At 59.9% G+C, this 57493-nt stretch carries 53 protein-coding genes and 1 tRNA gene (2 of these 54 cut by a window edge); 26 read left to right on the forward strand and 28 right to left on the reverse strand.

Annotation, left to right across the window (positions count from 1 at the left end):
* A protein-coding gene (suhB, locus tag BLS75_RS11470) for a type III secretion system regulator SuhB (protein ID WP_044464852.1) crosses the window boundary here: on the forward strand, window positions 1-788 show its 3' portion. The gene continues 28 nt to the left of window position 1, outside the view; only the last 788 of its 816 coding nucleotides appear in the window; the start codon falls outside the window, past its left edge; it ends in the stop codon at window positions 786-788.
* A 127-nt stretch (window positions 789-915) separates the two neighbouring features.
* Here the strand turns inward: suhB and BLS75_RS11475 are convergent, their stop codons facing one another.
* From BLS75_RS11475 to queA, 6 genes are all read right to left on the reverse strand, one after another.
* Entirely contained in the window at window positions 916-1470 is a 555-nt protein-coding gene (locus BLS75_RS11475; protein ID WP_011063221.1) for a glycine zipper 2TM domain-containing protein, read from the reverse strand.
* A gap of 122 nt (window positions 1471-1592) precedes the next feature.
* Window positions 1593-2507, reverse strand: a complete 915-nt coding sequence (gene secF / locus BLS75_RS11480; RefSeq protein WP_041119737.1) for a protein translocase subunit SecF — start codon at window positions 2505-2507, stop codon at window positions 1593-1595.
* Between the two features lie 9 nt (window positions 2508-2516).
* Window positions 2517-4385: a protein translocase subunit SecD gene (gene secD / locus BLS75_RS11485; RefSeq protein WP_011063223.1), complete on the reverse strand. Its 1869-nt coding sequence runs from the start codon at window positions 4383-4385 to the stop codon at window positions 2517-2519.
* Window positions 4386-4447: 62 nt separating this feature from the next.
* Window positions 4448-4786, reverse strand: a complete 339-nt coding sequence (yajC, locus tag BLS75_RS11490) for a preprotein translocase subunit YajC (RefSeq protein WP_011063224.1) — start codon at window positions 4784-4786, stop codon at window positions 4448-4450.
* A 47-nt stretch (window positions 4787-4833) separates the two neighbouring features.
* Window positions 4834-5949 (reverse strand): tRNA guanosine(34) transglycosylase Tgt, encoded by a 1116-nt coding sequence (gene tgt / locus BLS75_RS11495; protein ID WP_162470478.1) that lies wholly within the window; start codon window positions 5947-5949, stop codon window positions 4834-4836.
* Between the two features lie 14 nt (window positions 5950-5963).
* Complete coding sequence (queA, locus tag BLS75_RS11500; RefSeq protein WP_072450878.1) at window positions 5964-7028, reverse strand: tRNA preQ1(34) S-adenosylmethionine ribosyltransferase-isomerase QueA; 1065 nt, start codon at window positions 7026-7028, stop codon at window positions 5964-5966.
* 108 nt (window positions 7029-7136) lie between these two features.
* Between queA and BLS75_RS11505 the strand changes: the two genes are divergently transcribed.
* Window positions 7137-7221, forward strand: a tRNA-Leu gene (locus BLS75_RS11505).
* A 102-nt stretch (window positions 7222-7323) separates the two neighbouring features.
* Here the strand turns inward: BLS75_RS11505 and BLS75_RS11510 are convergent.
* Window positions 7324-7992, reverse strand: a complete 669-nt coding sequence (locus BLS75_RS11510) for a M35 family metalloendopeptidase (RefSeq protein ID WP_011063235.1) — start codon at window positions 7990-7992, stop codon at window positions 7324-7326.
* 426 nt (window positions 7993-8418) lie between these two features.
* On the opposite strand from BLS75_RS11510, the gene ppk2 reads away from it, so the two are divergent.
* Window positions 8419-9315, forward strand: coding sequence for a polyphosphate kinase 2 (ppk2, locus tag BLS75_RS11515; RefSeq protein WP_161466650.1), 897 nt, complete (start codon window positions 8419-8421; stop codon window positions 9313-9315).
* A 96-nt stretch (window positions 9316-9411) separates the two neighbouring features.
* On the opposite strand, the gene BLS75_RS11520 is transcribed toward ppk2, so the two are convergent.
* The 4 genes from BLS75_RS11520 to BLS75_RS11535 all read right to left on the reverse strand — a co-directional run bounded on the left by BLS75_RS11520 (window position 9412) and on the right by BLS75_RS11535 (window position 13789).
* Window positions 9412-10317: a DMT family transporter gene (locus BLS75_RS11520; RefSeq protein WP_011063237.1), complete on the reverse strand. Its 906-nt coding sequence runs from the start codon at window positions 10315-10317 to the stop codon at window positions 9412-9414.
* Entirely contained in the window at window positions 10307-11629 is a 1323-nt protein-coding gene (gene ectB / locus BLS75_RS11525) for a diaminobutyrate--2-oxoglutarate transaminase (protein ID WP_019094259.1), read from the reverse strand. Before ectB ends, BLS75_RS11520 begins: the two co-directional genes overlap by 11 nt.
* 65 nt (window positions 11630-11694) lie before the next feature.
* Entirely contained in the window at window positions 11695-13038 is a 1344-nt protein-coding gene (locus BLS75_RS11530) for a SidA/IucD/PvdA family monooxygenase (protein WP_019094258.1), read from the reverse strand.
* A 127-nt stretch (window positions 13039-13165) separates the two neighbouring features.
* Complete coding sequence (locus BLS75_RS11535; RefSeq protein ID WP_011063240.1) at window positions 13166-13789, reverse strand: glutathione S-transferase family protein; 624 nt, start codon at window positions 13787-13789, stop codon at window positions 13166-13168.
* An 84-nt stretch (window positions 13790-13873) separates the two neighbouring features.
* On the opposite strand from BLS75_RS11535, the gene BLS75_RS11540 reads away from it, so the two are divergent.
* Both BLS75_RS11540 and BLS75_RS11545 read left to right on the forward strand, forming a co-directional pair.
* Complete coding sequence (locus tag BLS75_RS11540) at window positions 13874-14719, forward strand: helix-turn-helix domain-containing protein (RefSeq protein WP_011063241.1); 846 nt, start codon at window positions 13874-13876, stop codon at window positions 14717-14719.
* Window positions 14720-14768: 49 nt separating this feature from the next.
* On the forward strand, window positions 14769-15506 hold the full coding sequence (locus BLS75_RS11545; RefSeq protein ID WP_072450879.1) for a hypothetical protein: 738 nt from the start codon (window positions 14769-14771) through the stop codon (window positions 15504-15506).
* A gap of 16 nt (window positions 15507-15522) precedes the next feature.
* On the opposite strand, the gene BLS75_RS11550 is transcribed toward BLS75_RS11545, so the two are convergent.
* The 4 genes from BLS75_RS11550 to BLS75_RS11565 form a co-directional block, all read right to left on the reverse strand.
* Complete coding sequence (locus tag BLS75_RS11550) at window positions 15523-16878, reverse strand: OprD family outer membrane porin (protein ID WP_072450880.1); 1356 nt, start codon at window positions 16876-16878, stop codon at window positions 15523-15525.
* Window positions 16879-16937: 59 nt separating this feature from the next.
* The gene (locus BLS75_RS11555; protein WP_072450881.1) at window positions 16938-17651 is read right to left on the reverse strand and encodes an acid phosphatase; all 714 of its coding nucleotides are present in this window, start codon (window positions 17649-17651) and stop codon (window positions 16938-16940) included.
* Window positions 17652-18106: 455 nt separating this feature from the next.
* Window positions 18107-19447 (reverse strand): ATP-binding protein, encoded by a 1341-nt coding sequence (locus BLS75_RS11560; protein ID WP_072450882.1) that lies wholly within the window; start codon window positions 19445-19447, stop codon window positions 18107-18109.
* Window positions 19444-20154, reverse strand: a complete 711-nt coding sequence (locus tag BLS75_RS11565; protein ID WP_011063247.1) for a response regulator — start codon at window positions 20152-20154, stop codon at window positions 19444-19446. Before BLS75_RS11565 ends, BLS75_RS11560 begins: the two co-directional genes overlap by 4 nt.
* Before the next feature lie 167 nt (window positions 20155-20321).
* On the opposite strand from BLS75_RS11565, the gene BLS75_RS11570 reads away from it, so the two are divergent.
* Complete coding sequence (locus BLS75_RS11570) at window positions 20322-20651, forward strand: hypothetical protein (RefSeq protein WP_015636890.1); 330 nt, start codon at window positions 20322-20324, stop codon at window positions 20649-20651.
* A gap of 98 nt (window positions 20652-20749) precedes the next feature.
* Here BLS75_RS11570 and BLS75_RS11575 read toward each other — a convergent pair whose 3' ends face one another.
* Window positions 20750-21910, reverse strand: a complete 1161-nt coding sequence (locus BLS75_RS11575; protein ID WP_072450883.1) for an MFS transporter — start codon at window positions 21908-21910, stop codon at window positions 20750-20752.
* 101 nt (window positions 21911-22011) lie between these two features.
* Here BLS75_RS11575 and gcvA point away from each other — a divergent pair, with 101 nt between their 5' ends.
* The 3 genes from gcvA (at window position 22012) to BLS75_RS11590 (ending at window position 25388) form a co-directional block, all read left to right on the forward strand.
* Window positions 22012-22947 carry a transcriptional regulator GcvA gene (gene gcvA / locus BLS75_RS11580; protein WP_072450884.1) on the forward strand — a complete coding sequence of 312 codons (936 nt, stop codon included), beginning with the start codon at window positions 22012-22014 and terminating at the stop codon, window positions 22945-22947.
* 106 nt (window positions 22948-23053) lie between these two features.
* Window positions 23054-24982: an alkaline phosphatase D family protein gene (locus BLS75_RS11585; protein ID WP_072450885.1), complete on the forward strand. Its 1929-nt coding sequence runs from the start codon at window positions 23054-23056 to the stop codon at window positions 24980-24982.
* A gap of 40 nt (window positions 24983-25022) precedes the next feature.
* Window positions 25023-25388 (forward strand): DUF7079 family protein, encoded by a 366-nt coding sequence (locus BLS75_RS11590; protein ID WP_239690659.1) that lies wholly within the window; start codon window positions 25023-25025, stop codon window positions 25386-25388.
* A 9-nt stretch (window positions 25389-25397) separates the two neighbouring features.
* Here the strand turns inward: BLS75_RS11590 and BLS75_RS11595 are convergent, their stop codons facing one another.
* The 3 genes from BLS75_RS11595 to BLS75_RS11605 all read right to left on the reverse strand — a co-directional run bounded on the left by BLS75_RS11595 (window position 25398) and on the right by BLS75_RS11605 (window position 29029).
* The gene (locus BLS75_RS11595; protein ID WP_011063253.1) at window positions 25398-25967 is read right to left on the reverse strand and encodes a hypothetical protein; all 570 of its coding nucleotides are present in this window, start codon (window positions 25965-25967) and stop codon (window positions 25398-25400) included.
* A 133-nt stretch (window positions 25968-26100) separates the two neighbouring features.
* Complete coding sequence (locus BLS75_RS11600; RefSeq protein ID WP_072450887.1) at window positions 26101-28149, reverse strand: c-type cytochrome; 2049 nt, start codon at window positions 28147-28149, stop codon at window positions 26101-26103.
* A gap of 214 nt (window positions 28150-28363) precedes the next feature.
* Entirely contained in the window at window positions 28364-29029 is a 666-nt protein-coding gene (locus tag BLS75_RS11605; RefSeq protein ID WP_015636898.1) for an ArsR/SmtB family transcription factor, read from the reverse strand.
* A 106-nt stretch (window positions 29030-29135) separates the two neighbouring features.
* On the opposite strand from BLS75_RS11605, the gene BLS75_RS11610 reads away from it, so the two are divergent.
* The 3 genes from BLS75_RS11610 (at window position 29136) to BLS75_RS11620 (ending at window position 31771) form a co-directional block, all read left to right on the forward strand.
* A complete protein-coding gene (locus BLS75_RS11610; RefSeq protein WP_072450888.1) occupies window positions 29136-29645 on the forward strand; it encodes a DUF2938 domain-containing protein in 510 nt (169 codons plus the stop codon).
* Window positions 29646-29821: 176 nt separating this feature from the next.
* Window positions 29822-30403 (forward strand): DedA family protein, encoded by a 582-nt coding sequence (locus BLS75_RS11615; protein WP_072450889.1) that lies wholly within the window; start codon window positions 29822-29824, stop codon window positions 30401-30403.
* A 120-nt stretch (window positions 30404-30523) separates the two neighbouring features.
* Entirely contained in the window at window positions 30524-31771 is a 1248-nt protein-coding gene (locus BLS75_RS11620) for a 2-aminoadipate transaminase (protein WP_072450890.1), read from the forward strand.
* A 23-nt stretch (window positions 31772-31794) separates the two neighbouring features.
* Here the strand turns inward: BLS75_RS11620 and BLS75_RS11625 are convergent, their stop codons facing one another.
* From BLS75_RS11625 to BLS75_RS11650, 6 genes are all read right to left on the reverse strand, one after another.
* Entirely contained in the window at window positions 31795-32382 is a 588-nt protein-coding gene (locus BLS75_RS11625; protein WP_011063260.1) for a hypothetical protein, read from the reverse strand.
* A gap of 4 nt (window positions 32383-32386) precedes the next feature.
* A complete protein-coding gene (locus tag BLS75_RS11630; RefSeq protein WP_041119764.1) occupies window positions 32387-32917 on the reverse strand; it encodes a DUF3592 domain-containing protein in 531 nt (176 codons plus the stop codon).
* Window positions 32918-33253: 336 nt separating this feature from the next.
* Window positions 33254-34381 carry a non-hydrolyzing UDP-N-acetylglucosamine 2-epimerase gene (gene wecB, locus BLS75_RS11635; RefSeq protein WP_072450891.1) on the reverse strand — a complete coding sequence of 376 codons (1128 nt, stop codon included), beginning with the start codon at window positions 34379-34381 and terminating at the stop codon, window positions 33254-33256.
* A complete protein-coding gene (locus tag BLS75_RS11640; RefSeq protein ID WP_072450892.1) occupies window positions 34374-35384 on the reverse strand; it encodes a polysaccharide biosynthesis protein in 1011 nt (336 codons plus the stop codon). Before BLS75_RS11640 ends, wecB begins: the two co-directional genes overlap by 8 nt.
* An 18-nt stretch (window positions 35385-35402) precedes the next feature.
* Window positions 35403-36260 carry a dTDP-4-dehydrorhamnose reductase family protein gene (locus BLS75_RS11645; protein ID WP_072450893.1) on the reverse strand — a complete coding sequence of 286 codons (858 nt, stop codon included), beginning with the start codon at window positions 36258-36260 and terminating at the stop codon, window positions 35403-35405.
* A 141-nt stretch (window positions 36261-36401) separates the two neighbouring features.
* Window positions 36402-37613 carry a glycosyltransferase family 4 protein gene (locus BLS75_RS11650; RefSeq protein ID WP_072450894.1) on the reverse strand — a complete coding sequence of 404 codons (1212 nt, stop codon included), beginning with the start codon at window positions 37611-37613 and terminating at the stop codon, window positions 36402-36404.
* 571 nt (window positions 37614-38184) lie between these two features.
* On the opposite strand from BLS75_RS11650, the gene wbpA reads away from it, so the two are divergent.
* The 14 genes from wbpA (at window position 38185) to BLS75_RS11720 (ending at window position 54688) form a co-directional block, all read left to right on the forward strand.
* Window positions 38185-39498: a UDP-N-acetyl-D-glucosamine 6-dehydrogenase gene (wbpA, locus tag BLS75_RS11655; protein WP_072450895.1), complete on the forward strand. Its 1314-nt coding sequence runs from the start codon at window positions 38185-38187 to the stop codon at window positions 39496-39498.
* Between the two features lie 111 nt (window positions 39499-39609).
* Window positions 39610-40557, forward strand: a complete 948-nt coding sequence (locus tag BLS75_RS11660; RefSeq protein WP_072450896.1) for a Gfo/Idh/MocA family protein — start codon at window positions 39610-39612, stop codon at window positions 40555-40557.
* A 5-nt stretch (window positions 40558-40562) separates the two neighbouring features.
* A complete protein-coding gene (wbpD, locus tag BLS75_RS11665; RefSeq protein ID WP_072450897.1) occupies window positions 40563-41147 on the forward strand; it encodes a UDP-2-acetamido-3-amino-2,3-dideoxy-D-glucuronate N-acetyltransferase in 585 nt (194 codons plus the stop codon).
* Window positions 41148-42239 (forward strand): DegT/DnrJ/EryC1/StrS family aminotransferase, encoded by a 1092-nt coding sequence (locus BLS75_RS11670; RefSeq protein WP_072450898.1) that lies wholly within the window; start codon window positions 41148-41150, stop codon window positions 42237-42239.
* A gap of 13 nt (window positions 42240-42252) precedes the next feature.
* On the forward strand, window positions 42253-43227 hold the full coding sequence (locus BLS75_RS11675; protein WP_072450899.1) for an NAD-dependent epimerase/dehydratase family protein: 975 nt from the start codon (window positions 42253-42255) through the stop codon (window positions 43225-43227).
* Window positions 43228-43232: 5 nt separating this feature from the next.
* The gene (locus tag BLS75_RS11680) at window positions 43233-44378 is read left to right on the forward strand and encodes a DegT/DnrJ/EryC1/StrS family aminotransferase (protein ID WP_072450900.1); all 1146 of its coding nucleotides are present in this window, start codon (window positions 43233-43235) and stop codon (window positions 44376-44378) included.
* Between the two features lie 116 nt (window positions 44379-44494).
* Entirely contained in the window at window positions 44495-46375 is a 1881-nt protein-coding gene (gene asnB / locus BLS75_RS11685; protein WP_072450901.1) for an asparagine synthase (glutamine-hydrolyzing), read from the forward strand.
* Window positions 46376-46515: 140 nt separating this feature from the next.
* Entirely contained in the window at window positions 46516-47784 is a 1269-nt protein-coding gene (locus BLS75_RS11690; RefSeq protein ID WP_072450902.1) for a glycosyltransferase family protein, read from the forward strand.
* Window positions 47785-47798: 14 nt separating this feature from the next.
* Window positions 47799-49262, forward strand: a complete 1464-nt coding sequence (locus tag BLS75_RS11695; RefSeq protein ID WP_072450903.1) for an oligosaccharide flippase family protein — start codon at window positions 47799-47801, stop codon at window positions 49260-49262.
* Window positions 49263-49265: 3 nt separating this feature from the next.
* Window positions 49266-51158 carry an asparagine synthase (glutamine-hydrolyzing) gene (asnB, locus tag BLS75_RS11700; RefSeq protein WP_072450904.1) on the forward strand — a complete coding sequence of 631 codons (1893 nt, stop codon included), beginning with the start codon at window positions 49266-49268 and terminating at the stop codon, window positions 51156-51158.
* 79 nt (window positions 51159-51237) lie between these two features.
* Entirely contained in the window at window positions 51238-51792 is a 555-nt protein-coding gene (locus tag BLS75_RS32735; RefSeq protein ID WP_072450905.1) for an acyltransferase, read from the forward strand.
* 227 nt (window positions 51793-52019) lie between these two features.
* Complete coding sequence (locus BLS75_RS11710; protein WP_072450906.1) at window positions 52020-52889, forward strand: glycosyltransferase family 2 protein; 870 nt, start codon at window positions 52020-52022, stop codon at window positions 52887-52889.
* A 242-nt stretch (window positions 52890-53131) separates the two neighbouring features.
* Window positions 53132-53761, forward strand: a complete 630-nt coding sequence (locus BLS75_RS11715; protein WP_072450907.1) for an SMI1/KNR4 family protein — start codon at window positions 53132-53134, stop codon at window positions 53759-53761.
* 78 nt (window positions 53762-53839) lie between these two features.
* Window positions 53840-54688, forward strand: coding sequence for a DUF4087 domain-containing protein (locus BLS75_RS11720; RefSeq protein ID WP_072450908.1), 849 nt, complete (start codon window positions 53840-53842; stop codon window positions 54686-54688).
* Between the two features lie 8 nt (window positions 54689-54696).
* Here BLS75_RS11720 and BLS75_RS11725 read toward each other — a convergent pair whose 3' ends face one another.
* The 3 genes from BLS75_RS11725 to BLS75_RS11735 form a co-directional block, all read right to left on the reverse strand.
* Window positions 54697-55494: a GNAT family N-acetyltransferase gene (locus tag BLS75_RS11725; protein ID WP_072450909.1), complete on the reverse strand. Its 798-nt coding sequence runs from the start codon at window positions 55492-55494 to the stop codon at window positions 54697-54699.
* Window position 55495: 1 nt separating this feature from the next.
* Window positions 55496-55972, reverse strand: a complete 477-nt coding sequence (locus BLS75_RS11730) for an HIT family protein (protein ID WP_011063267.1) — start codon at window positions 55970-55972, stop codon at window positions 55496-55498.
* A 96-nt stretch (window positions 55973-56068) separates the two neighbouring features.
* Window positions 56069-57493, reverse strand: the 3' portion of a protein-coding gene (locus tag BLS75_RS11735) for a 5-guanidino-2-oxopentanoate decarboxylase (RefSeq protein ID WP_072450910.1). The gene runs 183 nt beyond the window's last position; only the last 1425 of its 1608 coding nucleotides appear in the window; its start codon lies off the right edge, out of view; the stop codon is at window positions 56069-56071.

Below are 57493 nucleotides of genomic sequence, written 5' to 3' on the forward strand. Positions count from 1 at the left end.
GCGCCGCCCGCAGCGCCAGTGAATTGATTTTCCGCTCCATCGAGCGCCTGGATACCATCAAGGTCGACGAAAAAGACGCCAAAGACTACGTATCCGAAGTTGATCGCGCTGCCGAGCAGAAGATCATCGACGCGCTGCGCAAAGCCTACCCGACCCACGCCATCCTCGGCGAAGAAACCGGCCTGCACGCCGGCAGCGGCGAAGGCGAAGACTACCTGTGGATCATCGACCCACTGGACGGCACCACCAACTTCCTGCGCGGCATCCCGCACTTTGCCGTGAGCATCGCCTGCAAATACCGTGGCCGCCTGGAACACGCCGTGGTTCTGGACCCGGTTCGCCAGGAAGAATTCACCGCCAGCCGTGGCCGCGGAGCCCAGCTGAACGGTCGTCGCCTGCGGGTCAGCGGCCGCACCAGCCTCGACGGCGCCCTGCTGGGCACCGGCTTCCCCTTCCGTGACGACCAGATGGACAACCTGGACAACTACCTGGGCATGTTCCGCGCCCTGATTGGCCAGACTGCCGGCATCCGTCGCGCTGGCGCAGCAAGCCTGGACCTGGCCTACGTCGCCGCCGGTCGCTTTGACGCCTTCTGGGAATCGGGCCTGTCCGAATGGGACATGGCAGCAGGCGCCCTGCTGATCCAGGAAGCCGGCGGCCTGGTGAGCGACTTCACCGGCGGTCACGACTTCCTGGAAAAAGGCCACGTCGTGGCCGGCAACACCAAATGCTTCAAGGCAGTCCTGACCGCCATCCAGCCGCACCTGCCGGCTTCGCTGAAGCGCTAAGCACCAGCGACAAAAAAGCACCCCGAGGGGTGCTTTTTTTATGCCCGCAATTGCCGTAGAAGCCTGTTTGCCGGCGAATGGGACCTTGAGATCGCCTTCGCCGGCAAACAGCCCCTGCAGTTGAGGGTTACTGGCCGGGCTGATTCTGGTTCTGACCGAGAATCAGGCGCCCTTCTTTATCCACCGGAATCTGGTTGCCCGGATCCCGATCCATACGCACCTGGCCCTGCTTGCCACCCAGGTCGTACTTCACGTCATAACCAACGATCTTGTCACTGATGTCATTGACCGTGTTACAGCGAGTCTGGGTGGTGGTGTAGGTATCACGCTCCTGCATGCCTTCCTGCACCTTGTTCCCCGCATAGCCCCCACCAACAGCACCGGCAACCGTGGCGAGTTTCTTGCCATTGCCATTACCGATCATGCTGCCCAACAGGCCACCGCCCACTGCGCCAGCCACGGTGCCCAGGATCTGATGCTCATCCTTGACCGGGCGCTGCCGGGTCACGGCGACGTCCTTGCAGACTTCCCGCGGGGTCTTGATCTGTTGCTTGACCGGCTGAACGGCCAGCACTTGCGCATACTCAGGGCCGCTTTTAACCAGGCTGTAGGTGGCAACAGCACCCCCGGCGGTGACACCGACAGCACCCAATACCGCACCAACCAGCAACGACTTGTTCACGTGAACCTCCTGACCATACATGCGGGTCAAAAGCCCGCGCTTCTCCCAGCCTTGGAGCAAAAAAAAAGACGCGAGTTCAACACTCGCGCCTTTTTAACTGACAGCCGGAACAGGTCAGGCCATCAAGGACGGTCGTCCACTTCCTTCTCGGTATTGGCCGGAGGAATCAGGTCTTCACTGTTCAGGTTCAGCCAGATCAGCACCACGTTGGCGATGTAGATCGACGAGTAGGTACCCGCCAATACACCGACGAACAGGGCGATGGAGAAGCCCCACAGGTTGTCGCCACCGAAGAACAGCAGGGCCACGATCGCCAGCAGGGTGGAGATCGAAGTAGCCATGGTGCGCAGCAGGGTCTGGGTGGTCGAGATGTTGATGTTCTCGATCAGGCTGGCCTTGCGCAGCACACGGAAGTTCTCACGCACCCGGTCGAACACCACGATGGTGTCGTTAAGCGAGTAACCGATGATCGCCAGCACCGCCGCCAGCACCGTCAGGTCGAAGGTGATCTGGAAAAACGAGAGGATACCCACGGTCACGATCACGTCGTGGATCAGCGAGACGATGGCACCGACCGCGAACTTCCACTGGAAGCGGAACGCCAGGTAGATGAGGATGCCGCCCAGCGCCATGAGCATGCCGAGGCCACCCTGGTCGCGCAGCTCTTCACCCACCTGCGGGCCGACGAACTCGACGCGCTTGACCTGCGCCGGGTTGTCACCGCCAACCTTCTGCAGCGCTTCAGCCACCTGGTGACCTAGTTGCGGGTCCTCACCCGGCATCCGCACCAGCAGGTCGGTGGTCGCACCGAAACTCTGCACAATGGCTTCGTGATAACCGGCGTCGTTCAGTTGCGAACGCACCTTCATCACATCCGCCGGACGTTCGTAGGTCAGCTCGATGAGCGTACCGCCGGTGAAGTCCAGACCGTAGTTCAAGCCCTTATGGAACCAGCTGAACAACGCCAGGACGGTAAGGAGCACAGTGACGCCGAACGCAACGTTGCGCACGCCCATGAAGTTAATAGTACGTAACATGGCAGCCCCTTAAATCCACAACTTCTTGAAGTCACGACCGCCGAAGATCAGGTTGACCATCGCGCGGGTCAGCCAGATGGCCGTGAACATCGAGGTAAAGATCCCGAGGGACATGGTCACCGCAAAGCCCTTGACCGGGCCGGTGCCCATGGCAAAGAGGATGCCACCCACCAGCAATGTGGTCAGGTTGGAGTCCAGAATCGCGGTGAATGCCCGGCCGAAGCCTTCGTTGATTGCTCGCTGCACGGTCATGCCGGCGGCGATCTCTTCACGTATCCGCGAGAAGATCAGCACGTTGGCGTCCACCGCCATGCCCATGGTCAGCACGATACCGGCGATACCCGGCAGGGTCAGCGTAGCCCCCAGCAGGGACATCAGGGCCAGCAGCAACACCATGTTCAAGGCCAGCGCCACAGTGGCGATCACCCCGAAGAAGCGGTAGATGGCGATGATGAACAGCGACACGAACAGCATGCCCCACAGCGACGCATCGATACCCTTGGTGATGTTGTCAGCACCCAGGCTCGGACCGATTGTGCGCTCTTCAGCGAAGTACATCGGCGCCGCCAGACCACCGGCACGCAACAGCAGCGCCAGTTCGGAGGATTCGCCCTGGCCATTGAGGCCAGTGATACGGAATTGACTGCCCAGCGGCGACTGGATGGTCGCCAGGCTGATGATCTTCTTCTCTTCCTTGAACGCCTGGACCGGCACGTCCTTCTCGACGCCGTCGACCACCTGCTTGGTATAGGTGGTGATCGGCTTCTGCTCGATGAAGATCACCGCCATGCTGCGACCGACGTTGCTGCGGGTCGAACGGTTCATCAGCTCGCCACCGTGGCCATCAAGCTTGATGTTCACCTGCGGGCGGCCATGCTCGTCGTAACCGGCCTGGGCATCGGTCACCTGGTCACCGGTGATGATCAGGCCACGCTCGATCTGCGCTGGAGGACGATTGCCCTCACGGAATTCGAAGGACTCGGAAGTCGCCTTGGAAGCACCCGGCTCGGCGGCCAGACGGAACTCCAGGTTGGCGGTCTTGCCCAGGATCCGCTTGGCTTCAGCGGTGTCCTGCACGCCCGGCAGCTCAACCACGATACGGTTGGCACCCTGGCGCTGAACCAGAGGCTCGGCCACACCCAGCTCATTGACCCGGTTACGCACGGTGGTCAAGTTCTGCTTGATGGAGTATTCGCGGATTTCCGCCAGCTTGGCTGGGGTCATCGCCAGACGCAGCACCGGTTGGCCATTGAGGTCGGCCGGTACGATATCGAAATCATTGAAGTTCTTGCGGATCAGCGAACGGGCCTGCTCACGGCTGTCTTCATCGCTGAAGCCCAGCTGGATGGCGCCATTGAGCTGCGGCAGGCTGCGATAGCGCAGGCGCTCTTTGCGCAGCAGGCTCTTGACGTCGCCTTCATAGACTTTCAGGCGGGCGTCGAGGGCTTTGTCCATGTCCACTTCCAGCAGGAAGTGCACACCACCGGACAAGTCCAGACCCAGTTTCATCGGGTGCGCACCGAGGTTGCGCAGCCATTGCGGAGTGGTTTGCGCCAGGTTCAACGCCACCACATAGTCATCGCCCAGCGCCTTGCGCACTACATCCTTGGCCGGAAGCTGGTCTTCCTTGTTGGTCAAGCGCAGCAGGCCACCCTTGCCGTTGGCGGCAATGGAAGAAGCCTTGACGTTGATGCCGGCGTCGGTGAGCGCTTTGCTCGCACGATCCAGATCCGCCTGAGTGACCTGCAACGCGGTACTCGCGCCACTGACCTGAATGGCCGGATCATCAGGGTATAGATTGGGAGCGGAATAAATAAAACCGATCGCCAGCACCGCCAGGATCAGTAGGTACTTCCACAGAGGATATTTGTTCAGCATCACGCCGCCCGTTTATGACGCGGGGCGCCTTGCGCGCCCCGTCGATTGGTAAAAGATGAAACTTAGATCGCTTTCAGCGTGCCTTTTGGCAGCGTGGCAGCGATCGCGCCCTTCTGGAACTTCAGTTCAACGGAGTCCGACACTTCCAGAACCACGAAGTCGTCGGTCACTTTGTTGATCTTGCCGGCAATACCGCCGGTGGTCACAACTTCGTCGCCTTTCTGCAGGCTACCCAGCAGGTTCTTCTGCTCTTTGGCGCGCTTGGCCTGTGGGCGCCAGATCATCAGATAGAAGATGACCAGGAAGCCGACCAGGAAAATCCACTCGAAACCAGTGCCGGCAGGACCGGCAGCGGCAGGTGCAGCGGCGTCCGCATACGCGGCAGGGATCAAAAAGCTCATTTAACACTCCGATAATTTCAGAATTAGTGTCTTAACGTCTTTAGAACTTATTCTAAAGGCGGCACGGGTAACCCGCGTTTGGCATAGAAGGAATCGACAAAGGCGGCCAATGTACCTTGTTGAATAGCCTCGCGCAAACCAGCCATAAGACGCTGGTAATGGCGCAAATTATGGATGGTATTGAGCATACTCCCGAGCATTTCCCCACACTTGTCCAAGTGGTGCAGATAAGCACGGGAGAAGTTCTGGCAGGTGTAGCAATCACAAGTTGGGTCCAGCGGCGAATCATCATGGCGATGGAACGCGTTACGGATCTTCAGCACGCCTGTATCGATGAACAGATGCCCATTGCGGGCATTGCGGGTTGGCATCACGCAATCGAACATGTCCACACCGCGGCGCACACCCTCAACCAGATCTTCCGGCTTGCCAACTCCCATAAGGTAACGAGGTTTGTCGGCTGGCATCTGGCCTGGCAGGTAGTCCAGGACCTTGATCATTTCATGCTTGGGCTCGCCCACCGACAGGCCGCCAATGGCCAGGCCGTCGAAGCCGATCTTGTCCAGGCCTTCCAGGGAGCGCATGCGCAGGTCCTGGTGCATGCCGCCCTGGACGATACCGAACAGCGCCGCGGTGTTGTCGCCGTGGGCATTCTTCGAGCGCTGGGCCCAGCGCAGGGACAGCTCCATGGAGATTCGCGCCACGTCTTCATCAGCCGGGTACGGCGTGCATTCATCGAAGATCATCACGATGTCCGAACCCAGGTCGCGCTGCACTTGCATCGACTCTTCCGGGCCCATGAACACCTTGGCGCCGTCCACCGGCGAGGCGAAGGTCACGCCCTCTTCCTTGATCTTGCGCATGGCACCCAGGCTGAACACCTGGAAGCCGCCGGAGTCGGTCAGAATCGGGCCTTTCCACTGCATGAAATCATGCAGGTCACCGTGGGCCTTGATCACTTCCGTACCCGGGCGCAGCCACAGGTGGAAGGTGTTGCCGAGGATGATTTCGGCGCCGGTAGCGACGATATCCCGCGGCAGCATGCCCTTGACCGTGCCATAGGTGCCCACCGGCATGAAGGCCGGGGTTTCCACCGTGCCGCGGGGGAAGGTCAGGCGACCGCGACGAGCCTTGCCATCAGTGGCCAGGAGCTCGAAGGACATACGACAAGTGCGACTCATACAGTTTCCTCGGGGGCCAGATCCTTGGGAGCGGTCGGCGCGGGATTACGGGTGATGAACATCGCATCACCGTAGCTGAAAAAGCGGTATCCATTTTCCACCGCGGCGCGATAGGCGGCCATGGTTTCGGGATAGCCGGCGAACGCCGAAACCAGCATCAACAGCGTGGATTCCGGCAGATGGAAGTTGGTCACCAGGGCATCGACCACATGGAACGGCCGGCCCGGGTAGATAAAGATGTCGGTGTCGCCACTGAACGGCTTGAGCACGCCATCACGCGCGGCGCTTTCCAGGGAGCGCACGCTGGTGGTGCCCACTGCCACCACCCGGCCACCGCGAGCCCGGCACGCAGCGACTGCATCCACCACGTCCTGGCCGACTTCCAGCCACTCGTGGTGCATATGGTGATCTTCGATGCGCTCGACCCGCACCGGCTGGAAGGTGCCAGCCCCCACGTGCAGGGTGACGAATGCGGTCTCCACGCCCTTGGCGGCAATGGCCTCCAGCAGCGGCTGGTCGAAATGCAGCCCGGCGGTCGGTGCCGCCACCGCGCCCAGGCGCTGGGCGTACACGGTCTGGTAACGCTCGCGATCGGCGCCTTCATCCGGACGGTCTATATAAGGAGGCAACGGCATGTGCCCGACCCGGTCCAGCAGCGGCAGCACTTCTTCGGCAAAGCCCAGCTCGAAGAGCGTGTCATGGCGCGCCAGCATCTCGGCTTCGCCACCGCCGTCGATGAGGATCTTCGACCCAGGCTTGGGCGACTTGCTGGAGCGCACATGGGCCAGCACACGGTGGCTGTCCAGCACCCGCTCGACGAGGATTTCCAGCTTGCCGCCGGAAGCCTTCTGACCGAACAGACGGGCCGGAATCACCCGGGTATTGTTGAACACCATCAGATCGCCCGGGCGCAAATGCTCAAGCAAATCAGTGAATTGACGGTGGACCAAGGCGCCGGTTGGCCCATCCAGGGTCAACAGACGGCTGCCGCGACGCTCGGCCAGTGGATGGCGGGCGATCAGCGAATCAGGAAGCTCGAAGGTAAAGTCAGCAACGCGCATGATGGGGTTCGTCTAGCAGGGCCGGAAAGTTTAGCGGATTAAGCAAAAATTGACCATGAAAGCCGATTGACCAACGGTAAGCGCCTCTCTATACTTCGCCGCCATTGAGCCCTGATGGCGGAATTGGTAGACGCGGCGGATTCAAAATCCGTTTTCGCAAGAAGTGGGAGTTCGAGTCTCCCTCGGGGCACCAAACATGAAAAAAGACCTTGAAATCCAAGGTCTTTTTTTTCGCCTGCAGAAAAGTGCCAGCACGGCGCACACCTCCCGTTGCGGGCCTCTTTCCCCGCCCTGCTCAGTCGTACAAGTCCTCCACGTAGTACTCGTAGTTGTCGGCATTCTCCACCGCGTCGCTCGGGCGGTTGGCTCCCAGGTTCTGCGATCCCGCCACGCCGTAGGCGCCGGGGATATCGGTGGTGTGGCCAATGGAATGGGTCAGTTCATGCACCACGGTACCGGCCTGGGTATCGAAACCCACGCGCGGCGGCAGGGCAAAGAATGCCGTGCAGAACCAGGCCTGCACGTCCCCGCGGGCGTTGACGTAGGTGGCGGCGATATCCCCGGGCGCGTCGCAGGGGTCATTCGGGTTGACCCGGCAATAGGCCGTCAGGGTGTTGCCACTGTTGAGCTTGAAACGCACCCCGTCGAGCACTGCACGCACCCGCTGGTAGCGATCCTGGCTGAAGGTACCGAACCAGGTCCGGTAGGCCAGGTCCTGATTGCGGCGAAAGGTCGCTTCATTGTTGTTGACCTGGTTGTAGGCATTGGTCGACCAGGTAGTAGCGACAGCCACGGCATTACTCACCGCGGTACGGTCAGCCTGGGTGGCACAGGAACCGTCAAACGCCACGTTGATGGCGAGCGCCGATTGCGCCAGCGCACCCAGGCCCAGTAGCAGCAACAGACTTTGCCAGCGACGCGCCAGACGACGGCGGCTTGAATGAACAACGGTATCAGTATCCATATTCAGCATCCTTCCATGCAGGTTCCGAGGAATGTCGCTCCCCCTGCCAGGGGCGACACTCGCATTGGATTCCCGAGGCTCGCGGTGCATCAGCAGGAATTGCTTCCGTAGCCGGCGCCAGGGCCCCGCGCGCCTGATACAAGCATCTCTCGGGCACATCCTTGATGGAGGTCAAAGAGCCGACGTTTGAGGGCCATACACTTGTAAGTGAACATTTGAACGAGACGCACAGGCCCTCCTTATATGAGTGAAGAATCCACCCTCCGCACCCAACCCAAAGCCTTGCCGGAAGCCAGCTCCGCCAGCCCTGCCAAGAGCACCCCGCGCAAACCCGCAACGCCGCGCCCGCGTCGCCCACGCACAGCGAGCAAGGCTGCACCGGTGAAAGCCGCCGAGGCCGAGATCAGCGCCATCAGCCAGAAGCCCATGGCCCTGCAGGTGGCCAGCGCGCCGCGCGGCTCCAACGAAGACAGCGTCTCCGCTGCGCTGCCGGGCAATTATCCGTACCGCAACCGCATGCGCCGCGCCGAGTACGAAAAGGCCAAGAACGAACTGCAGATCGAACTGCTCAAGGTGCAAAGCTGGGTCAAGGAAACCGGGCAGCGCATCGTGGTGCTGTTCGAAGGCCGTGACGCTGCTGGCAAGGGCGGCACCATCAAGCGCTTCATGGAACACCTCAACCCCCGCGGCGCGCGGATCGTGGCCCTGGAAAAGCCCTCGGAACAGGAAAAGGGCCAGTGGTACTTCCAGCGCTATATCCAGCACCTGCCCACCGCCGGGGAAATGGTCTTCTTCGACCGCTCCTGGTACAACCGCGCCGGGGTGGAACGGGTGATGGAGTTCTGCTCGCCCCTGCAATACCTGGAGTTCATGCGCCAGACCCCGGAGCTGGAGCGCATGCTGTGCAACAGCGGCATCCTGATGTTCAAGTTCTGGTTCTCGGTGAACCGCGAAGAACAGCTGCGCCGCTTCATCTCCCGTCGGGACGACCCGCTCAAGCACTGGAAGCTCTCGCCCATCGACATCAAGTCCCTGGACAAGTGGGACGAGTACACCGCCGCCAAACAGGCGATGTTCTTCCACACCGACACCGCCGATGCCCCTTGGACGGTGATCAAGTCCGATGACAAGAAGCGCGCGCGAATCAACTGTATCCGCCACTTCCTGCACGAGCTGGACTACCCGGGCAAGGACCTGAAAGTCGCCCACGCCCCGGACCCATTGCTGGTGGGCCGCGCCTCGCGGGTACTGGAAGAGGATGAAGGCACCCAGGCCCAGGCTGCGACAGATCCGCGAGCCACGCGCCTGGCCTTGTCGGCCTGAATCCCGGGCAAAAAAAACTGCGCGCAGACAGGCGGGTCTGTGCGCAGCAAAAGTCGAGCGGATCTATGAATCAGAGCACTGGATCAGCTCGAGGCCTCAGGCAGCCTCGGTCACCGGCGTCACCTTCTCCGGTGGTTTGATAGAGCCGATGTACACCGCAAAGATGGTCAGCAGCGCACCCGCGATCTGCAGCGCCGAGCTGGCCTTGCCGAGAAACGCCACATCGACGAAGTAGGTGATCACCGGCTCCAGCAGCAGGATCAGCCCCGCCAGGCCCAGGCTGATGGCACCGATGGAGCGGTTGACCAGCAACCAGCCCACGAATTGCACCATCACCCCGTAGATGATCAGCATCACCAGGGTCTGCCCATCGACGATGGCCAGGCTTTCCCCCATGGCCAGGGCATACACCAGCAGCACCAGCGCGGCCCACAGGCTCAGGTTGAGCATCTGTGCGATCTTGTCGCCCCCACCGTCAGGCAACTGCGTGTTGACCTTGAGGAAATACACGCAAATGGCGTAGGCCAGGCCCGAGAGCACGCCATAGACCACACCCTTGATGCCCACTGCACTGGTCATTTCCGGCAGCAGCAACAGGTACAGGCCGATAAACGCCAGGGTGATGGAGATCAGGAAGTAGATCGACGGCTTCTCCTTGAGCAGGTACAGCCCCAGCAGGGTCATGAAGAACACCTGGCAGTTGGTCAGGATCGAGCCGATGCCGGGGCCGACGATGTAGATGCTCTGGTGCCAGAGCACCAGGTCGATGGCCAGGAACACCCCGGCCAGGGCCGTGTACAGCTGCGCCTTGGCGCTCTTGAGCAGCACCGGGATGCGCCGCACCTTGAGCAGCAGGAAGAACAGGATCGAGGCGAACAGCATGCGGTAGAACCCGGCCCCACCGGCGCCGATGTGGGCAAAGGCCACGGCCAGCGCCGACAGGCTGAGCATCAAGCCACCAATGGTCAGCTCGATGATGGCGCGGTTGGTATTAGTCGACATGCGCGACTCCATTAATGAAGACCAGAGGATCGACGTCCTGGTCCGGGTCACTTAACTTGCCCTGCTCCAGCACCTGTTGCATGGCGTCGAAAATGCTCGCCAGGCCGGCCTGCAGCGTTTCGCTGCTGATGGTCAGCGCCGGCATCAGCTTGAGTACCTGGTCCACCGGACCGCAGCGCTCGATGATCAGGCGGCGGGCGAAGCAGGCACGCATCACCGCGGCGGCCAGGGCCGGGTCGTGGAACTCGATGCCGTAGAACAGCCCGCGTCCGCGCACATCCTTGATATGCCCGGCGAAGCGTTCGGTCACCTCAGCCAGCCACTCCTTGAGCTGTGCTTCGTTGGCCTGGATGTGCTTGACCAGGCGGTCATCGCTCCAGAACTCCTGCACGGTCTTGGTGGCGGCGACAAAGGCCAGGGTGTTGCCGCGGAAAGTGCCGTTGTCCTCGCCAGGGGACCATTGGTCCAGTTCCGGGCGATGCAGCAACAGGGCGAAAGGCAAGCCGTAGCCGCTGAGGGACTTGGACAGGCAGACCATGTCCGGGGTGATGCCCGAGGGCTCGAAGCTGAAGAAGGTCCCGGTGCGGCCGCAGCCGGCCTGGATGTCGTCGACGATCAGCAGGATGCCGTGCTCGGCGGTCAGTTGGCGCAGGCGCTGGAGAAACTCTGCCGAAGCCACGTTGATCCCGCCTTCGCCCTGGATGGTTTCCAGGATCACCGCTGCCGGCAGGTCCATGCCGGAACTGTTGTCCTTGACCAGGCGCTCGAAGTAGGCGATGGAATCCAGGCCTTCCAGGTAACCGTCGAACGGCATGCGGAACACATAGGGATCGACCCCTGGCTGGCGGTTGTCACGGTTGCCGGTCAGCCCCAGGGAGGTGTTGGACATGCCGTGGAAGCCGTTGGTGAAGGCCACGATGTGCCGGCGCCCGGTGACCTTGCGCGCCAGTTTGACCGCCGACTCCACCACGCTGGTGCCGGTGGGCGAGGTGAACTGCATTTTGTAGGGCAGGGCCCGGGGCGCCAGGATGATCTTGCGGAAGTTGTAGATGAACTCCTGCTTGGCCCGGCTGTGCATGTCCAGGGCAGCCTGGATGCCGTCCCGTTGCAGGTAGTCGATCACCGCGGCCTTCACCGCCTTGGGGTTGTGGCCATAGTTCACGGATCCGGCGCAGCTCAGGAAATCGATATAGGCCTGGCCTTTCAGGTCATACAGATGACTGCCCTGGGCCTGGTCGAAGACCACCGGAAAGCTGCGGCAGTAACTGCGCGCCGAAGACTCCACATCCGCAAATACGCCCAACTCATCCATTTCTGAAATATCCATTGCTGCCTGCTCACATAAAGGGGTCGAGGTTCAGGATTCGATGCAGCGGCTCAAGCGATCTTTTCTGCAGCCTGGGCCAGGCCCAGTTGCTGGTTCAGCGAGTTGAAAATGTCCCGCGAGCGCAGCGACAGCAGGCTGAAGGAGCCGGCATCGCCATAGCCGTGGGAGGATTCGCACAGACCATTGAGGTACAACGCGGGCAGATGGCTGCCCTTGGCTGCGGCCAGGCTGTAGTCGCGCCCGATGCGGATCACGCCCTGAGCGTCGCTCTCCAGGTGTTCGGCCAGGTCCTTGAGGATCGCCGGGTAGCGTTCTTCCTGGGGGCCGGTGCCGAGGTTGCGAAAACCCGTGGCCAGGACGATCGCGTCCAGCCCGCCCAGCTCCTCGGTGGCGTGGGTGCTGCTGTTGCGCAGCGACAGGCTGTAGCCCTCGCCGTCCGGCGTGCAGCCCTGGATCTCGCTGAGCCCCTTGATGATCACGCGCTCGCGGCCCTGCAGCTTGTCCTCATACATGCCCACGTAGAGTTCCTTGATTACGTCGGCATCGGCAGCGGAATAGTTGGTGTAGTGCAGGTGGCGGTTGATGTTCTTCTTCGCCTCGGCGGAGCTGTTGTAGTACTGGTCGACGAAGGACGGGAAGTACACGTGCTCGCTGAACTGGCTGGTGTCCTTGAGGCGGAAGCCGTAGCCGCGCTGCACGCTGACGATTTCCAGGTTCGGGTAGGTGTGGCGCAGGTGCAGGATGATTTCGATGGCGCTCTGGCTGCCGCCGACCACCGCCACGCGCTTGAGCTCACCCTTCTGCGCCAGGCTGGCCAGGCGCCCCAGGTACTGGGTCAGGTGGAACACCCGGTCCGCCGCGGCGTTGGCGAACACCTGCGGAATCACCGGGGTGCGGCCCGGGGCCAGGACCACGGAGCGCGCCTGGTACTGCACGCCGGCCTGGGTGGTGATGGTGTAGAGGTTGCTGGCCGGGTCGACCTGGATCTGGCTCACGCTCTGGTTGTAGGCCACGTCCCGGGCGAAAAAGCCGGCAACCCAGCGTACGTACTCGGCGAACTCGCTGCGCAGAGGGAACTCCAGGCCCAGGTTCAGGTGTTCGAACAGGCGGTCGTTCTCGAACAGGAAGTTGGTGAAGGTATAGCGGCTGCGCGGGTTGCGCGGCGTTACCAGGTCACGGCTCGGGTGGTTCTGGATATCGCTGCCGGAGAGCATCATCTCCGGCTGCCATTGAGTGCTCGCGTGACGCTCGAGAAACAGCCGGGTGCCGGCAAATTCCATCTCTTCCATGGCGATGGCCAGGGCGATGTTCGCCGGGCCAAAACCGATGCCGATCACGTCGTAAACTTGCCCTTCACGGCCAACATCCTTGGCAGTCACTTTATGAACACTCATAAATTCCCCTTCCTGCAACAAAAGTCAGACTCGAAAAAGCAGAAAAAACACCAGGGTCTTTTCTGCCTTCCGTCAAATAGCCATTAATTTTTAGTTAGCGTTATTCGTTATAAATAGTTCGGCTTTTTCAAACTTCTTCCGCAGCCAACTTCAGCCACTTTTGTACTGGCGGGTAGGCCAGAACTTGTTCGACATAAGCCTGAAGTTGTGCCGGCACCGCCACGCCATAACGACGGAAGCGGAACACCACCGGTACGAACATGGCATCGACGATGCCGAAGTCGCCGCACAGGAACTGCTTGGAGCCGCTGGCGTGGCGCAGGTTGGTCCAGATGTCGAAGATCCGCTGGATCTCTTCCTGGGTGTCGGCGGTCAGCGGCTCGGGGGTATCGCCGGTGTTCAGGCCGAAGGACATCTGGGTACGCAGGTTGACGAACCCGGAGTGCATTTCCGCCGCGGCAGCGCGGGCCTGGGCCTTGACCAGCGGGTCCTGGGGCCACAGATTGGCCGCCGGATAGGCACCGGCAACGTACTCGCAGATGGCCAGGCTGTCGTTGATCACCACCTTGTCCAGCAGCAGTGCCGGCACCTTGCCCGAGGGCGAATAGCGCAGGATCTGCTGGCGGGTGTCATCCTGTTCCAGCTTGACCTGAAGGGTCTCGAAGGAGACGTCTGCCGTTACAAGAACCAGCCATGCACGAAATGACCATGAAGACTTTTTGTAATCCCCAATAACTAGTTTTGTAGGCATCACTTCCCCTAGCTCGCATTGTGAAATGGGTGCTAAATTTAGCGGCCCTCTTTTCCAACGTATTGCACAAAACTGGACAAACTCATGGATGAGCACCAACCCGGCAAAGTCTTTAGGCCAGACAAGGATTTCGTGCAGTTTTGGCGAATACCAGAAGGCGACTGTGAGTTGTTATCGGCGCGTTACAGCACTCAGTCTTTTGGCAGGCATTCACATGATCGGTATGCAGTAGGCGTTATAAGCAGCGGGGTGGAAAAACTCTTCTATAGAGGCAGCTACTACTTGGGCAGCGCCGGCAGCGTGGTCACCATCACCCCGGGGGAAATTCATGACGGCCTCCCCGGGCATGACCAGGGCTGGATGTACCGCATGCTTTACCTCGACCCGGGCTGGGTCAACCGGGTGATTTTCCAGGGCCGCTTCGGCGCCGAGCACATCCATCTGTTCCAGAATGCCCTGAACCTGGACCCCAGCTTTGCCCTGACCTTCCTCCAGCAACACCAGATCATCGAAAATTCCCCACCCAGCCTGGAGCGCGAATCCATCCTCCTGGACCTGGTGACCCAACTCTTCGAACGCAGCGGCGCCCCCATTGCCGCCATCGCCAGCGCCGAGCGCAGCGCCGTCAAGTTCATCAAGAAGAAGCTCGAAGACGAATACGCCCGGCACATTCCCCTGGAAGAACTGGCGCAACTGGTGGACATGGACCCGCTGTACCTGATCCGCGTGTTCAAGAAGACCGTCGGCGTCTCGCCCCACAGCTACCAGATCCAGAAGCGCGTGGCCCAGGTGCAGAACCTGCTGCGCACCGGCGCCAGCCTGGCGGAAGCCTCGTTCAGCTGCGGCTTCTTCGATCAGAGCCACATGACCCGCGCCTTCAAGAAGGTGGTGGGCATTACCCCCGGCAGTTTCCGTAACAGCCGCGCCTGAGGCGCGGCCTTCTTTCCCTGTTGTTCCCGTTTGAGCAAGGACCCGCTGTATGCCCACGATCCAGACCCCGGAATGCACACAACTGCCGGCCGGCGCCGTCGCCTACCCCGATGCCCAGGAGGTGTTCGTCGCCGACCAGCAGGAACTGGCCGAGCACCTGCTGCCGCTGCTGTCCATCGACGCCAACCTGATCAACCCCGGCTGGTCCGGGCGCCTGCACCTGCTGAGCCCCATCGAACCCGATGAGGGGCTGGTAGGCGAATTGACGGCAGACTGCGGCTTTGGCAGCGAACTGCTGAAGACCAACTGGATCGGCTTCAAGATCGAGAACGGCCGCTACCGCCTGTGCGGCGACCCGCGCTACTTCTTCCTGCACCCGGGCAATGCCGATCTGCCCGAGCCCCGGCGCAACGTGCGGGCCAGCCTGCAACGCCATTACGCCCAAGAGCACGCCACCTACCAAGCCTCGCGCCAGCGCTACCAGGAACTCGGCCGCCTGACCTGGCCGGAGGACAGCGACTACCACATGACCTTCATCGACCAGATGGCCGGCATCGCCGAGGGCTATGGCAACTGGGTGGAAACCGTGGAATTTCCCATGGACATCATCGAAGCCAAGGATGACAGCGGCGACATCGACGTCTGGCCCTTGAGCCCCGCTGGCCGGCGCTTCGAGCACGCGCTCAGCGTACCGGCCAGCCACTACGGAATCAGCGGCGCCGACCTGATCGTGATGTTCTACGAACCGGTGGAAGGGCTGGTGCTGTTCTGCTTCGACTGGTCCTGAGTCCCACCCCGCCCCTTCAGAACAGCGCCAGCGGATACTGCACGCGAATCCGCAACTGGTCGATGGAACCATCGGCCTGGGCGCTGTTGCCTCGGTGCCAGATCTGCGTGGCCCGCAGGTGCAGGCCCTTCAGCGAACCGCTGCTGAAGGTGTAGCTCAAATCCAGGTCGGTTTCGTGATGACGGCCATCTTCGCCATACAGGCCACGGTAGATGCTGTTGGCCGGGGCATGACTGCCATCCACTCCCCAGCCCCGCTGATAACGCAGCCCCAGGTTCAAGTCCGGCAGCCCAAGCCAGGCCAGGCGCTGGTCGTAACGCAATTGCCAGGAGCGTTCCCGTGGCCCGTTGAAATCCGAGTAGGACGCGGAGTTGGCCAGGACGATGGATTGCCCGGTCTGGCCGTCTCCGAAACCTATGTAGTCGAACGGGGTATCCGAAAACGAGCGCTGGTAGGCCAGGGTCAAGCGATGGGCATCGAAACGGTACGCCAGGGCGTGGGAGGCGATCAGGTTGTCGATGGGGCCAAACAACGAGGCGCCGCTATCCCGGGTGCGATACAGGTTGAAGGTGTTGCTCAGGCTGCGCTCGCCAGCCAGTTCCAGGGTGTGGTCCAGGTTGAGGTAATGCTGGGTCCAGACGTCCTCCAGTTGCCCCAGGTAATAAGCCCCGCGCCACTGCTCGCCCTTGTAGTTCAGCCCCAGGTACTGGGCGCTGTCGATATTGATCCGCGCCCCGGACAAACGTCCGTATACCGTGGAAATCCCGCCTCTGGCCCTGCTTTCGGTGGGGCCGGACAAGGCACTCAGCCGCGCCGCTTCCAGGCTCAGCCCGTCCCAGTCGCGCTGCAACTGCCAGCCGTAGGCCATCCCGGGAATGATCCGGCTGTTGTTGGCCGCCAGTACCGGCGCCTGGGTGGTGAAATTGCCATAACGCAGCTGTGCCTCGGCCACCTTGAGCTTGAGGGCACCGCCAACCTTGCCATGGCTGTCCCGCGGATGCCCCTTGCCGTCCAACGCCAGGGTGCCGGTGCCGGTGCGCCCACCGCCACTGTCGAGCTTGAAGGCCTGCATGGCAAAGGCATCGAACCCCAGGCCCAGAAGCCCGGGGGTAAAACCGGAACGGTAATACAGCTGCACCGACTGGCCCCACTCCTGGCGATAACCATTGCGCTCACTACGCGGTTTGTAGCGGTTACGGCCACTGTTGTTGGGCCCGTTGCGGTAATCCCGGGCGAAGTACTGGTTATCGAAAAAAATCCGGGCCTCGCCCTCGGTGAACAGCTCCTCCCAGTCCTCATCTCCAGCCTGGCTGATACCGCCCGGGCCCAGCCACAACCCCAGCAGCACAATGCTTGTGCGATACACGAACATGGCACTGTTCCTTGTCAGTGAAGGAGCGCCGCCCGTAGCCGGCGCTAAGGGATAGGAGGTCAATCCAGGGCCAGGGTGGCGCGCAGTTCGCGCCGGGCCCGGTTGAAGTCGTCAAGGGCCTCAGGGTTGTGCAGCAGCTCGACGGCCAGGGCCACCGCCGAGATCCGCCCCCCCTCAAGGTCCGTGGGGTAATGCACCCCGGCCACCACTCGGCTTTGCCCCGCGGCAGCGGCCCGTGCAAACAGCTCGTCACGCTTTTCCGGGACCATCCGCGCCAGGAGAATGGCGCTCAGGTAGGCATCCATGGTGTGCCCGCTGGGGTAGGACTCGCCCATCGGCGGCGCCAGCACCGGCTTTACCTCGGCGCTCAGCTCATAAGGCCGGGGGCGGGCGAAATGGGCCTTGGCAGGCATCAGGGTCTGCACCAGGTCCTTGAGGGTGCGGCGGAAGAACTGCGCAGTCAGCGGGTGCCGGTCGAGAGTGAACTGCGGCCCGAAAATCTCCCCGGCAAAGGGAAATACCGCGTCGCTCAGATGATCGTCGCGTTTGGCCTGCGCCACCTGCTGCGGCGTGCGTTGGCCCTGGACCAGCAGTACGGCCTCCAGGTCCTGGCGGTCCTCGGAGCTGCCGGCAAGTGGTGGTGGAGGCAGGAAGGCCGCCAGATCCAGCGCCTGAGGCGCCAGGTAGGGCTGCACCGGCGGCTGCGCCGCATGAGTGCCAAGACTGACGATCAGCAAAATAGCGCCCAGCATGGCTAAAGGTTTACCAGTCATGAAGCAGATCCTTTCTTTGGGACGAGCAATAGCGGCCCGCGACAGAGGCCACAGACAGAGAAGTGCGATTGCAGGAAGGACAAACTCAGGGCGGCGCTTGAGGCCGTGATGTCTGGCACATGCCAGTGGACGAACAGCGGAAGACGTGATGTTCAGAACCTTGGCCCGGGGCCAGGTACTGCACAGGCGGATCGATCAATGTCCAGGCGGCAGGCGCGTTCCGGACGACCAGGGTTGCGTTCATGGTGCCCACCGTTCTTGTTGTTATCGGTTTCGGCGAGGGTGCGCCCAGGGGCGCGGTAGTGCCTGATCGAGTATCCCGGCGCACCAGGGCAGAAACCATCCTGCAAATGCAGGATGGCGCAAGTCACGCTACGGGCAGCTTGAAAAAAAGCCTAGCGGGCCAGGGCAGGAGGCAATGGAGCTCTGACGCAAACCCTCAACTGCGGCAGCGGCTACAGCGGCAACTCCACCCGCGCCTCCAGCCCACCGCCCTCACGATTGAACAGCCGCAACTCGCCGCCGTGTTCGCGGACAATGGCCCGTGCTGCCGACAGCCCCAGGCCCACGCCGCCGGTGCTCTTGTTGCGCGAGATCTCCAGCCGGAAGAATGGTGCAAACACCTGTTCCAGAGCCTCGGGTGGAATCCCCGGGCCACGATCGAGCACGCGTACCCGCACCTGATCCGCCCCCTGTTCCAGCACGATGGCTGGCTGCGCACCGTACTTGAGCGCGTTGTCCAGCAGGTTGGTCATCACCCGCTTGAGCCCCAGGGGCCGGCCGCAATACACCAGACGCGGCGGCCCGGTGAAGAGGATTTCCATGGACTGGTCGCGGTAGTCGTCCACCAGGGTCTGCAACAGTTCGGCCAGGTCGAAATGGGTGGCCTGCTCCAGCCGCGCATCGTCGCGGAAGAACTCCAGGGCCGAATTGATCATCGCCTGCATCTCGTCCACATCGCGGAACAGGCGCTGCTGCTGGTCGGCATCCTCGATGAACTCACCGCGCAGGCGCATGCGGGTCAGCGGTGTGCGCAGGTCATGGGAGATGGCCGCGAGCATCTGGGTGCGGTCCTTGATGAAGTGCTGCAACTGCGCCTGCATGGCGTTGAAGGCAAGAATCGCCTGACGGATCTCGTGGGGCCCCACCGGATCGATGGGCGGCGCGCGAAAGTCCACGGCAAAGCGCCGGGCGCCCTGGGCGAACTGCTGCAGCGGCTTGGCCAGCCGGCGAGTGGCAATCAAGGCCACCAGGCCGGTGGAAATCAGCACCAGGGCAATTACGATCAGGTTGCGCGTGCCCTCCTCCAGCCCCCAACTGCGTGACGCCGAAGAAAACATCAGCCAGCTTTGGTCGCTCAACTGCACCAGCAGCGCGTAGCGACCTTGGTCGCTTCGCCAGTCGCTGGGCTGATAGGCCTCGATATGCCGCTGCGGTGGGCCGAGCAAGGCGCGAAACGCCTCGGAGCCGTCGCGGTATTCGGAGTCTTCCAGCAGCGGCAGATCCAGGCCCTGCCGTGTCGCCTGCCAGACAATGCTCAGGTGATCGGTACTGACCGAAGCCGCCAACCGCGAGCGCTGGCCCGGCTCCGAGGCCTCGACCATGCGCACGATGGCCGCGGACTTCTCCAGCAACCCGGTTTCCGCCAGTGGCGGATAAGCCCAGACCCCGGCCAACTGCACGAACAGCGCATTGAACGCCAGGGCCGTGAGCATGGCCATGATGATGGTCAGGGCGATCCAGCGCGCCACGGTGTCGCGCAGGCGATAACGCCACAAGGGCTTGATCAGCTTCACTGACGGGTCACGCTGGGGGTGAACAGATAGCCGCCGTTGCGTACCGTGCGAATCATCGCCGGGCGCTTGGTGTCGAACTCCAGCTTGCGCCGCAGGCGGCTGACCTGGACATCGATGCTGCGATCGAAGGCGTCATGGGCCTGGCCCCGGGCCAGGTCCAGCAGCTGCTCGCGGGTGAGGATGCGCTGCGGGTGCTCGACAAACACCAGCAGCAGGTCGAACTCCCCCGCCGACAGCGGAATCATCACCTGGTCCGGCGAGCGCAGTTCGCGGCGAGTCAGGTCCAGCTGCCAGTCGGCGAACTTGATCAGCGGCCGCGGCACGTCCGCGCTCACCGGCCGGTTCTCCCCGGCCCGGCGCAGCACCGCCCGTACCCGGGCCAGCAGTTCGCGGGCATCGAAGGGCTTGCTCAGGTAATCGTCGGCGCCCATCTCCAGGCCCACCACCCGGTCGCTCAACTCGCCCATGGCGGTGAGCATGATCACCGGCGTGGCGTGCTGCTGGCGCAAGCGCTGGCACAGGGTCAGGCCGTTGTCGCCGGGGAGCATCAGGTCGAGGATGATCAGGTCCGGAACCTCCCGCTCCAGAGCCGCCCACAGCGACGCACCATCGGTGGCCACCACCACCTGGTAGCCCTGTTGGACAAAAAATTTCTTCAGCAGAGCGAGGACTTCAATGTCGTCGTCCACGATCAAAAGACGGCTCACCAGCAGGCATCACTCAAGGTCGGAAAGAGCCGTTATCTAAAACCATTCGGCGCGGCCCGTCATATATTTCAACGTGGTAACAAACCTTCAGCCACGCAATAAAGCAGACATCTTTGCGCAAGGTTCACCTGCCAGCATCGGCTTCCCCTTGCTGGAGAACCCTGACCATGCGCCTGCTCAAACCCGCCTCGGCCCCAGCCCCTCTTGCCGCAAAGGAGCTGCCCGTGCCCACCTGCGAACAACACGCCCTGATGCTGCTGCAACGCGTGACCAAGCTCGACAACGCCAGCCTGCATTGCCGCGAAGTCAGCCTGCGTATGTCTGAAGACCAGAATCACCTGGTGCTGACCCGCTACAGCGAGCACTACAGCCCCGAGGGCATGGAGTGGGTGGAGCGCAAGCATCGGGTGTCGGTGACCGACCTGCTGCGCTGGGTGATCGAGCAGGGCCAGCCGCAGAGCATTGAACGCGGAGAAGAACACAAGGCCTCGGCCTGAGGCCTGTAGGGGCGAGCTTGCTCGTGACGATCGCGCGCAAGCTCGCCCCTACAGAACTCCGCTAACTGATCTGACTGGCCGTGGCCACAGAGGCGCCCCTAAGTCTCTTCGGCAGACGCCTGTCTGCCCGCCTCCCCACGAACACCAACCTCTCGACACGCCAACGCACTCACCGCCAGACACCCCGCCGCCAGCGAATACACCCACACCGTGGACGCCACCGGCAGCAGCAAGCCGGCGATCAAGGGCCCGACCCCGGCGCCGATATCCCGCCACACCGCATTGGCCGCCAGGGCCCGCACCCTGCCCGTCCCCGGATGCCGCTGTGCAACCACCGTGACCACCAGCGGCAATTGCAGGGCCCGCAACACCAGCACCAGGGCGCCGCCGACAATCAGCCAATGGCAACCAAAGCCCACCAGGGCCACAGAGGTCAGCAGGGAGAAGACGATCAACATCCGCGTCGCGCCCCAGCGTTGTGCAGCGAGGCCGCCCAGGGGGCTCAGGAGCATTTCCGAAACGTAGCGCAGGGCCAGAAGCCCGCCCGCCACCAGCACCGCATTGCCCGCCATCAGCTGCTCGGCCTGCAGCGACAGGCCAATGATGAACAGACCATCCAGCACCAGCCCTTCGATAAAGGACCACAACGCCACGCTGTCGGGGCGCTGAAAACGGCGGCTGGAACTGGCCAGTGGATGGGGCTTGCTCGGCAGGCCGAAGGCCAGGAGCAGAGCGACCAGCGACGTCAGGGCCATAAGAAGGAAGATCACTCGCGGGCCATATTCGACGCTGACCAGCGCGCCCAGGGGCAAGGCCAGCATCGGCCCGGTGGCGATCAGCGCCCGGGAGCGGCCGGTGCGGCGGGCGGCGCCCGTGGGCTCGGCGGTGGCCATGACCTGGGTTGAAAGGTTGAGGGCCGCGTAGGTCAGGCCCCAGCCCAGGCGCAACAGCAGCAGCCACCAGAAGCCGGACAAGGTGGCGTAGCCCAGGGCACAGAGTGCGGCGGTGGCGGCGGCCAATACGCAAACCGGGCGATCACCGCGCCGGGCGTAGAAGCGCATCACATGGCTGTAGCCGAAGATCCGCACCAGGCGGTTGGCTGCCAGCAACAGGCCGGCTTCGGCCAGGGTCACGCCGAAGGCCTCGTGCTGCATGGGCAGCAACAGGTAGAGCAAGGTGTCGCCGGGCAGGCACAGGCCGAGGATCGAGGCGGCGCGGGCGGAAGCCTTATCGGTGGTGCGGACGTGGGTATCGGGCATGGCAGGCAAACCGGCAGGTCATGAACGGCGTTCAGCGTGACCTTCTGTTGCGACACTGACAAACGCTTTAATTGCGCCATACATGTGACTAAATTAGACACATGATCACTGACCTGCCGCCCCTGAACGCCGTCCGCGCCTTTGCCGCCGCTGCTCGCCACGAGAGTTTCAGCCGCGCCGCAGAAGAACTGCATGTGAGCCACAGCGCGGTGAGCCGCCATATCAAGTTGCTGGAAGAGCACCTGGGGGTGCTGCTGTTCGAGCGGCGCATCCGCCAGTCGGTGCTCACCCCTGCCGGGCAAGCCTTCCATGAGCAGGTCAGCGTGGCCCTGGCCCAGATCGCCAATGCCGCCGCCTCCCTGCGCTGCGGCGCGGCCCTGCGCAAGGTCACCGTCAATGTGCGACCGTCCTTCGCGGTGCGCTGGCTGATTCCCCGCTTGCCGCAGTTCATGGCGCTGTACCCGCAGATCCAGCCGGAGGTGGTGACCAGCACCCTGCTCCCCGATCCCGCCAAGGAAACCTTCGACCTGGTGATTCGCCGTGGCCGCTCCGGCTGGGCAACCACGCTGCAACCCCAACGCCTGCTGGAAGACGAAATCCTGGTGGTGGCAGCGCCGTCGCTGTTGCACAGCACAGCACTGAACAGCCCCGATGATCTGTCGCGACATACCTTGCTGGTCAGCCGCACCCGCGCCAGCGACTGGCAGAAGTGGCTGGAACACTGCGGCCTGAAACCGCTGCGCACCTCGCCGACCTTGCATTTCGACCATATGCACTTCGTGCTCCAGGCCTGCGTCGACGGGCTGGGCCTGGCGCTGTGCCCGGCCTCGTTGCTGGCCAAGGACCTGGCCAGCGGCCGCCTGATCTGCCCCTTGCCGGACCTGCGCCAGCCCCTGACCCGCTATTACTACGCGCTGGACAGTGATGCGGCCCCCGAAGCCCAGGTGTTTATCGATTGGATGCTGGCGCAGATTCGCCAGGACGCCTTGGATAATCAGGTACATCAGCTTGCGGGCAATGCGGGCCAACGCCCATAAATAATCGGATACAAAAGCCTTGCTCCAGCCCGCGCAACCGACGTTTCTTCGACATCGGCTGCGCTACCATTTGCCCCCTTTGCAACCGCTAGAGATCCCGCAGCAGATGCTCCCGACCACGCTACCCACTGCCCTGCCTCCTGTTCTCGCCGGCCCGTTGCTGCGCCGCCTGGAGCCGACGCGGCTGGTGCTGTGGCTGGTGAGTTCCAGGGCGTTGGCGCTGACCCTGCGCCTGCAGCCCGCTGGCAGCACGACCCTGGATCTGGCCCTCGACCCGCAGCAATGCCAGGTCATTCCCGTCGGTCGCCATGCCTTTATCCATCTGATCGATGTGGCACTGGACGATGCCCTGCCCCTGGACGTGACGATCGCCTATGACCTGCTGATCAACGATGCCGAGGACAGCGCCCGGGCTATTGCCGATTGGGCGCCGCACCTGCTGTATGGCGATGCCGGGACCCCGGAGTTCGTGCTCCACAGCCGCATCGACAACCTGCTCCACGGCTCCTGCCGCAAGCCCCATCACCCGTCCGCTGACGGCTTGCTCTGCGTCGACCGCCTGCTGGCGCAACAACCCGAGCCTGCACAACGCCCGGCCTTGTTGATGATGAGCGGCGACCAGGTGTACGCCGACGATGTGGCCGGGCCCATGCTGCGGGCCGTCCACGCCCTGATCGAGCGCCTCGAGCTGTTCGATGAAGAGTTGGACGGTGCCGTAGTGGCCGACAGTCAGGCGCTGTACCGCCATGGCGCCAGCTACTACCAGCGGGCCGAATTGCTCCCGGCGCTGAAGAGCAATGAAACCCTGCGCGAGCGGTTTTTCGGCGGGGTGAAAAAGCCGATCTTCACCAGCAGCAACGCTGACAACCACCTGGTGACTTTCGCCGAGGTGCTGGCCATGTATCTGCTGGTCTGGTCGCCGCTGCCCTGGACCCTGATCACGCCACAGCCGCCACGACTGACACCGGAACAACAGACGCGCTACACCCGGGAACAGCAGCGCATCGACGAGTTTGTCCAGGGCCTGAAGGGTGCCGCGCGGGTCTTTGCCCACCTGTCGTGCCTGATGATCTTCGACGACCACGACATCACCGACGACTGGAACCTCAGCGCCCAATGGGAAGAAACCGCCTACGGCCATCCCTTCTCCAAGCGCATCATCGGCAACGCGCTGCTGGCTTACATGCTGTGCCAGGGCTGGGGCAACAACCCGGATGCCTTCGCCCAACTGCTGGAACACACCCGGGCCTTGAGCGCCACGGCACAAACTCCGGAACGCATGCTGGAATGTCAGGCCCAAAACGACCTGATCGACCAGTTGCTGGGTTTCCAGCAGTGGCAATACGTATTGCCCAGCACCCCGGCCCTGGTGGTGCTGGACACCCGCACCCGGCGCTGGCGCAGCGAGTCCAACCTGGGCCAGCCTTCCGGCCTGCTGGACTGGGAAGCCCTGAGCGAACTGCAACATGAACTGCTGGATCACCCCTCGGCGATCATCGTTTCACCGGCGCCGATCTTCGGCGTCAAGCTGATCGAAACGGTGCAGAAGGTCTTCAGTTGGTGCGGCTACCCGCTGCTGGTGGACGCGGAGAACTGGATGGCCCATCGCGGTTCCGCCCAGGTGATCCTGAACATCTTCCGCCACTCGCGAACCCCGGGCAGCTACGTGATTCTCTCGGGGGATGTGCATTACTCCTTCGTCTACGAAGTGCTGATTCGCCACCGCCAGGGCGGCCCGCGGATCTGGCAGATCACCAGCAGCGGCATCAAGAACGAATTCCCCGCCGCCCTGCTGGAATGGTTCGACCGCCTCAACCGTTGGCTCTACTCGCCGCGCTCGCCGTTGAACTGGTTCACCAAGCGCCGGCGGATGAAGGTGATGCCCCATGTGCCCGAGCATGCCGAGGCCGGGGAGCGGCTGTGGAACTCGTCGGGGATCGGCCAGGTGTTTTTCAATGAGCAGGGGCAGCCCGTGGCGATCTATCAACACAATGCCAATGGCACGGCGCCGACACGGATGATTGCGCCGAGATAGAATCCGCTGTCGCCGGCCACCAGGAAGGACCCTCCCCAACATGCCTTCAAGCCCGATCACCCCGGTACAGCGAGATACCATCCGCTACCTGCTCTCGGACGCCTTTGTCGACAACGAGGTGGACTACGCCTACATCGCCCGGGAAACCCAGGCCTACGACCGTGCCGAGGTGGAGCGCATTCTCTACGAAGAGGTGGCGCCGGTGTGCTACATCAACCTGATGTCGGTGATCCCGGAGATCTGGATCGGCTTCGAGCGGGAGTCCTTGCTGGAGGAAATCGAGGATAGCCTGGCACTGCGGCGCAGCAGCCGCTGGCAGGCCTTTCGCGATCGCTTGTTCATCCGCTGGATCCGCTTTCGCGGCGCCTATATCTGGGAGGAAATCTGCAAGCACTATGGCCCCTAGGTTCTTGCCCTAGCGCGCATCGGCGCTGCAGTAATCGGTAGGCCGCAGCGCCACCCGCTCCGGCAGCATCTCGCCCTTGTCGTCGATCTTGCGCAGCATGGCGGTGCACATCTGATCCTGGAGAAACACCATCTGATAGGTGGCGCCGGCCTCGGGCACGAAGGTCACGCTTTGCTCGCAAACGGCGCGGTAGTCCTTATCCATCCCCGGTTCAGTGTTGTAGAACATGAAGGCGAACGGGCGATTGGCCGGGATCTTCAGTTCGTTGGCACCAAAGCCCTCCTGGCGGCGCATGCGGTCGGTAGCGGCCGTCATGGGAATGCCCAGGTTGCGGAAATTGGGATTGGCAATGCCGCGATGGGGGCGAACCATCAGCCCGGAGCTCGGTTTGCGCCAGTCGATGCAATCGCTGTAGGGCACACCCCGCACCAGCCCCTGGGCGACGATGCGGATCAGTGCGGTGTCACCGGCATCGGCCGGCACCCGGTAGCTGACGGTGGTCGCTTTGAGCGCGGAAACAAAGGCACAACCGCTGAGCCCCAGGGACAGGCTCAGCAACAGGATCGAGCGAAACCGCATGATTCATCCTTGAAGGACCGACAGCGAAGGCTGACGCAAAGGATGGCAATCCTACCTCGGCGCCAGGGCGCGCCGGCAGATTTTTCTGCGGGGGCCTGTAGCCGCAGCTCAAGGCGACTACAGGGTCAAGCCCTCAGTAACGGGCGTCCGCCGGGCGGCCGCCGTTGGGCCAGTCCTTGACCTTGTCCGGGAAGTCCGGGCGCGGCTGGTGGGAGAAGTATTCGGCCACGTCCAGGGCTTCCTGGTCCGAGAGGCCGCCCTGGCCCAGGGGGAACTTCTCGTGGAAGCCAATCGGCATGTTGCGTTTGACGAAGGCCGCCGCGGTGTAGGTGCGGGCCATGCCGGCACCGATGTTGAAGGATTGATCGCCCCACAGCGGCGGGAAGATCAGGCTGCCGTCGGCGCGTTTCAGGCCTTCGCCATCCGCGCCGTGGCACACCGCGCATTGCTTGGCGTACACCTGCTTGCCATTGTCAGCATTGGGCTTGAGGGCCGGGTCGATCTTGCCCACACCGCGCCCGGCCACCTTGTCTTCTGGGCGGGTGTTCATTTTCATCCACTCGAAGTAGGCCACCATGGCTTGCATGTCGGCGCCGTTCACCGGCAGCGGCTTGCCGTGCATGGAGCGGCGGAAGCAGCCGTTGATGCGCTCTTCCAGGGTGATGGTCTTGCCCGCCCGCGGCGCGTAGCCGGGGAAGAACGCCGAGACGCCGACAAAGGGTGAACCGTCGGCCACGGTGCCGGCGTTGAGGTGGCAACTGGTGCAGTTCAGCGAGTTGCCGACGTTGTCCGGCAGCAGGGCCTTGGTTTCCAGGTGCAGGCGCATGCCGCGCACCACTTGTTCGGCATTCGGCGCCGCCAGCAGGTTGGCCAGGCGCGGGGTTTCGAACAGAGTGCTTTCCACTTGCGGGCTCAGTTGCGCCCGCATCTTCTTCACTTGCTCGGCGCTGATGGCGGAGCCGTTGTTGCCCCAACTGCTGCGGACAAAACTGAGGATCTCGGCGATCTCGCCATCGGCCAGCTGGGCAAAGCCGGGCATGGTGTAAACCCGTGGATGGGCGGCGGTCTGGGCGGTCTTCCAGCCGGTCAGGGTGATGTGCAGCAAGGAAGTCGGGTTGGCCGAGGCGACGCTGGGGTTGCCGGCCAGGGACGGGAACATCTGCGGCACGCCGGCGCCATCCTGGCGGTGGCAGTCGGAACAAAACTGCGCGTAGCCCAGGCCGCCACGGGAGGTGAACAGGTTGTTTGGCGGGGCCGCCGGGGTCAGTGCCACCGAAGGCATGGGCAGGTCATCTTTGCCGGCCGGCAGGGACTTGAGGTACGCGGCGATGGCCGTCAGGTCGGCGTCGGTGAAATGCTGGGTGCTGTGGTGGATCACGTCGGCCATGTTGCCGGACACAGTGGCAAAGCGGTTCTGCCCGGTCTTGAGCAACTGCACCGTGTCCTCCACGGTCCACAGGTTGCGCAGGCTCAGGGCTCGCCACTCTTCCACCGTCTCGCCGGCCAGGTAGTGCTGGCCGCCGGATTCGCTGTCGCTCATGGCCTTCTCCTGGAAGGCGATGCCCCGCGGGGTATGGCAGGAACCGCAGTGGCCCAGGCCCTGGACCAGGTAGGCGCCGCGATTGAGCTGTTCGTCCTTGGCCGGGTCAGGCTTGAAGGGCTGCTTGTCGACGAACACCAGGTTCCAGAACCACAGGCCCCAGCGCTGGTTGAAGGGGAACCCCATGTCGGCTTCCAGGTTGCCCTGGGCTACGGGTTCCACCCCGTGCATCAGGTAGGCGTAGAGGGCGCGCATGTCCTCTTCGGTCATCTTGGCGTAGGACGGATAGGGCATGGCCGGGTACAAATGACTGCCGTCAGGGGTTACGCCTTCGCGCATGGCGCGGTCGAATGCCTCGAAGCTGTAGCTGCCGATACCGGTGTCTTTATCCGGGGTGATGTTGCTGGAGTAGATGGTGCCCATGGGCGTCTTCAGCTCCAGGCCACCGGCCATGGTGGCCCCGCCCTTGGCGGTGTGGCAGGCAATGCAGTCGCCGAGCTGGGCCACGTACTGGCCACGCTGGATCAACTCGGAATCTGGGGTGGAGGCCGCCGCTGCCGGGGTCGGCTCGCTGGCATGCAGTAGGGGTACGCAGAGCAACGCAGCGCCCAGAAGGCACAGGCGTGACAGAGAAAAAGCCATCAGGTTATTCCTTTAAAATCCGCCTGGGGTGGTCCCCTCGGCCGATATCCACAAAGGTTTTTATTGGTTGTCCCGGCCTTCACGGTACAGGCCCGGGGCTCGATACCTTGTGGGTCCGAGCCTGATGCCCTTGTAGCGGATTTTTCTGAAAACCCTGTTGATATGGATCATGGCCCTATAGGCAATGTCCTGTATGGCCGACTCTGCGACACTTTTACCGGGTGGTTTCCACCCCTAGGCCGGCGGCCTGCCAATCGACGAAACCGTCGTCCAGGCGCCGCACCCTGAAACCCTTGGCGCGAAGCAAGGCCGCGGCATTGTGTGACAGCACGCAGTAGGGCCCGCGGCAGTAAGCCACCAACTCCTGGCCCGCGGGCAACTCGGCCAGACGCTGCTCCAACTCTTCCACCGGGATATTGATTGCCCCCGGCAAATGCCCAAGGGCGAACTCCTGCGGCGAGCGCACGTCCAGCAGGGTCATGCCGCCCTCCTGCAGGCGTTGGCGCAGCTCTTCCCGGGAGATGCCCTCCAGGCGCCCCGGCTGCTGCTCGCTGTCGGCCAGCAGCTCACGGATCTGCCCGTGGTTGTAATCGACGTATTGGCGCAAGCCCCCCAGAAGTGCGGCCAACGGCCCCTGGCTGAGGCTGTAGAGCACTCGCTTGCCGTCGCGCCGGGTCTGCACGAAACCGCCCCGGCGCAGCTGTTGCAAATGTTGCGAGGTGTTGGCTACCGAGAGTCCCGAGGCTTCCACCAGGCGCTCCACCGGCTGCTCGCCACGAGCAATGTGCTCCAGCAGGATCAGGCGGTGGTGGTGGCCGAGAATACGTGCCAGCTCGGCCATGTCCGCCAGAGGCTGTTGAGGGGAAATCGAATCGGTCATTGACAGCTCCTGCTGCTTTATTGATCATTCAATCACTTTATTGAATGAAACATTATCACACCCATAGCCGAGGCTGAAGTGCAGCCATCCATACCCAGGAGTCTTTATGCATGAGTTCATGGCGTTGATTTTACCGGCACTGCTGATCGGTGTCGGCGCTACCTTGGTCCTTGATTTGTGGACGCTGTTTCTGGCGCGAGTGTTGAACATTCCTGGCCCCAACTGGGCCATGGTCGGACGCTGGATCGGGCATTTTCCTCGGGGCCAGTTCCTGCACCAGAGCATTGCCCAAGCCGGCCCGGTTCCGGGGGAACGGGCCCTGGGCTGGCTGGCCCACTATCTGATCGGCGTCCTGTTTGCCGCCCTGTTGCTGCTGGCCTGCGGCCTGCAATGGGCACAACAGCCAACCCTGGCACCGGCCTTGCTCATTGGCGTGCTGACGGTGGCTGCACCGTTCTTGCTGATGCAACCGGGCATGGGCGCGGGAGTGGCGGCGAGCAAGATGCCCAAACCGAATGTGGCCCGGCTGCGCAGCCTGATCGCGCATTCGGTGTTCGGGCTGGGGTTGTATGGCGCGGGGATGTTCTGGGCATGGCTGTTGGGGCAGACGGCGTGATCGGCGCCTCAAGCAGTGCCCACTAGACCCGATTCTCGACTCGCAAGCCGGGAACCCGTTCAAACTCCCGCAGATGCGCAGCCTGGACGTTACACCGCGGCGCAAGAAAAAAGGCACTCAAAGCCAGGATGACGACTCGAAGTCATGGCGGACTTCAAATACGGAACTGGATAACCATGCTCGAACACCTCGACCTTAACTCGCTGATCGCCGCCTACGGCTATTGGGTGATTTTCATCGGTTGCCTGCTGGAAGGTGAAACCGTACTGATCCTCGGCGGCATGGCCGCGCACCAGGGCACCTTGCAATGGTTGCAGGTGATCGGCTGGGCCACCCTGGGAGGCATCCTCGGCGATCAATTGCTGTTCTGGACCGGGCGCTATGGCGGGGCGCGCCTGCTGCCCAAGCTCAAGCGTCACCAGGCGGCCATCGAACGGGTCCAGGGCCTGATCCGGCGTTACCCCTCGACTTCGGTGTTCGCCGTGCGCTTTCTCTACGGCATGCGCCTGGTGGGCCCGATGGTGATCGGCGCCAGTGGCCTGGCACCCTGGCGTTTCGCCCTGCTCAATGTGCTGGGGGCTGCGGTATGGGCCATCTTGTTCGTCAGCGCCGGTTACTGGGCCGGCGAAGCCTTGCAGCATTTTCTTGGCGACCTGAAACCCTATCGCCTGCCGATCTTCCTCGGGGTGATAGCGCTGGTGGTTCTTGCGGCACTGGTGCGGCATTTGCGTAATGGGCACAAGGCCCAGCAGCACTGAGACAACCGCTTCGGCACATCGGGAATTTTCATACTGACCCGGCGACTTTATTTCGTTTGTCCAGGGCCCCCGGCCCCGGCTTAGATAACGGCTTGTTTCCGGCACCCAGAGCCCGCATCCATGAGCCACGAGAACATCAGCCGTTCGATCTCCACCGTCCACCCGATCCGCCTCAGCCACGGACGCAACGCCGAGGTCTGGGACATCGATGGCAAGCGCTACATCGACTTTGTCGGCGGTATCGGCGTGCTCAACCTCGGGCACTGCCACCCACGCATAGTCTCAGCCATCCAGCAGCAGGCCACCCGGCTCACCCACTACGCCTTCAATGCTGCGCCTCACGGGCCCTACATCGAGTTCATGCAGCGCCTGGCGAACTTCATCCCGGTGAGTTACCCGGTCAGCGGCATGCTCACCAACAGCGGCGCCGAGGCCGCGGAAAACGCCCTGAAGATCGTGCGGGGAGCTACCGGGCGCAGCGCGGTGATCGCCTTTGACGGAGGCTTCCATGGGCGCACTCTGGCCACCCTCAACCTCAACGGCAAGGTGGCGCCCTACAAGCAGAAGGTCGGTGTACTACCCGGGCCTGTGTACCACCTGCCCTACCCCAGCGCCGACAACGACGTCAGTTGCGAAGAAGCGCTGAAAGCATTGCGTCGGCTGTTCAGCGTGGAGATCGATGTACAGGAAGTGGCCTGCTTCATCCTTGAGCCGGTGCAAGGCGAAGGCGGCTTCCTGGCCCTGGACGCCACGTTCGCCCGAGCCTTGCGCAGCTTCTGCGATGAACATGGCATTTTGCTGATCGCCGACGAGATCCAGTCCGGCTTCGGCCGCACCGGGCAGCGTTTTGCCTTCTCCCGCCTGGGCATCGAGCCGGACCTGATCCTGCTGGGCAAGAGCATTGGCGGCGGGGTTCCACTGGGCGCCGTGGTGGGTCGCAAGGCATTGCTGGACGTGCTGCCCAAGGGCGGCCTGGGGGGCACATACTCGGGCAACCCGATCGCCTGCGCGGCGGCGCTCGCGACCCTGGATGAAATGACCGACGAGCACCTGCAAGCCTGGGGCGAGCGCCAGGAGCGGGCGATCGTGCAACGCTATGAGCATTGGAAAAGCAGTGGGCTCTGCCCCTTCCTGGGCCGCCTGACGGGGGTGGGAGCCATGCGCGGCATCGAGTTGGTCAATGCCCAGGGCGAACCGGCGCCAGAGCAACTGAGCACGCTGCTAGGCAGCGCCCGGAATGCAGGTCTGCTGCTGATGCCCAGCGGCAAGTCGCGGCACATCATTCGCCTGCTGGCGCCCTTGACCACCGAGCCTGAAATCTTCGAGGAGGGCCTGGATATTCTCCAGGAATGCCTGGCGCGCCTGTGATTCCCGGCGCGCCGGCTCCGTGGCTAGAACAGATAGCCCATGTAGATCGCCGCGCCACCACCTGCCTGTACGCCGGCGTTCATCCCCGCCATCACCAACGCGCCCTTGGCCGAGCGCATCAACTGTTCGTTGACCCGGGACGAAGCGATGATCGAGGTCACCGGGCTGGAGTTGAGGGCCACCGCCATAGCAAGCAGCTTGGGGTCCAAGCCGAACAGCAAGGCCGTGGCCGAACCACCCACCACCAGCCCTGCACCCACTTCGGTGTACATGCAAGGGCCGGTGATGTCGTCCTCCGTCAGGTCGCTGCTGCGCAGAGCATCGCTAACAAACACCTTACCGGTGCTGGGAAAAGCCTCCGCCGCGCCTGCGCCTCCAACGCTCTTGCCCTTGACCTGGATATTGACCTTGCCGAAACGCGGCAGGCGCGCACCAAAACCGGCGCCCACCCCCAGGCCGCCGTAGCGATAGCTGACATCCTTGCCCTGGGGTGAACGCAGGATGATCGAGCCGCCGCTACCCGCCACTAGGGCTACGGTCAGGCCGCCGCCGCTGGCGGTCTGGTACAGCCATTTACTTTCGTTGACCGGAATCGGAATGCTGAGGTTCATGGGGTCAAAGTCCTTTTGCTCGTTGGGTGGCTCGTCCGCGCTGGCTGATGACACCCACCAGGCCGGCCAGGGTAAATACCAGACCGATCAGGCCGAGCACACCCGGGGTGGCCCAGAGTGCTGCCGGGTCGTCGATGATTGCGCTGTTGGCCGGCCGCTCGGGCTGGTAATACACCCGCACCGGCTGGTCCTTCTGGTAGCCGAAGATAAAGCCACCCTGGGGGTAGGAAATCTTCTCACCAGTACTGCTGGTGAAGGCGATCTCGGGGTGCGACCCCCCGGCATTCAAATCGCTGACGATACCGTCGGCGGTCTGGGCACTGGCGAGGAACTCGCGGCGATCAAGAGTGAGATTGACGGCGATGACCAACAGGCCGATGCCGATCAGGGCGAACAGCAGACCCTGGAGGATCTTGCCGAAGCGTGACGGGGTGGAGTTAGCCATGGGCTGTCTCGATATTCGTCCGTGAAAGAGGGAGGCCACGATAACAAGAAACCTGCCTCCAGAAAAACCACTGCCGCGGCGCAAGCGCATTCCGGCAACGGCGTTCAGGCACCCCGGAAAGCGGCCTGAACGCCTATCACCAGCGCTTGCAAACCGAATTTCCGACGGGCATTGCCCTGGAGGAATTTGTCCGCAAATACCGGCGGAAGTTCCAGGCCCCGGACCTGCTCCCGGCGTTTTTTTTTCAACACAACAGGGGAAATTGCTGGCGAGCTGCGCCTTGTCCCGACATGAAGATTTGCGCGAAAAACAGGCGCTGAAAGACGTCATATCGGACTGTCCAACACCAGGAACAAGAAAAACCTTGTTCCCACCAACAGTGTCTTAGCCGCAGCCCACCTCAGGCTCCGGCTAAACCTGTTGAACTCAGTCTTTACGCCATACGGTACGGTTGATGTAGTCGGTGTAGCTCAGAACCACACGGACCACCTGCAGAGAAACAGGACCACCTTGATAGTCCTGTACCAGAGGAACGTTGCGCTGGTCACGAGAGTGCTGGCTGGTTACAACGCGTACAGCATCCATGACCGACTCTCGCTTGAGGCCGCTCATGACCAGTGTTCCTTCATCCATTCCTTCGGGACGCTCGTGAGCATTACGCAAGGTCACCGCCGGCAGATTCAGTAGCGACGCCTCTTCGGTAATGGTGCCGCTATCGGAAAGCACACAGAACGCCGACATCTGCAACTTGATGTAATCCAGCAGGCCGAAAGGCTTGACGAAGCGAATCAAAGGATGTTCAAGGCTCTCCCCCAACGCTTCAAGGCGCTTGCGGGTGCGCGGGTGAGTCGAAACGATCAGTGGGAACCCATAGTGATTGGCCAGAGCCCGCAAGGTATCCAGCAAGTCCCGAAGGTTGTCAGCGGTATCGACGTTCTCCTCACGATGCGCACTGACGACAAAGAACTTGTCCTGCTCCAGACCACTTCGGGCAAGCACCTGCGAGCTTTCAATCCCCGGCATGTAATAGTCGAGGACTTCTTGCATGTGCGAACCAGTCTTGATGATGGTTTCCGGACGAATCCCCTCAGCGATGAGGTACCGACGGGCATGTTCAGTCAATACCATGTTGATATCGCTGAGATGGTCTAGCACCTTGCGATTGAGCTCTTCTGGAACTCGTTGATCGAAGCAGCGGTTGCCTGCCTCCATATGGAACACTGGAATTTTGCGGCGCTTTGCAGCGATGACTGCCAGGCAGGTATTGGTATCGCCATAAAGGAGTAGCGCATCGGGCTTTTCCAACTCAAAGATCGCGTCAGATTTGGCGATGACTTCAGCGATAGTCTGAGCAGCGGTCTCCCCTGCTGCACCGAGAAAGTGATCCGGCTTGCGAATCTGCAGGTCATCGAAGAAAACCTGATTGAGCTCGTAATCGTAGTTCTGCCCCGAATGCACCAATATGTGGTTGACTTGGCGGTCCAACTCGGCGATCACCCGGCTCATCTTGATCAGTTCGGGGCGGGTACCGACCAGTGTCATGACCTTAAGCATCGAGTTGCTCCTTGATGTAGTCGAGCTTGAGCAGCAACTCCTTGATGCCTGGTACGTCGAGGCGCGAGGTATTGTGCGAGGTGTAGTCGTCGAGCTCGGAGATACGTTGCTCGCCTTCAACAAAATACTTCTTGTAGTTCAAGTCGCGGTTATCCGCAGGTATCCGGTAATAACGCCCCATGTCCTCGGCTTTAGCCATCTCTTCACGGGAGACTAGAGACTCATACAGTTTCTCACCGTGACGGGTACCAATAACCCTGACCTCATTGCTCTTGCCGAATAGCTGCTTGAGCGCCTCAGCCAGATCCCCCACGGTGGATGCCGGTGCCTTCTGGATAAACAGATCGCCCTGTTGTGCATGCTCGAAAGCATGCAAAACCAAATCGACCGAATCTTCCAAGGACATCAGAAAACGAGTCATTTCCGGATCGGTCACGGTCAAAGCTTCATCCGAACGCAACTGATCGACAAAAAGCGGAATCACCGAACCACGAGAGGCCATGACGTTACCGTAGCGGGTCGCACAGATGATAGGCCCCTTGGCCGGTATCATCCGCGACTTGGCAACCATCAGCTTCTCGGCCATCGCCTTGGAAATACCCATGGCATTGATCGGATAGACGGCTTTATCGGTACTTAGCACGACAACCCGCTGGACACCGGTAGCTATGGCGGCATTGAGGACATTCTCGGTCCCCAGTACGTTGGTACGTACAGCCTCCATCGGATAGAACTCACAGGACGGTACTTGCTTCAATGCCGCGGCATGAAAGATATAGTCGACGCCGACCATGGCCTGGGCCAGGCTGTCGTAGTTGCGAACATCACCTATATAGAATTTGACCTTGTCATTGGCCAGGGCAATTCGCATGTCTTCTTGCTTCTTCTCATCGCGACTGAAGATGCGAATTTCACGCACGGCGGTATTGAGAAAACGCTTGAGGACCGTATGACCGAAAGAACCGGTTCCACCGGTGATCATCAATACCTTGTCGTCGAACATGTACACCTTCCAATTTTTTTAGCGATTGGCATGCATCAGCTCAATGAGCTGAGGCCAGGATGGAGCCTTGTATCCAGTAGCATGAGTAAATCGCTCGCTATTGAGTGAACGATCGATCACTAGTTTGGCATCTGGATGTATATCAATTGTCTTCTCATATTGCCGGGCAATCAGCGCCAACAGATCGGACTTGGCAATGGGCTCTGCAGCAACATGATACAGCCCATTAAGTTGCGGATGCGGCAAGACGTAGTCTTTCATCACCCGGGCAAGCTCTACTGTAGGCAACCCGGAAAAAATGGCACGACTAAACCCTCGCACACTGCCTTGCTGACTCAGAAACCAATCCACAAGAGAATGATCGGAGCTCAATTCATGACCAATGATTGACGTTCTCAAGGTGATCGCATGGGGCTCTTCATGCAGTTCACCTATGTACTTGGACTTCCCGTACAGATCCTCAGCGTCGGAAACATCCGTTTCCAGATAGCCCCCCTTACGACCGGAGAACACGCAGTCGGTACTGACATGCAGCAGGCGTGCGCCACTTAGAGCACAAAGCTTCGCCAACCTGTGGGGCAGCATGGCATTGATTGGGAGCGCAGTTAGCGGATCCTTGGCATCGGCAAGTTGCTTGATCAGCCCTACACAGTTGATCACTACATCCGGGCGGACCCGAAGCATTGCAGCTGTCAATGCATCCTGATCCAGCACATCGACACCAGACAGGACGCGGGAAAGGTCGGCTACAGAAGAATGTCGCAGGGCGGACAGGCTGCGCACCGTGCCCCAGACTTCATGCTGTGGATCCTGACTGAACACCTTAAAGACAGTACTACCCAACATACCGGTAATACCTAACACCAATACCTTCATAAATATGACTCAGACCTTGAGTTTATCCCGACCGCACCAACAAGGGACCGAAAGGCCATCAGCCTCTCAAAATCGGCACATTGTCCAGCAACGGACAAAAAATAGCACTGCCTGGAAAAGCACAATGCCAGCCAGTGCCTATCAAGCCCCCAGCAGCTCGACCAGATACCGAACTTGCTGGCCCATTTCAAAATGGGCGGCAAAGTAGTCCCGTCCGCAACGCCCCATTTCCTCACGTTGAGCATCGCTCAAGCCATACATCTCACGTATGTTGGCGACCAGTGGAGCCACTTGCTCCGCTGGGCTGGTCAGCCCGGCCCGCGCCTCCTGGATTACCCGAGCACCTTCACCATCTAGACTGGCAATGATTGGTTTACCAGCCGCCAAATAGGATTGGACCTTGCTGGGGATAGTCTGGGCAAAAATGCTTTCATCGTTGAGTGACACCAGCAACGCGCCAGCCTGTGCAAAGACAGCCGGCATTGCCAAGGCAGGGAAACGTCCGGGAAGAATCAGATTGTCCATCACATGAAGCTGCTTCTGCTCCTTTAGCCATTCCAACCGACTGCCACTGCCTATCAACACCAGCCGAATGCCTGGCTCATCACGCAATTGCTTTGCTGCCTCCAGTAATGTCTCCAAGGCCTGAGCTGTTCCGAGATTACCAGCGAACACCACGCAAAAGTGGTCGTTAAGGACCCGCGTTAAAGACTCGTCAATTGCGACTTCCGCATTGAAGGCCTGGGCATCCACTGAGTTCGGGTAATAGGTAATCTTATTCCTGGGCGCATAGCTGGCAACCGAGTCGACAAAGGCATTGGATTGAACCAACAGTCGATCACAACCTGCATATATTCCGCGCACCATCCAGCCAACCATCTTCAACAGATAGGGGTTTTTCACAAATCCAGTGGCCGCAAGACTTTCTGGCCACAGATCCTGAATCCACAGGGCCAGCCGCGCGCCCTTCAACCACTTGATAGGAATCGCTGGAATCGCCTGGGTGATGGGGGAAGGAGCGAACACCAGAATCGCATCGAACTCACGCTTGCGTAACATCCATGGAAAAAATATCAAACCTGCAAATACGAACGACAGGTAGTTAAGTACCATGTTTTTCGCGCCCCCCTCTCCGCGGGGCCAAAGGGGAACGCGTAGCACATCAACAGATTCGAGATAACTTTCGCGCTGACAACCCCACGCACGATATCCGGTAAATATTCGACCATCTGGATAATTAGGCTTCCCGGTAGCAACTACTACCTCGTGCCCCTGAGCAACTAGCGTCCGAACTATATCGTTGATGATGAAGTTCTCAGGACTAAAGTATTGAGAAAAAATTAATAACTTCAAAGAGTTCACTTTCTAATCTGTGAAAATAAATACCTTCCAACACGGCATGCCCGGCTACGTCCAAGGAAAGCATCGGGACGATGATTCAATTAGCCTATCGCCACTCATCGGAAGCTGCACTCATGAACGAGCCCAAAGGAAGAAGCATCAGTAACCTGTCGGCAACATGAACCCTTGCTGATTGCCCGCGATGGGACCACAGGCGCTTCCACAGCAGCAAGGAGATTTTACTTTCCTCGATTGACAGGAGCTAGCCAGCGGCACGGAGACTGGGAATGGAGTAAATGCTTACAACCTGTCGCTCGAGACGCCTTGCCAGTGTAGAATCGCGCCCAATTTAGCTGCATACACCACGAGCGACACCTCCGATTGCTTGGCTGTCGGACGATGGAGCATTCTGTTTCTTGCCAGCTTAAGCGCGGGTTAAATGAGTTGATCGCCTGTTCATCGCACGCTTTACAGGCCTGATGTCCATGAGTGTAAGGGAAAGAACTATTTAGCCCGCTTCCAGCAAAAAAAGTAACGGAACAGCTGCTGCATGCATCAACCCTGGTATTACATCGGAGCCCAAATGCCTGACCAAAAACAAACCAGCATCGCCAAGTTCAAGAACAAGGAAGCCTTGATTGGCATCGTAGGCCTAGGCTATGTAGGCTTGCCGCTGATGTTGCGTTACAACGCTATCGGCTTCCGGGTGCTGGGTATCGACATCGATGACTCCAAGGTAGCCAAGCTCAACGCTGGCAGTAGCTATATAGAACACATTGCCAGCGAACACATCAGCCACGCCAGAAGCTCAGGGTTTGAAGCGACTACCGACTTTCAGCGTGCCAGTGAGTGTGATGCTCTGATCCTTTGCGTGCCGACACCGCTGAACAAATATCGCGAGCCGGACATGAGCTTCGTGATCAACACAACCAATGCCCTCAAGCCATATCTGCGTGCAGGTCAAGTGGTCTCCTTGGAAAGCACTACCTATCCGGGAACCACGGAAGAGGAGTTACTGCCTCGCGTGCAAGAGAATGGTCTAGTCGTGGGTGAGAACATTTTCCTGGTGTATTCGCCTGAACGGGAAGATCCGGGCAACGCCAACTTTGAAACCCGTACTATTCCAAAGGTCATAGGCGGTCATACGCCTGGTTGCCTTGAAGTAGGCATAGCGCTGTATGAACAGGCAATCGACCAGGTCGTGCCTGTAAGCTCCACCAAAGCTGCGGAAATGACCAAGCTGCTTGAGAACATTCACCGCGCAGTCAATATCGGCCTGGTCAATGAAATGAAAGTCGTGGCCGATCGCATGGGCATCGACATCTTTGAAGTCGTCGATGCTGCAGCCACCAAACCCTTCGGTTTCACCGCCTATTACCCTGGCCCCGGCCTGGGCGGCCACTGCATTCCCATCGACCCCTTCTACCTGACCTGGAAGGCTCGCGAATATGGTCTGCATACGCGCTTTATCGAATTGTCCGGTGAAGTCAACAAGGCAATGCCCGAGTACGTTCTGAGCAAGCTGATGGACGGCCTGAACAACAGCGGCAAGGCACTCAAAGGTTGCAAGGTCCTGGTTCTGGGCATCGCCTACAAGAAGAACGTGGATGACATGCGTGAATCTCCATCCGTAGAGATCATGGAGCTGATCGAGGCCAAGGGCGGTATCGTGGCCTACAGCGACCCACATGTTCCGGTGTTCCCAAAAATGCGCGAACACCATTTTGAACTGAGCAGCGAACCGTTGACTGCTCAGAACCTGGCTGCATTCGACGCAGTGGTACTGGCGACAGATCATGACAAATTCGATTACGAATTGATCAAGGCTCATGCGCAATTGATCATCGATAGTCGCGGCAAATACCGTACCGCTGCGAGCAACGTCATCAAGGCTTGACCGAGTCACGACCCATTGCAGGGAAATGCGCGTAATAGGGGGGCAATGCCCGAGAAGCCCTGTTTCGCGCGTCCTGCCAAAGGTAGCTGAAACTCTTTTCCGAGGAACTCCATGAAACGCTTTGCCCTGATCGGCGCCGCCGGCTACATCGCCCCGCGCCATATGCGTGCCATCAAGGACACCGGCAATGAGCTGGTTTGTGCCTACGACATCAACGACTCCGTCGGCATCATCGATAGCCTTTCGCCTCAAAGCGAATTCTTCACTGAGTTCGAGCGTTTCTACGACCACGCCTGGCGTCTTAAACGAGATCCGGCAACCACCCTGGATATCGTTTCGATCTGCTCGCCCAACTACCTTCATCACTCCCATATCACCGCGGGCCTGCGCCTTGGATGCGACGTGATCTGCGAGAAGCCACTGGTACCCAGCGCAGCGCTGCTGGAAGACCTGAGCCTGACCGAGCGCGAAACCGGCAAGCGCCTTTGGAACATCCTGCAACTGCGTCACCATCAGGCGATCATCGACCTGAAGAACCGCGTGCAGTCGCAACCTAGTGCCCCTAAGCACGAAGTGGAACTGACCTACATCACCAGCCGCGGCCGCTGGTACATGGAAAGTTGGAAAGGCGACCCTCGAAAATCCTTTGGTGTCGCAACCAATATCGGCGTGCATTTCTATGACATGCTGCACTTCATCTTCGGCAAGCTGCAGCGCAACGTTGTGCATTTCAGCAATGCCGACAAGGCCTGCGGCTACCTGGAGTATGAGAACGCCCGGGTACGCTGGTTCCTTTCCATCGATGCCAACGACCTGCCTGAGTCGGTCAAGGGCAAGAAACCTACCTACCGTTCGATCACCGTCGACGGCGCGGAAATCGAGTTTTCCGAAGGCTTTACCGATCTCCATACCGTCAGCTACCAAGCCGTACTCGACGGCAAGGGCTACGGTATCGAAGATACCCGGCACTGCGTGGAAACCGTCGAGACTATTCGCACCATGAGCCCTGTCAGAGCTCAGGACAACGAAGGGCACCCCTTCCTGTCCCGCCTGGTCTGACCGTCATGAGCCATTACCAGCACCCAAGCGCTATCGTCGATGATGGCGCCCAGATCGGCGAAGGCTCACGAGTCTGGCATTTCGTGCATGTATGCCCAGGCGCCCAGATCGGCAAAGGGGTTTCCCTTGGCCAGAACGTCTTCGTCGGCAACAAAGTGCTCATCGGTGATCATTGCAAGATCCAGAACAATGTCTCGGTATATGACAACGTCACCCTGGAAGAGGGCGTGTTTTGTGGTCCAAGCATGGTGTTCACCAATGTCTACAACCCACGCTCATTAATCGAGCGCAAGGATCAATACCTCGACACCCTGGTGAAAAAGGGTGCCACGCTGGGGGCTAACTGCACCATCGTCTGCGGGGTCACCATCGGCGAATACGCCTTCGTCGGCGCGGGTGCGGTTATCAACAAGGATGTACCGGCCTACGCCCTGATGGTTGGGGTGCCTGCACGACAACTGGGCTGGATGAGCGAGTTTGGCGAACGCCTCGAACTGCCGGTCAAGGGAGAAGCCGAATGCCATTGCCCGCATACCGGCGCCCGCTATGTCTTGCGCGGCAACAACCTGAGCAAAATGGACGCACAGTAAATGATCGAATTCATCGACCTGAAGACCCAGCAAGCCCGCCTCAAAGACAAGATTGACGCGGGTATCGCTCGCGTTCTATCCCACGGCCAATACATCCTCGGCCCTGAAGTGGCTGAATTGGAAGAGCGCCTGGCCGCTTATTCAGGAGCAAAGTACTGCATCAGTTGCGCCAACGGCACCGATGCCCTGCAAATTGCGCTCATGGCTCTGGGCATAGGTCCAGGCGATGAAGTCATCACTCCCGGCTTCACCTATATAGCGACAGCGGAAACCGTCGCCTTGCTGGGTGCCAAGCCGGTCTATGTGGACATCGACCCGCAAACCTACAACCTGGACCCGGCCCTGCTGGAAGCGGCTATTACTTCCCGCACCAAAGCCATTATCCCAGTCTCCCTTTACGGGCAGTGCGCCGACTTTGATGCAATTAACGCCATCGCTGGCAGGCACTCTCTTCCCGTTATAGAAGATGCCGCCCAGAGCTTCGGAGCCAGCTACAAAAACAGAGCCTCCTGCAACCTGAGCACCATCGCCTGCGCCAGCTTTTTCCCCAGCAAACCCCTGGGTTGCTATGGTGATGGCGGTGCAATTTTCACCAATGACGAAGAGTTGGCGACAATCATTCGCCAAGTAGCGCGGCACGGTCAGGACCGCCGCTACCACCACATCCGCATCGGCGTAAACAGCCGCCTGGATACTCTGCAAGCCGCCATTCTTCTGCCCAAGCTGGAGATCCTTGAGGAAGAGATTCAATTACGCCAGCAAGTCGCGCAGAATTACGCACGACTCCTGGCACAGGCGGGTATCAGCGCACCTTATATTGAACCTCACAATATCAGCGCTTGGGCACAGTTCACCGTACAAGTGGACAATCGCGATGCTGTGCAGCAGCACCTCAAGCAATCCGGGGTCCCTACGGCCGTTCACTATCCTATTCCGCTAAATCTCCAGCCAGCGGTGAAAGACGAACACGCACAGCTTCCTGTGGGTGACGTTGTGGCAACACGGGTCATGAGTCTGCCGATGCACCCTTACCTGACGGCATCAGATCAGTCGCACATTGTTGAAGCACTGGTCACCGCTAGCAAAATTTGATTGGAGTACACGCATGAAAATCGAAGGTTCAAAAGTTCTGGTCATCGGCGGCGCCGGATTCATTGGTAGCTTTGTGATTTCGGAACTGCTCAAGGCCGGAGCGGCCGAAGTTGTGGTTTATGACAACTTTGCCCGTGGCAAGCTCAGCAACATCTCTGAGCAGCTCAAGGATCCGCGCTGCCGTCTATACGCCAATGGCGGTGACGTTCGCGAGATCGACTTGCTCAATGACGCCATGCAAGGCATGGACGGTGTCATTCACCTGGCTGCCATGTGGCTGCTGCATTGCAAGGACTTCCCACGCACGGCTTTCCACGTCAACGTCGAAGGTACGTTCAACGTCCTTGAAGCTTGTGTGAAGAACAACATCAAGCGTCTGGTCTACTCCTCGTCCGCCTCGGTATATGGCGACGCAGTGGAAGTACCGATGACCGAAGATCATCCGTTCAACAACCGCAACTTCTACGGTTCCACCAAGATTGCCGGTGAAGCCATGTGCCACGCCTTCCACGACCGATACGGCCTGAGCTACGTCGGCCTGCGCTATATGAACGTCTATGGCCCCCACCAGGACCAGACAGCCGCCTACACCGGCGTGATTCCGATCATGTTGAACAAGATCGATGCCAATGAAGGTCCGGTGATCAACGGCGACGGCAGCCAGGCTTACGACTTCATCTATGTCGAAGACGTTGCTCGCTGCAACGTCAAGGCGCTGGAAGCGGACGTCACCGACCAGTTCTATAACGTCGGCACTGGCGTACAGACCAGCATCAAGGAACTGTGCGACACCATTCTCGACATGAAAGAGTCTGACCTGGTTGTCCAGTACCGCCCCTACAGCGCTGACGATGCCCGTCGCATGGTACAGAACCGTATTGGCTGCCCGAAAAAGGCTGCTGAAGAACTAGGGTTCACCTACCAGTACGAACTGCGTGAAGGCCTGCAGAAACTCATCGATTGGCGCACCACGCACGGGGCGGAGTAAATACAATGGAAAAGCGCAACATTGCGATCTCGCTACCCAGCACCGGTGAAGAAGAATGGCAGGCAGCCCGTGAACCGCTGATGACCGGCTGGTTGACTCAAGGCCCCAAAGTGGCGGCCTTTGAAGAGGCCTTCGCCAAGCGCCATCAGGTTCCTCACGCCTTGGCAGTGACCTCTTGCACCACAGGCCTGCACCTGGCGCTCGCCGGCTTGGATATCGGTCCGGGCGATGAAGTCATCGTTCCGACCTTCACCTGGATCGCCACCGCCAACGTGGTGCTGTACTGCGGCGCCACTCCGGTATTCGTCGACATCGACCCGCTGACCTACAACCTGGATATCAGCCAGGTCGCCGCCAAGGTCACCGACAAGACTCGAGCCGTCATTGCCGTGCATCTGTTCGGCCGTTGCCTGGATATCGATGCGTTGCGAGAGGCGCTGCCTGCGCAGGTCGCCATTATCGAAGACGCCGCCTGTGCAGCAGGTGCAGACTGGAAAGGCCGCCCTGCCGGCAGCCTGGGAGATGCTGCGGCATTTTCCTTCCACCCCCGCAAATCGGTTACTACCGGCGAAGGCGGCATGGTCACCACCAGCAACCCTGAGCTGGCGGAACGCATGAGCCAATTGCGCAGCCACGGTGCCTCGCTCTCCGAAGAACAGCGCCATCTGGGCCCTCGCCCCTATCTGCTGCCGGAATTCAACCTGCTGGGCTTCAACTACCGAATGACCGACCTGCAAGGTGCGATCGGCTTGGTACAACTGGGCAAGCTGGACGGTTTTATCGACGAACGTGAGCACTGGGCTCAGTACTACTGCGAGCAACTGGCCGATATCGACTGGCTGCGACTCCCTACCACTCCGCAAGGCAGCCGCCACGGCTGGCAAGCATTCGTTACCTACATCGATCCGCAAAAAGCCCCGATGCCGCGTAACGACATGATGGAAATTCTCCAGGCCAAAGGGATCTCTACCCGCCCAGGCACCCATGCCGTGCACATGCTGGCTTATTACCGCGAACGTTTCGGCTTCAAGCCGGAAGACTTCCCGGGTGCCCGTGACTGTAACGATCACACCATGGCTATTCCACTGCACAACAGGATGAGCGAAGAAGACTACGCCTATGTAGTCGAGGCCATTCGCCAACTGCGCTGAGTAACAGCACCTGCATCCCGCTCATTCGAGCGGGATGACCTTTTCAGGCAACGGAACTACGCAGACCTGCGAATTCCCCACTGCACTCCCCTCGATTCAAAGGAGCATCAAAACGCATGTGCGGCATTACCGGCCTCATCCATCTCGATAACAACCCGGTATCGCCTGCAGTTCTGCAGCGCATGACGGATGCCATTGCCCATCGTGGACCCGATGGTGAGGGGCATTGGATTGAAGGCAACGTAGGCCTGGGTCATCGGCGTCTAGCAATCATCGATCTGTCTCCTGCCGGCCATCAGCCTGCCGCCTCCCTCTCCCAGCGTTATGTACTGGTCTACAACGGCGAGGTCTACAACTTCCGTGAACTGCGCACCGAACTGGAAACCCTGGGCTACCAGTTCCGTTCACGCACCGACACTGAAGTTGTGCTCAATGCATTGATCGCCTGGGGGGCACAAGCACTGGAGCGCTTCAACGGCATGTTCGGCCTGGCCTTGTGGGACCGTCAGGAACAAACGTTGTTGCTGGCCAGAGATCGCTACGGCATCAAACCGCTTTATTACGCACAACAAGGGCAGACCCTCGCCTTTGGCTCCGAACAGAAAGCCATCCTGGCCATGCCCGAGTTTCGGCGCAGCCTGGACAAGGAAGCCCTGCTGGAATATTTCACCTTTCAGAACATCTTTACCGACAAGACATTGCTCAATGATGTGAAGCTGTTACCAGCCGGCCACTATGCCGTGCTGGATATGAAGCGGCGCACCCCAGCTTTGCAACTCACCCAGTACTGGGATTACAACTTCCAGGAACCCAAGGTCAAAGCCAGCGACGAAGAGTACCGCGAAGAGCTGGACCGTTTGTTCCAACAGGCCGTCAACCGGCAACTGGTGACTGATGTTGAACTGGGCAGTTATCTGAGCGGGGGGATGGACTCCGGCTCGATCACAGCAATAGCGGCCAAGTCCTACCCCTACATGAAAACCTTTACCTGTGGTTTCGACCTCAACTCCGCCTCGGGTATCGAGATGGGGTTCGATGAGCGCAGTAAAGCCGAATACATGTCCTACCACTTCAAGACCGAACATTATCAAATGGTCCTGAAAGCCGGAGACATGGAAAGAGTCCTGCCCAAACTGGCCTGGCACCTGGAAGAACCCCGAGTGGGCCAGAGCTACCCGAACTACTACGCCGCACAACTGGCCTCCAAGTTCGTCAAGGTAGTCATGTCCGGCGCCGGCGGCGACGAATTGTTTGGCGGTTATCCATGGCGCTACTACCGTGCTGTGGTCAACGATGACTTCGAACACTACATCGACAAGTACTACGCATTCTGGCAGCGGCTGATTCCCAACAATGAGATCAAGCAGGTCTTTGCGCCGATCTGGAAAGATGTAAAACATGTGTGGACCCGGGACATCTTCCGCGATGTCTTCAAACACCACGCAGACAACCTGTACACCCCGGAAGACTACATCAACCACTCGCTGTATTTCGAAGCCAAGACCTTCCTTCATGGTTTGCTGGTAGTTGAAGACAAGCTCAGCATGGCCCATGGCCTAGAAAGCCGTGTGCCATTCCTGGACAACGATCTGGTTGATTTCGCCATGCGCTGCCCAGTGCACCTGAAGCTGAACAACCTGGCCGACGTCATAAGAATCAACGAGAACGATCAGGGCGACAAGGTCAGCAAATACTTTGAAAAGGCCCGAGACGGCAAGCAGATCTTCCGCGATGTCATGAAACGCTACATCCCAGACGACGTTGCCCGGGCTGAGAAGCAAGGCTTCTCCGCGCCAGACTCCAGCTGGTTCAAAGGCGAGAGCATGGAGTTTGTCAGAAGGAAGTTACTGAATAAAAACGCACATATCTATGACGTTTTTGACCAGTCCGCACTGACTTCACTTGTCGAGGAACATCTTTCAGGAAAACAGAACAGAAGGCTGTTGATCTGGTCCCTGTTGAATATGGAAGAGTATATGCAAGGCTGCTTTGCATGATTTTGTTGTAACAGCCTTGACCCCTCATATATAAAGCCGCCGTGTGAAACATCCCGATCAAGATCCGGCAATAGCAGCTCCGACCCAGCGCTGCTATTGCTGCAGAGTCAGCATGAAAGAAGTAATGCACAGGACGTAAAATGAAAATCATCTTCAAGATAGCCCAATCTGCATGCTTCTTTTTGTTCTCGTTTTTTTGCTTTGCCATATTCCTGCTGCCAGCCCTGGCCTTGAGAATCAAGCGCAGTTGCAGCAAACGACCGGCAAAACCTGAATATGTCTTTGTCGGCATACACGAAATTGCCAACAACATCAGCGAACTGTCTGCCGCATTGGCAAAGCAGTACATTACCGTGCGCAGTGCCCGCTCCCACGCTGGTGTCTTCTACGGAGAAACGGACACACAAAGCGCCTCTGCCCTGTCCCTGAAAATCCGCCTGTTCAGCGAACCACTCTGTCGCTCCCGACATTTACCCTGGATCCTCTTACGCGCCGATCAGGCCTGGTTCATCTGGTGCACCAGCCTGCTCGCGCTGAACCTCGACTACATTCTCTATCGCCTCGCCGGCGTGGATCTGGTTGTTCAGCACTGCGGAGATGATGTGCGTTGCCGCCACTTGCAGGACGCCTTGTTTGACAAGTACACGCCAGGTATCGCGATTGGCCCCTATCCCGCACTCCCCCTAGTGGACATGCTGAGAAAATACTATCGCCAGTTCATGGCCGAGCGCTTTGCCAAGACCCTTTCCTCAAGGAACCAGGCGACCTTTCAAACAGGGATGCTGGGGCACTTCACGTTCAGCCAGAGGTCGCTACTGACCAGCCCACGTCGTCCGGGAGAGATTCCGGTTATCGTGCACGCTCCCTCAAACCGGGCAGTAAAACGAACCGACCTGGTGCTTGAGGCGGTGGAAACGCTCCGACAAAAGGGCTACCAGTTCGAGTTTCACCTGCTGGAGCACATCCCCAATCACCAAGTGGTCGACATGTTGCTGGCAGCCGACATAGTGGTCGACCAGCCATCCACCTGGCCGGGTCGGTTCGGCATCGAGGGAGCTGCCGCATCCTGTGCAATCGTTTCAGGAAACCATGATGTTTTTACTGGCTTGCCGGCCTCCCCCATCATTCAGTTTCCTGTTGATGCGAACCTGCTGGCCTCGCGCCTGGAAAAACTGCTGGCCGAACGTGCTTATCTGGAAAGCGTCATGGCTGCTTGCTGGGGATTCTGGCAGGAAAAATACAGCGAAGACGCATTTATCAATAACTACTTCAAAATCTGGAACGACCAACACGATAAATTTCCACCACTGCCCGAGCAGAAGGCAATACTCCTGGCTGCCGCAAAAGGCAAACTTCAACGCCTGTTCATCAAGTACTTTTACTTTCCTTCACGCCAGGATAACCGCTAGGGCTTTGCCGACCTATGTTCAAGCTCTTTGTTCGAGACAGTGTCATTTACGCAATCCCCGCACTGCTTTCGAAGGGGCTCGCGCTATTTCTGGTGCCGCTGTACACCCGTGTGCTGAGCCCGGAAGATTATGGTTCTCTGGACTTGCTGCTGGTTTTCTCAGGCCTTATCGCACTGACCATTGCCCTGGAGGTGTCCCAGGGCATAGCACGCTTCTATTCAGCGGAAACAGACCCTGAACGCCGTTGCGCCTATGCATCGTCCGCCTTCTGGTTCACTGCGTTGTGTTATTCGCTATTCGCCGTAATCACACTGACCTACGCCGATGAGCTGTCCACCTGGATCATGGGGCGCGAAGGACTGACTGCTGCCTTCAGGGTGGGCATTGTCTATATTTTCTTCAATGGTCTGTTCAACCTTATCCAGAACCAGTTCCGCTGGGAATTGCGTAGCAAGCACTATGCACTCGTCAGCATCATTGTTTCCCTGGTCACTGCCGGAGCTGCAGTACTCCTCACCTATGGCGCAGGAATGGGCTTGCCGGGGCTGTTGTGGGGCATGAGCGCCGGAGTCATCATTGGCACTGTCTACGGGCTGTACCACCTGCGCCAGAGCTTTCGTTTTCGCTTTGATTGGGCCCGGCTCAAGGAAATGCTGGCGTTCTCCATCCCCTTGGTCCCTGCCAGTGTGACAGTGCTTGCCAGCATTTATATCGACCGTCTGCTGATCAACCACTTTGTGTCGATCGGAGAAGTCGGTCTGTATGGTGTCGCGGTCAGGTTGGCCAGTGTAGTCAGTCTAGTCATGGTCGGTTTCCAAGGGGCCTTGACACCGTTGATCTACACCTACTACCGCGAGGCCGATACTCCCAGGCAGTTGGCGCGCATATTCAGAGTGTTCTGCGGCTTTGCATTACTGACCTACTTGGCACTTGGGCTGTTTGCCCATGACGTCCTGGTGCTGATGACAACCGCAGACTACTACTCTGCCTCCAAGTTGATTGTCTTCCTGGTGCCGTCAATTCTCCTGGCCCAGATGTACATTTTTACCCCTGGCATCAGCATCGCCAAAAAAACCCACATGACCATCTGGATCAATCTTGCCGGCCTGATCGCCAACATTGCCCTGGGACTGATCTTGATTCCTCGTTTAGGAGGCAGCGGCGCCGCTATCGCCATGCTCCTGGGAAGTTCTCTGACGTTCGCTATCTATATGCTGTGCAGTCAGAGGCTGTATCCGGTGCCGCATAAGTGGTGGCCGCTCTGCGGCTCAATGACTGCAACGGTCGTGGCGCTATTTCTGGCGCTGCGACTGGGTTCAGAGCTGAACAGCTACTTGCGTTGGTTGGTCAACTTGATGTTTATCAGCGGCACGGCAGTGATTTTTTTAGCCTTGGGGCTTGTTCAGGTTTCAGAACTACGTAAAGCCGGACAGATGGTCCGTAGCCGCCTTAAACTTTTTTCGCAAAGAAGTAGCTAATTTATGTGTGGAATACTCGGTTTCTTCTCCGTCAGCGAAACCCACTCTTACTCCCAGAGTATCGACGCGGCCATTCAGACCTTGCGCCATCGTGGACCGAATGACTTCGGCTACGAAGAGATGCCGGTTGCCTCCAACAAACTAGTGCTGGGTCACACGCGCCTGTCCATTATTGACTTGTCCTTAGCCGGCCATCAGCCGATGCACTCCAAGGACCAGCTTTTTTCCATCGTCTTCAATGGCGAAATCTACAACTACCGCGAATTGCGTACTGAGTTGCAAGCCTTGGGGCACGTGTTCCAGTCGGACTCCGATACCGAAGTGCTACTAGCGGCCTGGATTCAATGGCGAGCCGACTGCCTTGCACGCTTACGCGGAATGTTTGCATTCGCGGTTTTTGACCGTGCGGCAAATAGGCTTTCCTGTATTCGCGACCCATTCGGGATCAAGCCGTTCTATTACACCCAGGAAGGCGATAACTTTCTTTTCGCCTCAGAAATGCCGGCATTGAAAGCGCTGAAGCAGAACAAGGTTCAGCTCAACTGGCAACGCGCCTACGACTATCTGGTGCATGGCGACTACGACTCACAAACCGCAACTTTCTTCGAAGATGTGCATCAGTTGATGCCTGGGCACTTGCTACACCTTGATCTATCCAATGGCCAGCTCACTGCACCACAACAGTGGTGGCGACCGCGAATAGAACAAACTTCGACCCTGAGCTTCTCTTCTGCTGCTGATGAGTTGCGCGAACGCTTCCTGCACAACATCAAGCTGCACCTACGCAGTGACGTTCCCCTGGGAGCGGCATTGTCCGGTGGACTGGATTCTTCGGCGGTGGTTTGCGCCATGCGCAAGATCGAACCGGATGCAGCTATCAATACATTCAGCTATATCGCCCGCGATAGCGCCGTATCAGAGGAGCCTTGGGTCGATCTGGTCAATGCTCAGGTAAACGCCAAGGCCCACAAGGTACTGGTCAGCCCTCAGGAACTGTCTACTGACCTGGATGACATGATTCACGCTCAAGGTGAGCCCTTTGGCAGCACCAGCATTTACGCCCAGTACCGGGTCTTCAAGCTGGCTAAAGACAACGCCATCACGGTAACCCTCGATGGCCAGGGAGCCGATGAGTTATTGGCCGGCTACCACGGCTACCCGGGGAAGCGCATCAAGAGCATGCTCGAACAGGGCCATTACCGGCAGGCACTGAACTTCGCAAGGCAGTGGTCAACATGGCCAGACAGAAGCTTGAAGCACTGCTTCAAGACGGTCGTTGCCGAGTGCGCCGAAGGCCCCTTGTACGACTTGCTCAGACGTGGAAATGGCATGCAGGCCAGTCCCTCGTGGATAGATACACAGATGCTGCGTGACGCCGGTGTGCACATAGGTTATCCACAACAGAAATCACCCTACGATCTGCCCGGACGCAAACTGGCCTCCGAGCTGGCATTCTCACTGACCCACCGCGGGCTACAGTCACTGTTGCGCCATGGCGATCGTAATTCGATGCGTTTCTCCATCGAGAGTCGAGTACCGTTCCTGACCTCCGACATGGCAGACTTCCTGCTTTCCTTGCCAGAAAACTATCTGATCTCGCAATCAGGAGAAACCAAGTCCGTGTTCCGTGCAGCGATGCGTGGAATAGTTCCTGATGCCATCTTGGACCGAAGGGACAAGGTCGGCTTCTCTACACCCGAACAGGTATGGCTGGTGCAACTGGCCGAACAGATCCGGGGCTGGCTGAAGATTGATCTCGGACTGCCATTCCTGAACCAGCCACAAATCCTTGAGGAATTCGAGAAAATCATCTCAGGAAAAGCTGCATTCTCTTGGCAAGTCTGGCGCTGGATCAACTTCACCCGGTGGTATCAACATAACTTTGAACTGCGCTGATTGAAGCACCCTGGCCAAAATCCGGTTAACCAACCGAAGAAGGCAGCCAAGTCTTGAGATTGAAAAAGTGAGACCTGTGATGACGATTAAAACTGATTCGCCTAAAGACCCGGGAGCTTCATCAAAGCCTGACGAAGCACTTTTGCAACAGCTAAAAAGAGTAATCAACCAATTACGCGCCGATATATTCTCCAAGTTCAAGAGACACGTCTCGATAAACGATCTGCTCTCGGATCGCTGGGAGACGGCCAGATTCTACGGATTTGGAGAAGGAACATCCTGCTACAACAACGTGCTGATCCTGGGTGATGTAAAGGTTGGAAAAAACACCTGGATTGGCCCCAATGTGGTGCTGGACGGCTCCGGCGGGTTGGAGATCGGAAGCTACGTGTCCGTCAGCTGTGGAGTGCAGATATACACTCACCACACCGTGGAGTGGAGTACATCCTTGGGGCAAGTTGAAGCCAGCCGAAAACCCACGAAAATAGGCGATGGTGTCTACATAGGCCCCAACTCGATCATTCAGATGGGCGTCAGCATTGGTGACGGCGCGATTATCGGCGCCATGAGCTTTGTAAATCGCGATGTTCCTGCGGGGGCTAAAGTTTATGGCACACCAGCCAGGCAACATTAGCGATAAGCCACCTTGCCGCGAAACGGGCCTGCAACTTCGGCTTGTATATTTAGAGAGTCTCATTAGAAACGAAACCCTGAGGTCATGGGTAAAACAAGCCGCCAAACAAACTTCGACAGGCATCCTTCGAATAAAAACTTTTCTATTACGGCCATATACTTTTGTACCAATGCCGTGAAACACTTCATTCCAAGCAACGTAAAAAACTCTTAAATGGTTGATACAATATGCTAAGTATTTTGATGCCTGCAAAAAATGAAGCACTGTTCATTGAGGCAGCGCTTCGCTCCATTGAAAAGATAAACAACCTTGAGTACGAGGTTATTGTTGTCGACGACGGCTCAGATGACGAAACCTGTAACATTGTAGAAGAGCTCGCCTTTAGCTTTGTAAAACTTATAAAAAGCGGGGGCGTTGGTAAAGCACAAGCATTCAACCTAGCCTTTGAGAATGCCTCTGGAGATGTTTTTATCCTGTTGGCTGCTGACGACTTACTGATTGCAGAAAGTATTCATGAACGGATCGCACCAATACAGGCAGTAGATAAACCCCAGATTTCATATTGCAAACTCAAGTCTTTCTCTGCCGACTCAAAATACAATGCAATGACACTACCAAAAAACCCTACACTCGGTCTTGAGTCAGGTGGCTGCATGGCATTTAATCGCTCGTTTGCTCAACTGGCTTTTCCGATTCCTAGTTTCTTACCAAATGAAGATGTATGGATGATGCTCCACGCACGCTACTCTTCTGTAGAAGCAACTCACACCCCAACAATTGGGATTTCGTATCGAATTCATGAAAACAATAGCTATAAGCGCGGGGTCAATTACTCACAAGTAAATGAGCAAATGTGGGTTAGACAGCGCGCAATATTTTATTTTTACGAAAACTACAAATTAAAGCTTCCACCACAAAAACAGAGAGCACTTCTTATTGCATTTCTCTTACAGCTTTTACGCTACCTTGGCTTTTCCAAGATAATTTGTTTCATCCCAGAAGCCCCCTTAAAGGAAAGAATCAAACTTCTGTTAAACTCCTCCGCACGGCTTTATGCCATTAGAGAGCGCTTCTATAGCTTTTTCTCCGGACGTTAAACCGCCGTCATCTGCCTTGGTTGCTCTTTATGATGCTCGGCGAAAAAATCGTTACGTAGGGTCCAGGGATAGGTGGGGCCAAATGTCCTGGGCCACCCACCGCCACTTAACCTCTGCCAGAGCTGCGTCGAGCCAGACTACGTGCCGGTTTTTCAGCAAAACAACCCCACAAGCATCATCCTGAAATGCCAGCGCCGTAGCACATAATCGCCCTCTGCCTCCAACTCATCTAAGGACTCCTCATGTCAGAACAGCACAACGCTACGGCCGACTGGCCTCCCGCCGGCTGCCCTCCCCTGGCCTGGCCGGACCTGCCCGATCAGGCTGCACGCTTGAGCTGGTACCTGGCGGTCATCGGTGCCTACGGTGCGCTGTGGGAAGGCCACGTCAACGAACCGGAATTGACGCCTGTCAGCGAGGACGCCCTGCAGGCGCTGGAGCAACGCCTGGGCTGCCCGTTGCCGCGGTCGCTGCGCGACTACCATCGGCAACTGGGGGTGCTGTCCCTGGCGGAAATCCTTTGCAGCGTCGGCCCCGGCCATACCCCGATCCAGCCACTGCTGGAAGCCTATCCCGGCATCGTGGACATCCCCGAGACCGATCTGGACCTGCCCCTGGCCCAACAGCTGATCGCCTTCGGCGACTACTTGGGCAACGGCAATATGTTCTGTTTTGAACGAAACAGCGGCGTGGTGTACTACTTCGATCACGACACAGGCATAGCGCTGACACGCTTCTTCGACTCCCCCGAGGAGTACCTGGATGCGCTGATGCTGTTCTGCCTGGCGGAGGTGTATGACGACGATGATGCTGCCGAAGCATTGATCAGCCAGCGCTACGGAGAGGACCTGGTACGCAAGTGGCGCTACTGAATAACAAGGACCTCGGTCTCTGCTGAGACTGATGCCCGTGCACAAACTGCGGTCCCTCCCCCCGAACAAGGATGCTCCATGTTTCAGCGTGCCCTGATCTGCACACTCCTGGTACTGATTGCCTTGCCCGCCAGCGCCGCGCAGGCCAAGGTCGAACGCCGTTGTGGCTGGTTCGAGAACCCGACCCCGGCCAATGCCACCCTCACCGACCGCGACGGCGTCTGGGAAATCGCCACCCAGGGCGGCTATCAGGCCGAGGGCGGGTGGCCCACCTTCAACGATCAGCAATGGGTGCGGACCAACAATCATTACGGCTACGGCTGTGCGTGTGTCAGCGCCAACGCTGATCCACAGACTCATCGCCTCGACCAATTGCACAAGGCCAAGGCCCGCCCGCTGTCCGCCTGTCGCAGCGATCCCAGCCTGTATGAACCCTTGAAGGAGGAAGCCGGAGAACCCGAATTGCCCAAGGGCTCTCCACGCTTTCAAGGCCAAGGTTTCAGCCTGCAGTATCCCAAAGGCTGGAAGCTCAGCCAGACGCAAAACTGCCTCACCCTGGATCACCCGAAAAAACGCCCGGGCGAGGAGTACACCCTGCAACTGTGCCTGCAGCAAGGCAGCCTGGAGCAGGCCGCCGAGGGCTTGTTCTTCTATCAGGAAAACGGCGTCTGGATGCGCAGCGCCGGCAGGGACGAGCCCAGCCCGGTACAGGAGATAAGTGGCCCCGGCTGGCAAGGCCTGCTGGCCTATCAGACCTGCGGCATCAGCGATGAGGAAACCGGCTTTCATGCCGTTGGCGGTACCTGCCTGATGGCGGTGATCGATAGCGGCCAGCGTCAGGTGGTGGCCGACAGCGTAGGGTTCTTCCAGGATTTCGCCACCCTGGGGGCCATCCTGCAGTCGATCCGCTTCGACCCGGCGCCATAGAGCCCCCGCTAGGGCACGGCCCGATACAAGGTTTGCAGGTGAGACAAGCGCAAGCCGCAGTGCTCCAGGTTGCGCCGGCTTTGCGAGTTCACCAGAGCGGTGGCTGCCACGCTCCGGGCCCCCAAAGCAGCAGCCTGCTGCAAGCGATGGGCGATCAGGGCCCGGTGATAACCCAGGCCCCGCGCGGCCCGGGTGGTAAAGGCGGTGCCCAGGTACGCCACGCCGTTGTCGGCGATGAACAGCGCCGCGCCGGCCACCGCAACGCCCTGCTCCCGCAACAGGTACAAATGCCCGCGCCCATCGTTGAGCAAGCCACCAAAGGCCGCCTGGGTGGCCGGCCGAGCGGCCGCAGGGGTATTGAAGCCTTCGCGGTGCAACATGCAGAACACTTCCAGCGTCGAGGCGGTCACCGGCTCGATATCCAGCACTGAAGGTGGCGCCACAATCTCGCCCACAGGCGCGAACAGCTGCCCATGAGTCCAGCCCTTCAGGCGCTGCAACGGCAGCCCTTGCAGCTCCAGAGTGGGCACAACCTTGGCTGACTCGGCGATCAAGGCGATCGCCGGGGCGTAAGCCACGCAGCTCTGCAGCAGATCGATCAGGCGCCGGGCATCCTGTGCCCTGTCGCCATGTACCCGGTTCATCATCGGGCTGGGGTTGCCGCCGACGACGAAGGCACCACAAACCGGCTCACCATACAGGCAGGCTCGATAAGGGTTGCCCGGCAGGCTCGCCAGCCCCTGGACCCGGGCCCGCAGGTATTGGGTTTCGGCATATTCAAGCGCCAGCGCGCGGCTCAGGTGCATATCAGCGGTTACCCACCGGGGTTTCACTGACCCAGGGCACCCGCACCTGCTCGGCGATGCTCGTGGCCTGCTGCTGCAACACCTCCAGTTGGGTCCGGCGGCCGAACAAGCCAGTGAAATGCAGCAGCAAGCGCCCGGCAAACCCCAGGCCATCGCCGCGTTTGCGCGGGATCAAGTGCAGGTGCGCATGAGGAATGTGCTGGTTGGTGGCGCGGCCGTCATTGACCAGCAGGTGGGTGCCTTCGACGCCGTAGCCGGCACGCCGTTGCGCCGCCAGCAGGCCATCGAAGACCTGGTACAGGTGCTGGCGGATGAAACCGGGCAATTGCTCGAGCTTCTCTACGTGCTGCTGGGGGATCAGCAGCAGGTGCCCTTCACCCAGCGGATGCACGTCCATGAAGGCCATGCAGTGCTCATCGCGGTACACCAGTGCGGCGGGCAAGGTGCCGGCGGCAATCTGGCAGAAAATGCAATTCATCCCTGAATCCTCAAGTGGCAAGGCGCGCCCGGTCGGGCGCCGCCAATGTAACCCACCTGCATCCTGTAAAGCGCGCTCCTTGTGCCCGGCTTGGGTTCAGTCCAGCGCCAGGTAGGCGCCGGCATCGACCTCAATCATCACCGGTTGGCGGGTGTCCTTGAGGGTGTGCAACAGGTCTTGCAGCTGCGCGGGGGAGTCGGCGCGGTGGTGCGCCACATGGAAGCTTCGGGCCATGGCCTGGAAGTCCGGGGTGAGGATGTCCACCCCCAGCGGCACGATATCCCGCGCCTGCATGTAGTCGCGGATCTCGCCGTAGCACTGGTTGTTCCACACCAGCAGGATCACGCCGATCTGTGCTTCCTTGGCCGCGATCAGCTCGCCGCTGGCGAACTGCAAGCCACCGTCCCCCACAAGCGCCACCACAGGCCGCTCGGGCCGCGCCAGCTTGGCGCCCATGGCCGCCGGCAAGCCGTAGCCCAGGGTGCCGTAACCACTGCCGGCGTTGAACCAGCTGGCCGGGGCCGGGGCCTGGTAGCCACAGGCGCCCTGGTACACCGGCTGGGTCGAGTCGCCCACCAGGATCGGGGCATCCAGATGGTCCCGCAGCAGGTCCAGCAGGCCCTGCAAGCCTTGCTGCTTGGGCGTCCAGCCGGCACGCTCGGTCTGGTTCACACGTTGCACGCTGTCCAGTGCCCAGCGCCCGCGGGAATTGGCAGGCGCCACCTTGCCCAGCAGTGCCTGCAAACCTTCCAGGGCATCCCCCACCAGGCCGACATGGGCCCGCTGCACGCCCATGACCTGCATCGGGTCGATGTCCAGGCGAATCAGCGAACCCTTGAAGCGCAGCGGCCCGAGGCCAAAGAAGTCGTAGTCGGTTTCCCCAAGCTCGGTGCCCACGGCGAGCACCACATCCGCTTCGTCGATCAATGCCCGGCCATGGGCCGAGGACTGCACGCCATCGAGCAACAGCGGGTGCCCGCAAGGCAGCAGGCCGCGGGCGTTGGTGGTCAGGGCCACCGGCGCCTGCAGGCGCTCGGCCAATTGCCGCAGGACCTCGGCGCAACCCCGGGCACCACCGCCGGCCAGGATCAACGGACGGTGGGCACTGTTGAGCAAGGCCAGCGCCGCCTCGATCGAAGCCCCGGCCGGCGCCGGCGCGCCAGGCAGGCTGCGGGGCATCAGGTTGAGGTTATCGGCGGGCATCTCCAGCACGTCCAGGGGAATCTCGATGTGCACCGGCCGCGGCCGTGCGCACTTGAATACGGCAAAGGCCCGCGCCAGCAGTTCCGGCAACTCCGAAGGCGCTTGCAGGGTGTGGCTGAAGGCGCAGACCCCGGCCACCATTGCTCGCTGGTCCGGCAGTTCGTGCAGGTGGCCGTGGCCCAGGCGCAGGTGCTCGCGACGGTTGACGGTAGAGATCACCAGCATCGGCACCGAATCGGCATAGGCCTGGCCCATGGCCGTGAGGATATTGGTCATGCCAGGGCCAGTGATGATGAAGCACACCCCAGGCTTGCCGCT

The organism is Pseudomonas sp. NFPP12 (genome assembly GCF_900103205.1).
Classification (GTDB): domain Bacteria; phylum Pseudomonadota; class Gammaproteobacteria; order Pseudomonadales; family Pseudomonadaceae; genus Aquipseudomonas; species Aquipseudomonas protegens.

Coding starts and splice junctions, on each gene's coding strand:
- BLS75_RS11660 (WP_072450896.1), top strand. CDS start 39,610: ATGAAACGCTTTGCCCTGATCGGCGCCGCCGGCTACATCGCCCCGCGC.
- yajC (WP_011063224.1), bottom strand. CDS start 4,786: ATGAGCTTTTTGATCCCTGCCGCGTATGCGGACGCCGCTGCACCTGCC.
- BLS75_RS11690 (WP_072450902.1), top strand. CDS start 46,516: ATGAAAATCATCTTCAAGATAGCCCAATCTGCATGCTTCTTTTTGTTC.
- BLS75_RS11570 (WP_015636890.1), top strand. CDS start 20,322: ATGCGCCTGCTCAAACCCGCCTCGGCCCCAGCCCCTCTTGCCGCAAAG.
- BLS75_RS11575 (WP_072450883.1), bottom strand. CDS start 21,910: ATGCCCGATACCCACGTCCGCACCACCGATAAGGCTTCCGCCCGCGCC.
- BLS75_RS11725 (WP_072450909.1), bottom strand. CDS start 55,494: ATGCACCTGAGCCGCGCGCTGGCGCTTGAATATGCCGAAACCCAATAC.
- queA (WP_072450878.1), bottom strand. CDS start 7,028: ATGCGCGTTGCTGACTTTACCTTCGAGCTTCCTGATTCGCTGATCGCC.
- BLS75_RS11620 (WP_072450890.1), top strand. CDS start 30,524: ATGAGCCACGAGAACATCAGCCGTTCGATCTCCACCGTCCACCCGATC.
- BLS75_RS11540 (WP_011063241.1), top strand. CDS start 13,874: ATGGATGAGCACCAACCCGGCAAAGTCTTTAGGCCAGACAAGGATTTC.
- BLS75_RS11590 (WP_239690659.1), top strand. CDS start 25,023: ATGCCTTCAAGCCCGATCACCCCGGTACAGCGAGATACCATCCGCTAC.
- asnB (WP_072450904.1), top strand. CDS start 49,266: ATGTGTGGAATACTCGGTTTCTTCTCCGTCAGCGAAACCCACTCTTAC.
- BLS75_RS11625 (WP_011063260.1), bottom strand. CDS start 32,382: ATGAACCTCAGCATTCCGATTCCGGTCAACGAAAGTAAATGGCTGTAC.
- BLS75_RS11730 (WP_011063267.1), bottom strand. CDS start 55,972: ATGAATTGCATTTTCTGCCAGATTGCCGCCGGCACCTTGCCCGCCGCA.
- wecB (WP_072450891.1), bottom strand. CDS start 34,381: ATGCTTAAGGTCATGACACTGGTCGGTACCCGCCCCGAACTGATCAAG.
- BLS75_RS11630 (WP_041119764.1), bottom strand. CDS start 32,917: ATGCGCTTGCGCCGCGGCAGTGGTTTTTCTGGAGGCAGGTTTCTTGTT.
- BLS75_RS11605 (WP_015636898.1), bottom strand. CDS start 29,029: ATGACCGATTCGATTTCCCCTCAACAGCCTCTGGCGGACATGGCCGAG.
- BLS75_RS11535 (WP_011063240.1), bottom strand. CDS start 13,789: ATGCCTACAAAACTAGTTATTGGGGATTACAAAAAGTCTTCATGGTCA.
- BLS75_RS11600 (WP_072450887.1), bottom strand. CDS start 28,149: ATGGCTTTTTCTCTGTCACGCCTGTGCCTTCTGGGCGCTGCGTTGCTC.
- tgt (WP_162470478.1), bottom strand. CDS start 5,949: ATGTCCTTCGAGCTCCTGGCCACTGATGGCAAGGCTCGTCGCGGTCGC.
- BLS75_RS11715 (WP_072450907.1), top strand. CDS start 53,132: ATGTCAGAACAGCACAACGCTACGGCCGACTGGCCTCCCGCCGGCTGC.
- BLS75_RS11720 (WP_072450908.1), top strand. CDS start 53,840: ATGTTTCAGCGTGCCCTGATCTGCACACTCCTGGTACTGATTGCCTTG.
- BLS75_RS11680 (WP_072450900.1), top strand. CDS start 43,233: ATGGAAAAGCGCAACATTGCGATCTCGCTACCCAGCACCGGTGAAGAA.
- BLS75_RS11645 (WP_072450893.1), bottom strand. CDS start 36,260: ATGAAGGTATTGGTGTTAGGTATTACCGGTATGTTGGGTAGTACTGTC.
- BLS75_RS11550 (WP_072450880.1), bottom strand. CDS start 16,878: ATGTTCGTGTATCGCACAAGCATTGTGCTGCTGGGGTTGTGGCTGGGC.
- BLS75_RS11695 (WP_072450903.1), top strand. CDS start 47,799: ATGTTCAAGCTCTTTGTTCGAGACAGTGTCATTTACGCAATCCCCGCA.
- BLS75_RS11610 (WP_072450888.1), top strand. CDS start 29,136: ATGCATGAGTTCATGGCGTTGATTTTACCGGCACTGCTGATCGGTGTC.
- BLS75_RS11640 (WP_072450892.1), bottom strand. CDS start 35,384: ATGTTCGACGACAAGGTATTGATGATCACCGGTGGAACCGGTTCTTTC.
- BLS75_RS11670 (WP_072450898.1), top strand. CDS start 41,148: ATGATCGAATTCATCGACCTGAAGACCCAGCAAGCCCGCCTCAAAGAC.
- BLS75_RS11530 (WP_019094258.1), bottom strand. CDS start 13,038: ATGAGTGTTCATAAAGTGACTGCCAAGGATGTTGGCCGTGAAGGGCAA.
- wbpA (WP_072450895.1), top strand. CDS start 38,185: ATGCCTGACCAAAAACAAACCAGCATCGCCAAGTTCAAGAACAAGGAA.
- secD (WP_011063223.1), bottom strand. CDS start 4,385: ATGCTGAACAAATATCCTCTGTGGAAGTACCTACTGATCCTGGCGGTG.
- BLS75_RS11555 (WP_072450881.1), bottom strand. CDS start 17,651: ATGACTGGTAAACCTTTAGCCATGCTGGGCGCTATTTTGCTGATCGTC.
- BLS75_RS11675 (WP_072450899.1), top strand. CDS start 42,253: ATGAAAATCGAAGGTTCAAAAGTTCTGGTCATCGGCGGCGCCGGATTC.
- BLS75_RS11710 (WP_072450906.1), top strand. CDS start 52,020: ATGCTAAGTATTTTGATGCCTGCAAAAAATGAAGCACTGTTCATTGAG.
- ppk2 (WP_161466650.1), top strand. CDS start 8,419: ATGGCCCTGCAGGTGGCCAGCGCGCCGCGCGGCTCCAACGAAGACAGC.
- BLS75_RS11510 (WP_011063235.1), bottom strand. CDS start 7,992: ATGGATACTGATACCGTTGTTCATTCAAGCCGCCGTCGTCTGGCGCGT.
- BLS75_RS11545 (WP_072450879.1), top strand. CDS start 14,769: ATGCCCACGATCCAGACCCCGGAATGCACACAACTGCCGGCCGGCGCC.
- gcvA (WP_072450884.1), top strand. CDS start 22,012: ATGATCACTGACCTGCCGCCCCTGAACGCCGTCCGCGCCTTTGCCGCC.
- BLS75_RS32735 (WP_072450905.1), top strand. CDS start 51,238: ATGACGATTAAAACTGATTCGCCTAAAGACCCGGGAGCTTCATCAAAG.
- wbpD (WP_072450897.1), top strand. CDS start 40,563: ATGAGCCATTACCAGCACCCAAGCGCTATCGTCGATGATGGCGCCCAG.
- BLS75_RS11585 (WP_072450885.1), top strand. CDS start 23,054: ATGCTCCCGACCACGCTACCCACTGCCCTGCCTCCTGTTCTCGCCGGC.
- ectB (WP_019094259.1), bottom strand. CDS start 11,629: ATGGATGAGTTGGGCGTATTTGCGGATGTGGAGTCTTCGGCGCGCAGT.
- BLS75_RS11595 (WP_011063253.1), bottom strand. CDS start 25,967: ATGCGGTTTCGCTCGATCCTGTTGCTGAGCCTGTCCCTGGGGCTCAGC.
- asnB (WP_072450901.1), top strand. CDS start 44,495: ATGTGCGGCATTACCGGCCTCATCCATCTCGATAACAACCCGGTATCG.
- BLS75_RS11520 (WP_011063237.1), bottom strand. CDS start 10,317: ATGTCGACTAATACCAACCGCGCCATCATCGAGCTGACCATTGGTGGC.
- secF (WP_041119737.1), bottom strand. CDS start 2,507: ATGTTACGTACTATTAACTTCATGGGCGTGCGCAACGTTGCGTTCGGC.
- BLS75_RS11615 (WP_072450889.1), top strand. CDS start 29,822: ATGCTCGAACACCTCGACCTTAACTCGCTGATCGCCGCCTACGGCTAT.